General features: G+C 63.1%; 50 protein-coding genes. 18 read left to right on the plus strand and 32 right to left on the minus strand.

What is annotated here, in order from left to right:
• Positions 1 to 381: 381 nt before the first annotated feature.
• Both mutS and BM193_RS03800 read left to right on the plus strand, forming a co-directional pair.
• The gene (gene mutS / locus BM193_RS03795) at positions 382 to 3,084 is read left to right on the plus strand and encodes a DNA mismatch repair protein MutS (protein ID WP_092795506.1); all 2,703 of its coding nucleotides are present in this window, start codon (positions 382 to 384) and stop codon (positions 3,082 to 3,084) included.
• Positions 3,081 to 4,112 (plus strand): hypothetical protein, encoded by a 1,032-nt coding sequence (locus BM193_RS03800; protein WP_092795508.1) that lies wholly within the window; start codon positions 3,081 to 3,083, stop codon positions 4,110 to 4,112. Before mutS ends, BM193_RS03800 begins: the two co-directional genes overlap by 4 nt.
• A gap of 184 nt (positions 4,113 to 4,296) precedes the next feature.
• On the opposite strand, the gene BM193_RS03805 is transcribed toward BM193_RS03800, so the two are convergent.
• Positions 4,297 to 4,842, minus strand: coding sequence for an FKBP-type peptidyl-prolyl cis-trans isomerase (locus BM193_RS03805; RefSeq protein ID WP_034783360.1), 546 nt, complete (start codon positions 4,840 to 4,842; stop codon positions 4,297 to 4,299).
• 93 nt (positions 4,843 to 4,935) lie between these two features.
• On the opposite strand from BM193_RS03805, the gene BM193_RS03810 reads away from it, so the two are divergent.
• Entirely contained in the window at positions 4,936 to 6,057 is a 1,122-nt protein-coding gene (locus BM193_RS03810; RefSeq protein WP_092795510.1) for a cupin domain-containing protein, read from the plus strand.
• Positions 6,058 to 6,411: 354 nt separating this feature from the next.
• The gene (locus BM193_RS03815) at positions 6,412 to 6,666 is read left to right on the plus strand and encodes a hypothetical protein (RefSeq protein ID WP_071650198.1); all 255 of its coding nucleotides are present in this window, start codon (positions 6,412 to 6,414) and stop codon (positions 6,664 to 6,666) included.
• Positions 6,667 to 6,841: 175 nt separating this feature from the next.
• Here the strand turns inward: BM193_RS03815 and bamC are convergent, their stop codons facing one another.
• The 8 genes from bamC to BM193_RS03855 form a co-directional block, all read right to left on the minus strand.
• Positions 6,842 to 8,035: an outer membrane protein assembly factor BamC gene (gene bamC, locus BM193_RS03820; RefSeq protein ID WP_092795512.1), complete on the minus strand. Its 1,194-nt coding sequence runs from the start codon at positions 8,033 to 8,035 to the stop codon at positions 6,842 to 6,844.
• A gap of 80 nt (positions 8,036 to 8,115) precedes the next feature.
• A complete protein-coding gene (dapA, locus tag BM193_RS03825) occupies positions 8,116 to 8,994 on the minus strand; it encodes a 4-hydroxy-tetrahydrodipicolinate synthase (protein WP_092795514.1) in 879 nt (292 codons plus the stop codon).
• 84 nt (positions 8,995 to 9,078) lie between these two features.
• The gene (locus tag BM193_RS03830; RefSeq protein ID WP_092795516.1) at positions 9,079 to 9,651 is read right to left on the minus strand and encodes a class I SAM-dependent methyltransferase; all 573 of its coding nucleotides are present in this window, start codon (positions 9,649 to 9,651) and stop codon (positions 9,079 to 9,081) included.
• Between the two features lie 42 nt (positions 9,652 to 9,693).
• A complete protein-coding gene (locus tag BM193_RS03835; RefSeq protein ID WP_092795517.1) occupies positions 9,694 to 10,371 on the minus strand; it encodes a site-2 protease family protein in 678 nt (225 codons plus the stop codon).
• Positions 10,372 to 10,467: 96 nt separating this feature from the next.
• A complete protein-coding gene (locus tag BM193_RS03840; RefSeq protein ID WP_046685844.1) occupies positions 10,468 to 11,091 on the minus strand; it encodes an L-threonylcarbamoyladenylate synthase in 624 nt (207 codons plus the stop codon).
• A gap of 35 nt (positions 11,092 to 11,126) precedes the next feature.
• Positions 11,127 to 12,011 (minus strand): protease HtpX, encoded by an 885-nt coding sequence (gene htpX, locus BM193_RS03845; RefSeq protein ID WP_070303511.1) that lies wholly within the window; start codon positions 12,009 to 12,011, stop codon positions 11,127 to 11,129.
• Positions 12,012 to 12,230: 219 nt separating this feature from the next.
• Positions 12,231 to 13,064: a 3',5'-nucleoside bisphosphate phosphatase gene (locus tag BM193_RS03850; RefSeq protein ID WP_092795519.1), complete on the minus strand. Its 834-nt coding sequence runs from the start codon at positions 13,062 to 13,064 to the stop codon at positions 12,231 to 12,233.
• A 90-nt stretch (positions 13,065 to 13,154) separates the two neighbouring features.
• Positions 13,155 to 14,030, minus strand: a complete 876-nt coding sequence (locus BM193_RS03855; RefSeq protein ID WP_092797024.1) for an alpha/beta fold hydrolase — start codon at positions 14,028 to 14,030, stop codon at positions 13,155 to 13,157.
• Positions 14,031 to 14,248: 218 nt separating this feature from the next.
• Between BM193_RS03855 and BM193_RS03860 the strand changes: the two genes are divergently transcribed.
• From BM193_RS03860 to BM193_RS03880, 5 genes are all read left to right on the plus strand, one after another.
• Entirely contained in the window at positions 14,249 to 14,773 is a 525-nt protein-coding gene (locus tag BM193_RS03860; protein WP_092795521.1) for a gamma carbonic anhydrase family protein, read from the plus strand.
• Between the two features lie 4 nt (positions 14,774 to 14,777).
• Positions 14,778 to 15,758 (plus strand): Hsp33 family molecular chaperone HslO, encoded by a 981-nt coding sequence (gene hslO / locus BM193_RS03865; protein ID WP_092795523.1) that lies wholly within the window; start codon positions 14,778 to 14,780, stop codon positions 15,756 to 15,758.
• A 151-nt stretch (positions 15,759 to 15,909) separates the two neighbouring features.
• Positions 15,910 to 18,321, plus strand: coding sequence for a TonB-dependent receptor (locus BM193_RS03870; protein WP_254785825.1), 2,412 nt, complete (start codon positions 15,910 to 15,912; stop codon positions 18,319 to 18,321).
• Positions 18,321 to 19,463, plus strand: coding sequence for a glycerophosphodiester phosphodiesterase (locus BM193_RS03875; RefSeq protein ID WP_092795525.1), 1,143 nt, complete (start codon positions 18,321 to 18,323; stop codon positions 19,461 to 19,463). Before BM193_RS03870 ends, BM193_RS03875 begins: the two co-directional genes overlap by 1 nt.
• Before the next feature lie 152 nt (positions 19,464 to 19,615).
• On the plus strand, positions 19,616 to 19,894 hold the full coding sequence (locus tag BM193_RS03880) for a hypothetical protein (protein WP_092795527.1): 279 nt from the start codon (positions 19,616 to 19,618) through the stop codon (positions 19,892 to 19,894).
• Positions 19,895 to 20,289: 395 nt separating this feature from the next.
• Here BM193_RS03880 and ftsB read toward each other — a convergent pair whose 3' ends face one another.
• The 3 genes from ftsB to BM193_RS03895 all read right to left on the minus strand — a co-directional run bounded on the left by ftsB (position 20,290) and on the right by BM193_RS03895 (position 23,753).
• Positions 20,290 to 20,613 carry a cell division protein FtsB gene (gene ftsB / locus BM193_RS03885; protein WP_035821182.1) on the minus strand — a complete coding sequence of 108 codons (324 nt, stop codon included), beginning with the start codon at positions 20,611 to 20,613 and terminating at the stop codon, positions 20,290 to 20,292.
• Positions 20,614 to 20,675: 62 nt separating this feature from the next.
• Entirely contained in the window at positions 20,676 to 21,959 is a 1,284-nt protein-coding gene (gene eno / locus BM193_RS03890; protein WP_070221437.1) for a phosphopyruvate hydratase, read from the minus strand.
• 141 nt (positions 21,960 to 22,100) lie between these two features.
• Positions 22,101 to 23,753 carry a CTP synthase gene (locus BM193_RS03895; RefSeq protein ID WP_092795529.1) on the minus strand — a complete coding sequence of 551 codons (1,653 nt, stop codon included), beginning with the start codon at positions 23,751 to 23,753 and terminating at the stop codon, positions 22,101 to 22,103.
• A 247-nt stretch (positions 23,754 to 24,000) separates the two neighbouring features.
• Between BM193_RS03895 and BM193_RS03900 the strand changes: the two genes are divergently transcribed.
• Complete coding sequence (locus tag BM193_RS03900) at positions 24,001 to 24,408, plus strand: PRC-barrel domain-containing protein (RefSeq protein ID WP_070221439.1); 408 nt, start codon at positions 24,001 to 24,003, stop codon at positions 24,406 to 24,408.
• Between the two features lie 68 nt (positions 24,409 to 24,476).
• Here BM193_RS03900 and BM193_RS03905 read toward each other — a convergent pair whose 3' ends face one another.
• From BM193_RS03905 to BM193_RS03925, 5 genes are all read right to left on the minus strand, one after another.
• On the minus strand, positions 24,477 to 26,735 hold the full coding sequence (locus BM193_RS03905) for a TonB-dependent receptor domain-containing protein (RefSeq protein ID WP_092795531.1): 2,259 nt from the start codon (positions 26,733 to 26,735) through the stop codon (positions 24,477 to 24,479).
• A 52-nt stretch (positions 26,736 to 26,787) separates the two neighbouring features.
• Complete coding sequence (locus BM193_RS03910) at positions 26,788 to 27,597, minus strand: energy transducer TonB family protein (RefSeq protein ID WP_139176008.1); 810 nt, start codon at positions 27,595 to 27,597, stop codon at positions 26,788 to 26,790.
• The gene (gene exbD, locus BM193_RS03915; RefSeq protein ID WP_092795535.1) at positions 27,594 to 28,019 is read right to left on the minus strand and encodes a TonB system transport protein ExbD; all 426 of its coding nucleotides are present in this window, start codon (positions 28,017 to 28,019) and stop codon (positions 27,594 to 27,596) included. Before exbD ends, BM193_RS03910 begins: the two co-directional genes overlap by 4 nt.
• Positions 28,020 to 28,022: 3 nt before the next feature.
• A complete protein-coding gene (gene exbB, locus BM193_RS03920) occupies positions 28,023 to 28,775 on the minus strand; it encodes a tonB-system energizer ExbB (RefSeq protein ID WP_092795537.1) in 753 nt (250 codons plus the stop codon).
• A gap of 143 nt (positions 28,776 to 28,918) precedes the next feature.
• Complete coding sequence (locus BM193_RS03925; RefSeq protein WP_092797028.1) at positions 28,919 to 29,839, minus strand: ChaN family lipoprotein; 921 nt, start codon at positions 29,837 to 29,839, stop codon at positions 28,919 to 28,921.
• Between the two features lie 288 nt (positions 29,840 to 30,127).
• Here BM193_RS03925 and BM193_RS03930 point away from each other — a divergent pair, with 288 nt between their 5' ends.
• Positions 30,128 to 31,444 carry an FAD-binding oxidoreductase gene (locus tag BM193_RS03930; RefSeq protein WP_092797030.1) on the plus strand — a complete coding sequence of 439 codons (1,317 nt, stop codon included), beginning with the start codon at positions 30,128 to 30,130 and terminating at the stop codon, positions 31,442 to 31,444.
• Here BM193_RS03930 and BM193_RS03935 read toward each other — a convergent pair whose 3' ends face one another.
• Both BM193_RS03935 and BM193_RS03940 read right to left on the minus strand, forming a co-directional pair.
• Positions 31,445 to 31,915, minus strand: coding sequence for a GNAT family N-acetyltransferase (locus tag BM193_RS03935; protein WP_254785827.1), 471 nt, complete (start codon positions 31,913 to 31,915; stop codon positions 31,445 to 31,447).
• 70 nt (positions 31,916 to 31,985) lie between these two features.
• Positions 31,986 to 32,858: a hypothetical protein gene (locus BM193_RS03940; RefSeq protein ID WP_139176010.1), complete on the minus strand. Its 873-nt coding sequence runs from the start codon at positions 32,856 to 32,858 to the stop codon at positions 31,986 to 31,988.
• Positions 32,859 to 32,909: 51 nt separating this feature from the next.
• Here BM193_RS03940 and BM193_RS28185 point away from each other — a divergent pair, with 51 nt between their 5' ends.
• The gene (locus tag BM193_RS28185) at positions 32,910 to 33,194 is read left to right on the plus strand and encodes a hypothetical protein (RefSeq protein ID WP_139176012.1); all 285 of its coding nucleotides are present in this window, start codon (positions 32,910 to 32,912) and stop codon (positions 33,192 to 33,194) included.
• A gap of 70 nt (positions 33,195 to 33,264) precedes the next feature.
• Here the strand turns inward: BM193_RS28185 and BM193_RS03945 are convergent, their stop codons facing one another.
• Positions 33,265 to 36,411 carry an error-prone DNA polymerase gene (locus tag BM193_RS03945; RefSeq protein ID WP_092795541.1) on the minus strand — a complete coding sequence of 1,049 codons (3,147 nt, stop codon included), beginning with the start codon at positions 36,409 to 36,411 and terminating at the stop codon, positions 33,265 to 33,267.
• 97 nt (positions 36,412 to 36,508) lie between these two features.
• On the opposite strand from BM193_RS03945, the gene BM193_RS03950 reads away from it, so the two are divergent.
• Both BM193_RS03950 and BM193_RS03955 read left to right on the plus strand, forming a co-directional pair.
• On the plus strand, positions 36,509 to 37,294 hold the full coding sequence (locus BM193_RS03950; RefSeq protein WP_175533139.1) for a PhzF family phenazine biosynthesis protein: 786 nt from the start codon (positions 36,509 to 36,511) through the stop codon (positions 37,292 to 37,294).
• A gap of 165 nt (positions 37,295 to 37,459) precedes the next feature.
• On the plus strand, positions 37,460 to 39,862 hold the full coding sequence (locus tag BM193_RS03955) for a TonB-dependent receptor plug domain-containing protein (RefSeq protein WP_092795544.1): 2,403 nt from the start codon (positions 37,460 to 37,462) through the stop codon (positions 39,860 to 39,862).
• A 116-nt stretch (positions 39,863 to 39,978) separates the two neighbouring features.
• Here BM193_RS03955 and BM193_RS03960 read toward each other — a convergent pair whose 3' ends face one another.
• From BM193_RS03960 to BM193_RS03990, 7 genes are all read right to left on the minus strand, one after another.
• Positions 39,979 to 40,479, minus strand: coding sequence for a HEAT repeat domain-containing protein (locus BM193_RS03960; protein WP_217638405.1), 501 nt, complete (start codon positions 40,477 to 40,479; stop codon positions 39,979 to 39,981).
• A gap of 61 nt (positions 40,480 to 40,540) precedes the next feature.
• Positions 40,541 to 40,924 (minus strand): DUF5071 domain-containing protein, encoded by a 384-nt coding sequence (locus BM193_RS03965; RefSeq protein WP_092795546.1) that lies wholly within the window; start codon positions 40,922 to 40,924, stop codon positions 40,541 to 40,543.
• A 182-nt stretch (positions 40,925 to 41,106) separates the two neighbouring features.
• Entirely contained in the window at positions 41,107 to 42,255 is a 1,149-nt protein-coding gene (gene coaD, locus BM193_RS03970; protein ID WP_092797036.1) for a pantetheine-phosphate adenylyltransferase, read from the minus strand.
• 95 nt (positions 42,256 to 42,350) lie between these two features.
• Positions 42,351 to 43,682, minus strand: a complete 1,332-nt coding sequence (locus BM193_RS03975) for an ATP-binding protein (protein ID WP_092795548.1) — start codon at positions 43,680 to 43,682, stop codon at positions 42,351 to 42,353.
• Between the two features lie 2 nt (positions 43,683 to 43,684).
• On the minus strand, positions 43,685 to 44,344 hold the full coding sequence (locus BM193_RS03980; protein ID WP_092795550.1) for a response regulator: 660 nt from the start codon (positions 44,342 to 44,344) through the stop codon (positions 43,685 to 43,687).
• Positions 44,345 to 44,416: 72 nt separating this feature from the next.
• Positions 44,417 to 45,928: a Do family serine endopeptidase gene (locus BM193_RS03985; protein ID WP_092797038.1), complete on the minus strand. Its 1,512-nt coding sequence runs from the start codon at positions 45,926 to 45,928 to the stop codon at positions 44,417 to 44,419.
• 300 nt (positions 45,929 to 46,228) lie between these two features.
• Entirely contained in the window at positions 46,229 to 46,690 is a 462-nt protein-coding gene (locus BM193_RS03990; RefSeq protein WP_092795551.1) for an Hsp20 family protein, read from the minus strand.
• Between the two features lie 194 nt (positions 46,691 to 46,884).
• Between BM193_RS03990 and BM193_RS03995 the strand changes: the two genes are divergently transcribed.
• The 3 genes from BM193_RS03995 to BM193_RS04005 all read left to right on the plus strand — a co-directional run bounded on the left by BM193_RS03995 (position 46,885) and on the right by BM193_RS04005 (position 50,054).
• Complete coding sequence (locus BM193_RS03995) at positions 46,885 to 48,762, plus strand: M61 family metallopeptidase (RefSeq protein ID WP_092795553.1); 1,878 nt, start codon at positions 46,885 to 46,887, stop codon at positions 48,760 to 48,762.
• Between the two features lie 70 nt (positions 48,763 to 48,832).
• A complete protein-coding gene (locus BM193_RS04000) occupies positions 48,833 to 49,183 on the plus strand; it encodes a hypothetical protein (protein ID WP_086136420.1) in 351 nt (116 codons plus the stop codon).
• 82 nt (positions 49,184 to 49,265) lie between these two features.
• A complete protein-coding gene (locus BM193_RS04005) occupies positions 49,266 to 50,054 on the plus strand; it encodes a hypothetical protein (RefSeq protein ID WP_092795555.1) in 789 nt (262 codons plus the stop codon).
• Positions 50,055 to 50,057: 3 nt separating this feature from the next.
• On the opposite strand, the gene BM193_RS04010 is transcribed toward BM193_RS04005, so the two are convergent.
• The 4 genes from BM193_RS04010 to imuA form a co-directional block, all read right to left on the minus strand.
• Positions 50,058 to 50,831, minus strand: a complete 774-nt coding sequence (locus BM193_RS04010) for an alpha/beta hydrolase family protein (RefSeq protein ID WP_092795557.1) — start codon at positions 50,829 to 50,831, stop codon at positions 50,058 to 50,060.
• A 73-nt stretch (positions 50,832 to 50,904) separates the two neighbouring features.
• A complete protein-coding gene (locus BM193_RS04015) occupies positions 50,905 to 51,609 on the minus strand; it encodes a glutathione S-transferase N-terminal domain-containing protein (protein WP_092795558.1) in 705 nt (234 codons plus the stop codon).
• A 102-nt stretch (positions 51,610 to 51,711) separates the two neighbouring features.
• Positions 51,712 to 53,199 (minus strand): Y-family DNA polymerase, encoded by a 1,488-nt coding sequence (locus BM193_RS04020; RefSeq protein WP_092795560.1) that lies wholly within the window; start codon positions 53,197 to 53,199, stop codon positions 51,712 to 51,714.
• Complete coding sequence (gene imuA / locus BM193_RS04025) at positions 53,129 to 53,839, minus strand: translesion DNA synthesis-associated protein ImuA (RefSeq protein WP_092795562.1); 711 nt, start codon at positions 53,837 to 53,839, stop codon at positions 53,129 to 53,131. The genes BM193_RS04020 and imuA overlap by 71 nt, the downstream gene beginning before the upstream one ends.
• A gap of 217 nt (positions 53,840 to 54,056) precedes the next feature.
• On the opposite strand from imuA, the gene BM193_RS04030 reads away from it, so the two are divergent.
• Complete coding sequence (locus BM193_RS04030; protein WP_092795564.1) at positions 54,057 to 55,322, plus strand: putative Na+/H+ antiporter; 1,266 nt, start codon at positions 54,057 to 54,059, stop codon at positions 55,320 to 55,322.
• A 48-nt stretch (positions 55,323 to 55,370) separates the two neighbouring features.
• Here the strand turns inward: BM193_RS04030 and BM193_RS04035 are convergent, their stop codons facing one another.
• Positions 55,371 to 57,407, minus strand: coding sequence for a GNAT family N-acetyltransferase (locus BM193_RS04035; RefSeq protein ID WP_092795566.1), 2,037 nt, complete (start codon positions 57,405 to 57,407; stop codon positions 55,371 to 55,373).
• Positions 57,408 to 57,495 lie beyond the last annotated feature (88 nt).

A 57,495-nucleotide genomic window follows, 5' to 3' on the forward strand; every position in this document is an offset into this window, starting at 1 on the left:
CGGTTGGCGGATCGTCGACTTACGGGTAATATGACCGTTAAGTAAGAGTATGGCAATCGCTTGGGACCAACCACATTCGTCCCCGAGCCTTAATTGACAGTTGTGCCGTAGGATGACCGCCCTGCGGAACACTGAGCTGGCGGAACGTTTAATTGAAGCTAACTCCGCGTTGCCTGCCACTAGCACACATCCAAGCCGCGCCACCTCCACCGGCGCGGCTTTTTCACATCCGCACGCAATACGCCGCCCCGCCCGCCGAAAGCGGTAAAATGACGGCCTTAACCCGAGCTGCGCCCACTGGCGCGGCCTGGCACGCACACAGCACCACCCACAGCCCGGCAGGCATGCGTTTCCTGCCGCCGGACCAACGACAAAGAACACATGACCACCGTCCCAAAAGAAATCAACGCCGCCGCGGCAAAGAAGAATTCCGCTGAAAAGCTCACACCCATGATGCAACAATATATGGGCATCAAGGAAAACCACCCGACGATGTTGGTGTTCTACCGCATGGGCGATTTCTATGAGCTGTTTTTCGAGGATGCGGAAAAAGCGTCGCGCCTGCTGGGCATTACCCTGACGGCGCGCGGCGTGGCCAGTGGCAACCCCATTAAAATGTGCGGCGTGCCGTTCCATTCGCTCGACGGCTACCTGGCCAAGCTGGTCAAGCTGGGCGAGTCGGTCGCCATCTGCGAGCAGATCGGCGACCCTGCCACCAGCAAGGGTCCCGTCGAGCGCAAGGTCATGCGCGTGGTCACGCCCGGCACCCTGACGGATGCGGACTTGCTGCCCGAAAAGGCCGAGCGCCCGCTGCTGGCCATGTGCAGCATCACGCAGCGCAAGACGGTCACCACAGGCCTGGCCTGGCTGTCGCTGGCCAGCGGCGCCTTGAAACTGATGGAGTTTTCCGGCGACAGCGCCACCGTGGCGACGCGCCTGCAGCAGGAACTCGAGCGCATCGTGCCGGCGGAAATCCTCAGCGGCGACAATGGCAGCCTGTTCGACGACTACGCGGGCACGCACATCAACCGCGTGCCGGACTGGCATTTCGACGTGGTCGGTGGCCACAAGGCCCTGCTGGACCAATTGGGCGTGGCGACCCTGACGGGTTTTGGCGCCGATGGCCTCGGCGCCGCGTTCGGCGCGGCCGGCGCCCTGCTGCGCTATGCGCAATCGACGCAGGGCCGCGGCTTGCAGCACGTGCGCTCGCTGACAACGGAAACGGAAAGCGAATTCATCGGCCTGGATGCGGCCACGCGGCGCAACCTGGAGCTGACGGAAACCATCCGCGGCCAGGAATCGCCGACGCTATTTTCCCTGCTGGACCATTGCCGCACCGCCATGGGTTCGCGCATGCTGCGCCACTGGCTGCACCATGCGCGGCGCGACCAGAACGTGGCCCGCGCGCGCCATGAAGCCATCGCCGCGCTGGCGCAAAGCGAGGCGGCCGGTCCGCTCGCCGCCACCCTGGCGCAAGTGCCCGACATCGAACGCATCACCACGCGCATCGCGCTGCTGTCGGCCCGTCCGCGCGACCTGGCCGCCCTGCGCGACGGTTTATTGCAACTGCCGGCCCTGCGCGGCGATGTCGTGCGCTGCTACAGGGGTGAACAATGCGGCCAGGGCGGCGAAAGCGGCTTGCTGGCCGCCATCCACACGGCGCTGGCCACGCCGACGGCCTGCCTGGACTTGCTGGTGCGCGCCGTGGCGCAGGAACCGGCCGCCATGGTGCGCGACGGCGGCGTGTTTGCCACCGGCTTTGACGCGGAACTGGACGAACTGCGGGCCCTGTCGGAAAACGCGGGCCAGTTCCTGCTCGACCTGGAAACGCGCGAACGGGCGCGCACGGGCATCGCCAACCTGCGCGTCGAATACAACAAGGTGCATGGCTTCTATATTGAAGTCACGCACGGCCAGACGGACAAGGTGCCGGACGACTACCGCCGCCGCCAGACTCTGAAAAACGCCGAACGCTACATCACGCCGGAACTCAAAGTGTTCGAAGACAAGGCCCTGTCGGCGCAAGACAAGGCCCTGGTGCGCGAAAAGCTGCTGTACGACCTGCTGCTGGCCGAGCTGGCGCCGCACATCGGCACCTTGCAGACCATCTCGCAGGGCCTGGCCCAGCTCGATACCCTGAATGCGCTGACGGAACACGCGCAGCAGCACAACTGGACCGCGCCGCAACTGGTCGACGAGCCGTGCATCAACATCGTCGAAGGCCGCCACCCGGTGGTGGAAAAACAGATCGAGCGCTTCATCGCCAACGATTGCCGCCTCGTCAACGAACGTCGCCTGCTGCTGATTACCGGCCCGAACATGGGCGGTAAATCGACCTTCATGCGCCAGGTGGCATTGATTACCCTGCTGGCTTACGTGGGCAGCTACGTGCCGGCCGCGTCCGCCACCATCGGCCCCATCGACCGCATCTTCACGCGCATCGGCGCCACCGACGACCTGGCGGGCGGACGCTCGACCTTCATGGTGGAAATGACGGAGTCGGCGGCGATTCTGAACGGCGCCACCGAGCACTCGTTGGTGCTGATGGATGAAGTGGGCCGCGGCACGTCCACCTTCGACGGCCTGGCCCTGGCCTGGGCCATCGCGCGCCATCTGATCGACAGCAGCCGCAGTTTCACCCTGTTCGCCACGCACTATTTTGAGCTGACGCAATTGCCGGACAGCCACCCGAGCGCGGCCAACGTGCATTTGTCCGCCGTCGAGCACAAGGACAGCATCGTCTTCCTGCACGCCGTGCAGGCCGGTCCCGCCTCGCAAAGCTACGGCTTGCAGGTGGCGCAGCTGGCCGGCGTGCCGCAGCCCGTGATCAAGGCGGCACGCAAGCACCTGGCGCGCCTGGAAGCGCAGGCGCTCGACGCCACGCCGCAGCGCGACCTGTTTGCCGCGCCGTCCAGCGATCCGTATGCGCAGGAGGACGAAGAGGAAGCGGCGGCGCCGCTGGCCGCGCTGAACGCGGCGCAGCAAGCCTTGCTCGACGCGATCGCCGACCTCGACCCCGATGCGCTGACACCACGCGATGCGCTGGAACAGCTGTATCAGCTGAAACGGCTGGCTGCCGCATGATGACACGGCGCAGTACCCTGCGCCTGCTGGTGGCCGGCCTGCTGGCCGCCAGCCTGCAGTGCCAGACCGCGCTGGCCGTGCCGAACGACCAGGCCGGCTTCGAATTTGCCGTGCTGGGCCACTCCTTCAAGGCGGGCCCCGATGATGCGCCATTGAAAAAATCGATCGCCGAGACCAGCGCTTTCAATGCTGCCTTTGTCGTGGCGACGGGGATCAAGGCCGCCAGCGAATCGTGCAGCGACAAGCTGTATAGCCAGCGCAAGGATTTGCTGGACGCCAGCGGCCCGCCGCTGATCGTCTCGCTGTCGGCCAGCGACTGGGCGTACTGCCGCAATTCGCGCGGCAGGGTCAACGCCATCGAGCGCCTGAACCGCTTGCGCGACGTGTATTTCGCCGATGACCAGAGCCTGGGCCAGCGCAAGCTGACCTTGTCGCGATTGTCATCGACGGCAAAATTCCGCAGCTATGCGGAAAACTCCCACTGGGAATACGGCGGCGTGCTGTTTGCCACCGTCAACCTGCCCGCCAACAATAACCATTTCTTGCCGGAAGCGGGCCGCAACAGCGAGTTCGAAGACCGCCTGGTGGCCAACCGTTCCTGGCTGCAGCGCCTGTTCGCCATGGCGCAGCGCAAGAAGCTCGACGGCATCGTGCTGTTTTCCGATGGCGACGTGGGCGTGCTGGATGAAGAAGACCATTCGCTGCTGCCCAACTTCAGTTCCAGTTCGAAACAGGATGGCTTTGCCGGGCCGCGCAAGCAGATCCGTACCCTGGCGAAGAAATTCACTGGCAAGGTCTTGCTGGTCGATACAGGAAGAACGGGAGAGGAAGGCAAGGGCAAGAAAGCCGCCGCCGGGAGCGAGGGACCGAAAATCCGCTGGAAAGGCAACCTGGGCCACGTCAGCATCGACAGCGACTGGGCTGCCATCGCCGTACGGCCAGGCAAGACCCCCTTGTTTGAGGTACGTCAACGGGCCGTCAGGCCATCGGCGCAGGCGCGCGCCAAAACGTCCACCGTGCGCCGCTAGCGCATAAGCAAACAGGCCGGCAATAGCCGGCCTGTTTTGATCTGACAGACGTCACGACGCCTGGCAAAACCGTCGCGAGCGGCAGTGATGTGTGGCCGAGCAGCGCAACCGCACCCGGTACAGGCGCCGAGCCGGTGAGCGTCGCCGGCCGCGCCCCGCAGCGCGCAGCAGGTTTGGTCAGGTATTAATGAATCGGGTGGGTACGGAAGTGGTCGCCCTCTTCGCCTTCATCATCTTCATCGCCATGGTCATGGCCATGCGCGCCATGCACGTGGCCATGGGCGATTTCTTCGTCGGTGGCTGCGCGCACGTCAGCGACGGTCAGCGAGAAGCGCAGCGCGATGCCGGCCAGTGGATGGTTGCCGTCCAGTACGACTTTGTCGTCGGCGATATCGGTGACGGTGAAGATCATCGCTTCCTCGTCCGGCGAATCGCTTTCCGGCATGCCTTCGAACTGCATGCCCACTTCCAGCGGCTCGGGCAGGCGGTTGCGCGGCTCGACCTTGACCAGGGCGGGATCGTATTCACCGAAAGCATCATCCGGTTCGATCTGGATCGTGTTGGAATAGCCAACTTCCTTGCCGTCGAGCTCTTCTTCGATCTTTGGCAGGGTGTTTTCATAATCACCGTGCAGGTAAACCATCGGCTGGCGGCCATCTTCGATCAGATTGTCTTGCGCGTCTGACAGTTTGTAGTTGACAGTCACGACCGTATTCTTGGCAATCTTCATTATGCTTCCTTTCATTGTATAAGCTGGCAAATTATACCTTCACGCCGCCAACGGCAGGCGCATTCCTGCATTTCCGGTTGTTATAATGGGCGCATGAAAACATTAACTCTCCTCGGCGATATCACGCCAGCGCAATTCCTGCGCGACTATTGGCACAAAAAACCCCTGCTGATCCGCCAGGCCGTGCCCGGTTTCAAGGCCCTGTTCGATTTCAAGGCCCTGGCCGAGCTGGCCAAGCTGGACCACGTTGAATCGCGCCTCGTCAGCCATGCCGATGGCCACTGGAACATGCAGCAAGGTCCATTGACCAGCCTGCCCTCCCCGAAACAGAAGGAATGGACCCTGCTGGTGCAGGGCGCCAACCTGCACAGCGCCAAGGCCGATGAACTGCTGCGCCAGTTCCGCTTCCTGCCGGACGCCCGCCTGGACGACCTGATGGTCAGCTTCGCCACCGACGGCGGCGGCGTGGGCCCGCATTTCGATTCCTATGACGTGTTCCTGCTGCAAGGCCAGGGCAAGCGCCACTGGCGCATCGGCGCGCAGAAGGACCTGAGCCTGATCGACGGCTTGCCGCTGAAAATCCTCAGCAACTTCACGCCGGACGAAGAATTCACGCTGGAACCGGGCGACATGCTGTACCTGCCGCCCCACTATGCGCACGACGGCGTGGCCATCGGCGACTGCCAGACGTATTCGATCGGTTTCCGTTCGCCATCGTTCCAGGAGCTGGGCGAAGCCTTTTTGCAATTCATGGCCGATTCGATCGACTTGCCGGGCATTTACAGCGATCCTGACTTGAAAGCCTCCGCCAAGCCAGCCGAGATTCCCCGTGAAATGCTCAGCACCATCACGGAAGAGCTGAACAAGGTGCGCTTCACGGAAGAAGACGTCACCATTTTCCTGGGCGAACATCTGTCGGAACCAAAACACAATGTGTTCTTTACGCCACTGTCGAAGCCCTTGACGGTGGGCCGTTTCACGGACGCCGCACAGAAGAAGGGTGTTGTGTTGTCGCGCAAGACGCTGATGCTGTATCGTGGCAAGAATGTCTTCATCAATGGCGAGTCGTTTGCCATTGGCAGGGCCGACAAAGCGGCCCTGGAAACCCTGGCCAACGAACGCGCGCTCGACGGCGCCGCCGTGGCCAAGGCGTCCGATGACGTGATGGATGCGTTATATACGTGGTATCAGGATGGCTGGATCGAACTGGCCTGAGTGAGCGTCGCCTGGGCGTAGTGGTATTACGGCAGCAGACATAAGGGCTTCTGCGCTGGCGCAATAAAACATATTATATTTATATCGTTTTGTCGCGCTTTCGCAAAACACTTACACTTGCTTGCAATTTGCCTCGGCAATTATTGCGATATCACAAAATAGTTGCGTTTTTGCCTCTTGCTCCTATTGCGACGCACCAAAAATCGCTATAATATTCGGTTAGGAAGTTTCCGTTGTCTGGCAGGCACCACCTGGTACGAAAAGCCTTCGAAGACGACCTAACGAGCGATAATTACCGGTAATTATTCATCGCAACAATGTTGATTTATTTTTTGAAATAATTAAGGAAAACAAATGAAAAAATCCCTGCTGATCGCCTCCCTGATGGTTGTTGCTCTGGCTGCTTGCAGCAAAAAAGAAGAAGCTCCTGCACCAGCACCAGTAGTTGAAACCCCAGCACCAGCACCAGCAGTTGAAGCTGCTCCAGCTGCTGCTGCTGACGCTGCTGCTTCGGCCGCTACCGACGCTGCTGCTGCTGCTTCGAGCGCTGCTTCGGCCGCTTCGGACGCTGCTGCTGCCGCTTCGGCTGCTGCATCGGCTGCTAAGTAATTTAGCACCCCGCAGGAAAGAAAGCCGGCCTTCGGGCCGGCTTTTTTGCGTCCAGCGCCAGATCCGCAGGATAAGCCGGTGGATGCCGCAGGAATAAAAAAAGGCTGAGCCGGTTTCCCGGGCCAGCCTTTTTTATGATGGGTGACAGCTTTTGATAGCCGCCACTCAGCAAACCTTATTTCAACTGATCGTTCAGCAGACCCAGGATCTTCTCGGCTACTGGCGAGACATCGGGCTGGCCCTCGTTGCTGAGGATGCTGACCAGGCTGCTCGATCCATTGCCGGCCTTGACGAGGACGCGGTAGCGCTGGGCTTCCTTGTCCTTGTCGGAGGACGAGCCCCAGCTGAACAGTTTCGAGAAGAAACCGTCTTTTTTGGTGACATCGGGATCGACGTAACGCACGAAATACGTGCCTTGCGTGCGGTCGCGGTCTTCCACCGTGAAGCCGACACGGTCCAGCGCCAGGCCGACACGGCGCCAGGCGCGGTCAAACCCTTCATCGACTTCGATGGCGCGCGCCGGCGTGGCGGCATCGCCCACCAGCTTGGCGTGCTGCGGCTGCACGATGGCGCTATCGACGGCGGTTTTCGCTTGCGCGTCGTCGCTGGCCGCGCCCAGGCGCGTCATCAGCTTGGCCAGGAATTGCGCTTCCAGGCCAGGATCGTTGGGACGCGCCGTCCAGGTGGTGGTTTCCTTGTCGCGTCCCGTGACAACCTCTTCCACGCCGCGGTGGCTGATGTAGATCTCGGTCGAGCCATCGGCCAGGCGTTCCACGCGGGTACGGAACTTGTCTTTCTCGCCCGTCGAGTACATCGAATCGAAGGCCTTGCCGATGGTGTTGCGAATAAAGTCTTGCGGCAGCTTGGCGCGGTTCTCGTTCCACTCGGTTTCCATGATGCCGGCCGTTGGCTGGTCGATGGCAATGGTGAAACCGGAATCTTCCCAGAACTGTTTCAGCTGCGGCCACAGCACCTCAGGCGACTGCTTGACCACCAGCCAGCGCTGGTTGCCCGCGCGCTCGACCTTGACGCCGCCCGCCGAGACCGGCACCACGCCCACCACGCCATCGGCACCGACGACAACGGGCGTGCCCGCCGTGGCGTTGCGCTGGGCGTTGTAGCCGGACGCCGTGGCCACGCCGTTTTTCGCATCCGGCAGCGAGTAGCGGTTGTCCTGTTGCAATTGCGTCAGGTCAGGCGGCACGTCCAGGGTGCTGGCTTTCTTGACCGACTTGTAGTCGACCTTGTCGCCACCGACCACCGAACTGATCATGCCGCAGCCCGCGAGGCTGGCTGCGACGGCGCCGATGACGATGCCGCGGACGGCGATGGTGGCAGGCGCCGATTGGGTTTTCTTGCAATTAGTCATGTCGTAACTGGATAAGAAGCTAGTAGCAGCTGAAATCAGGGAAGGTCCGGACTGGGTGAGTCCGGGCTTAAAGTCCGGCCTTAAGACAGGATGCCGGCGTCGCGCAAGGCGTCACGCACGGTGCCATGGCAATTTTCAGCCAGCGGCACCAGGGGCAAGCGTATGCCGGCAGGCATCAGGCCCATTTCGGCCAGCGCCCATTTGACGGGCACTGGATTCGGCTCGACAAACAATTTCTGGTGCAGCGGGAAGACTTTATTGTTGATGGCAATGGCCGTGGCACGCTCGCCCGCCATGGCCGCCACGCACAGTTCATGCATGGCGCGCGGCGCGACGTTGGCGGTCACGGAGATATTGCCGTGGCCACCACAGAACATCAGCGCCATGGCGGTCGGATCATCGCCCGAGTAGACGGCGAAGTCCGCCGGCACCAGGCGCAGCAAATCGACGCCGCGGCCGATATTGCCCGTCGCATCTTTCACGCCGACGATATTCGGAATGGCCGACAGGCGCACGATGGTCTCGTTGCTCATGTCGGCAACCGTGCGGCCCGGCACGTTGTACAGGATCACGGGAATGTCGACAGCCTCGGCGATGGCCTTGAAGTGCTGGTACATGCCTTCCTGGGTAGGACGGTTGTAGTACGGCACCACTTGCAAGACAGCATCCGCGCCCGCTTCCTTCGCGTAACGGGTCAGCTTGATCGCTTCGGCCGTGGAATTGCCACCGGCGCCGGCGATGATAGGAATGCGTCCCTTGGCGTGCTCGACGGTCAACTGGATCAGTTCGCAGTGTTCTTCCACGCTCACAGTTGCCGATTCGCCCGTGGTGCCCACGATGACGATGCCGTCCGTACCCTCGGCGATATGCCAGTCGATCAGCTTGCGCAGACCTGGAAAGTCCAGACTGCCGTCCGCGTGCATCGGGGTGACGATTGCTACAATGCTGCCCTTGATCATAGTAAGTTTATAGCGCCGATAAATAAAACAACGATTGTAGCGGATAGCCCGCGCCTGTGGTGCATTCTGACTTAGAAAGCCCGTTCAAAACGTCGGCAGCAGGGCTGCCAACCGTGGAAAATCTGGCCGGACGGCGCAAATTCGTTGCACCAGAGCAGCTTTTGGCTGTTCCACGCGCCCATCTTCATACGCCACCACGCGCAAGCCGTGCTCCAGCGCCCAGGCCAGCATCTCGCCTTCCTTCAGCAGGAATTTCGGATTCGACGGCTTGCCGAACTGCTCATTGCCTTCGGCAAAGGTTTCGTACAGCAGCACGCCATCGGGCGCCAGGCTGGCGATCATCGCTTCCAGCAAAGGCCGGTGCAAATAATTCGTCACGACGATGCCGGCAAAACGGCCGGGGGCGAACGGCCAGACGGCGCCCGGCGCTTCCAGGTCCACCAGCGAGGTGGTGATGCCCGCTCCGGCCGCCTTTTCCAGCATTTCCGGATCGTGGTCGAGCGCGATCACGGGATGCCCCAGGCTCACCAGGTGGCGCGCATGGCGGCCGCTGCCGCAGGCCAGGTCCAGCACTTCGCCGCCGGGGATCAGGGGCGCCCAACGGCGCAGCCAGCCGGAAATCGTTTCAGTGTCTACTACTTGTTCAGTTACTTGCATCGGTACTTCCATCAATTATTTGCGTAAATCCAGTGACGGGCATCAAGTCAGCAGCGCGGTCAGCGGCGTGACCAGGGTGACAAAAATGCCAATGACAAATTCGATCGCCGCCAGCAAGGCGCGGTTCAGGATGCCCGTGTACATCAGCAGCACCAGGGCGCCAAACACGTACAGGCTGTAGCGCTCGATGCTGGCATACGGACGCGCCAGCTGTATCGGCAGCAAGCCTGTCATGATGCGCCCGCCATCGAGCGGCGGCACGGGAATCAGGTTGAAGACGAACATGGCGGCGTTGACGCTGACGCCGGCGCCGGCCATCTTGCGGAAAAACGTGCCCATTTCCGTCGGCGGCATGACGCTGAGCACGACGAAGGCGATCATCCAGCCGAAGCCCATGACGAAATTGGCGCCAGGCCCCGCAAATGCCACCCAGGCCATCTGCTTCTTCGGATTGCGCAGGCGGCTGAAATCGACGGGCACCGGCTTGGCATAACCGAACGGTACCTGGATGGTGAAATACAGCATCAAGGGCAGCAATATCGTGCCGAAAGGATCGATATGCCGCATGGGATTGAGGCTCAGCCGGCCCTCGTTCGAGGCGGTGGGATCGCCGAAATAACGGGCGGCATAGCCATGCGCCGCCTCATGCAGGGAAATGGCAAACAGCACCGGCACCAGGTACACCGCAACGGTCTGGACTATCGTATTGAAATCGCTCATGACCGCGATTCTACCAGAGCGCCCACTCGCCCTTTCTTATGTTGCCATTAAAGATAGGTAAATGCGGACAAGCAAAGCCGGCGCCCCGCCGGGCTTTTACAACCCCAGCACGGCCGGGTCGCCGCGGCCCACGCGCACCACTTCCGGTTCCGGTCCCGTCAGGTCGATCACCGTGCTGGGGCCGTGCGCGCAGACGCCGCCATCGATGATCAGGTCGACCAGTTTTTCCAGGCGCTCGCGGATGGTGTCGGCGTCCGTCAGGCTCTCTTCGTCGCCGGGCAGGGTCAAGGTGGCGCCCAGCAGCGGCTGGCCCAGCTCCTCCAGCAGGCATTGCACGATGCGGTGCTGCGGCACGCGCAGGCCGATGGTCTTGCGCGATGGGTGGCTGAGGCGGCGCGGCACTTCCTTGGTCGCTTCCAGGATGAAGGTGTAGGCGCCCGGCGTGGCCGCCTTGAGCAGGCGGAACTGGCGGTTGTCGACGCGCGCATACACGCCCAGCTCGCTCAAGTCGCGGCACAGCAGGGTCAAATGATGCTTTTCATCTACGCCACGGATGCGGCGCAGGCGCTCGACGGCGCCCTTGTCGTCGAGCTGGCACACCAGCGCGTAGCAGGAATCGGTGGGCAAGGCCACGACGCCGCCGGACTGGATGATCTGCGCCGCCTGCTTGATCAGGCGCAATTGCGGATTGTCGGGGTGAATCTGGAAAAATTGACTCATGGTTTACGGGTTCTTCATGTTGACACAAGTTATCATTATTGCACGCCGCGCAGGGCCGCGATGCGCTGCTCGATCGGCGGATGGGTGGCGAACAGCGCGCCCCAGCCCCCGTTGCCGCCGCTGATGCCCAGCGCCTGCATCGATTGCGGCAATTCACCCGGCGGCACGCCGCCCAGGCGGGCCAGCGCATGCATCATCGGCGTGGGGCTGCCCAGCAGCTTGGCCGACCCCGCGTCGGCACGAAATTCGCGCTGGCGCGAGAACCAGGCCACGATGATGGAAGCGAGCAAGCCGAAGATCACTTCGCACACCATGACGGTGACAAAATAACCGATGCCGCGCCCGCCGCCTTCGCGGTTGTTATTTTTCAGCAATACATTGTCGACAAAGAAACCCACCACGCGGGCCATGAAGACGACAAAGGTGTTCACCACGCCCTGGATCAGGGTGAGTGTCACCATGTCGCCATTGGCCACGTGGGCGATTTCATGGCCCAGCACGGCCTCGACCTCATCGCGGTTCATGCTTTGCAGCAGCCCCGTGGAGACGGCCACCAGCGCCGAATTCTTGAACGCGCCCGTGGCGAACGCATTCGCGTCGCCTTCGTAGACGGCCACTTCCGGCATGCCGATGCCGGCCCGCTCGGACAGCGCGCGCACGGTATTGACCAGCCACAATTCCGTGGAGGACGTCGGGTTGTCGATGACGCGCGCCCCCGTGCTCCACTTGGCCATCGGCTTGCTGATCAACAGGGAAAAGATGGAACCCGTGAAGCCCACCACCAGCGAAAACACCAGCAGGCTGCCCAGGTTCAGGGTGCTGCCGCGCGCCGGATTGCCCACGCCCAGCAGACTGAGCACAAGCGACAGCACCAGCATCACGGCCAGGTTGGTTGCAATAAAAAGGACGATACGTTTCATGGGCGATGGCTCCAGATGACTATATATAACAAGAATAACAAAAAGATATGTACGCTAATGCACGTTTCAAGCAGCGCTGGCGACACGGCGGCGCATCGGCAGCCAGGAAAATCGTCGCGAGCGGCAGTGATTTGTGGCCGAGAAGCGCAACCGTACTGGAGTACGGTGAGCATCGCCGGCCGCAAAGCGCGCCGCGCAGCAGATTTGCCTGGCTGTCAGCTAAAACCAGTCGTGCCAGATGGGCGTGACGTTAGCGGGCAGCGGCGGCAGCATGGCAAAGTCCACGCGCGACTCGCCCGGCGCATGGAAATCCGTGCCGCGCGAAGCGAGGAAGCCGTAGGCGTTGGCCAGTTGCGCATATTCCGGATACTGGTCCGGACTGTGGCTGCCCGTCACGACTTCGATGGCCACGCCGCCCAATTGCTTGAATTCATCGAACAGCACGCCCTGCGCCATGTCGCTGAAGCGGTAGCGGCCCGGGTGGGCGATGACGGCCACGCCGCCCGCGCCGCGTATCCAGCCCACCGCTTCGGCCAGGGTGGCCCAGCGGTGCTCGACGTAGCCCGGTTTGCCTTCCGACAAATATTTCTTGAACACGTCGGGGATATTCGCGCATTTTCCCGTCTCCACGATGTAGCGGGCAAAGTGCGTGCGCGACATCAAATCCGGATTGCCGACGAATTTCAAGGCCCCTTCATAGGCGTCGGGGATGCCGGCCAGGTCCAGCTGGCGGGCGATTTCGCGGCCGCGCGCATCGCGCCCCGAGCGCGTCCGGTGCAAGCCCTGCACCAGGCCCGGGTCGTTTTCATCGACTTGCAAGCCGACGATGTGCACGGTTTCGCCGGCCCAGGTGATGGAAATTTCCACGCCGGCCACGAAGCGCATGCCCAGGTCCAGCGCGGCGACGCGCGCGGCGGCGACGCCGGACACTTCATCGTGGTCCGTCAGCGCCCACACGTCGACGCCCGCCTTGCGGGCGTGCGCAGCCACGGCGGCCGGTGACAGCACGCCGTCGGAGATATTCGAATGACAATGCAGGTCGACTTTAAGCATGTGAAAACAATACCCTGCACGGGCTCAGCATGGAAGAAGTTTTCATTGTACGCTGCTTGTCAAATCGCGCTGCAGCGTTCCAGACACACATCAGGCCAAAAAGGCTTCCACCAGGCGCGCCAATGCCGCAGGTTGATCATGATGCAGCATGTGGCCCGCATCCGCCATCATCTCGCAGCGCACATCCTTGATACAGGCCAAACGCCGGTCGATCTCGATGCGCGCCTCTTCCTTTGGCCCCATCCACTGCCACATATTGGTGTCATCGGCCTCCACCCACAGCACGGGCGCCGTGATGCGGCGCCAGCACGCCATCACTTCCTCCACCTGGTACAGGATGGGATTGACGCGCTTGTGCCGCGGGTCGCCCATGATGTCCCATTCGCCCGCCTCGTTCTGCGCCGACCAGTGTTCGGCGAGAAAAGCCGCGCGGTCGTCGGGCAGGCGCGGATTGGTTTTTTGCAGGCGCTCGGCCACGGCCTGTTGGCTCGGATAGCTGCGCATCTGCGGCGGCGCGCGCAACTCGTCCAGCCACTTGGCATAGCGGCCCGGCGCCTGCTCCGGCTGCGTTGCCATCATGCCGAAGCCTTCCAGGTTGATGAATCTGGCGATGCGCTCCGGGCGCACGCCCGCATACAGGCCCGCCACGTTGGCGCCCATGCTGTGGCCCAGCAGGTTGACGGGTGCGTCGGGCGAGTAATGCAGCAGCATGGCATCGAGGTCGGCCAGGTAGTCGGGGAACCAGTAGGTATCGGACTGCGTGTAGTCGCTCAGGCCAAAGCCGCGCCAGTCGGGCGCGATGACGTGCCAGTCGCCCGCCAGCTCGTCGACGACGAACTGGAACGAGGCGGCCACGTCCATCCAGCCGTGTACCATGAACAGGATGGGTGCGCCGACACGGCCCCAGTGGCGCACATGCGTGCGCGCGCCGCGGATAGTGATGAATTCGGAACGGGAAAGTTTCATGTTTTTCATCGGATACCTGCCTTGAAAGTGGCGCGGATGGCGCCACATGCTGTGTCTGTAGATATTGCACGTATAAAAGTACGACCGTTCGATAATTATACCGGATTGGCCGTCCAGGTTAAGACTTGCCTTGCAACAGCGTAAAATAGCGCCGGTAACAAAGTAAAACTTCCGCGTCCGGCCATGCCCGGCGCCTCCACCACCGCCACAGGCTAACGATGACACTCTACCAATTGGGCGACTATGCGCCGCAGATTGACGCTTCCGCTTTTGTCGCCGACACGGCCAACGTGATCGGCAAGGTGACGCTGGAAGCGAATACCTCCGTATGGTTCGGCGCCACGATTCGCGGCGACAACGAACGCATCACCGTGGGCGCCAACAGCAATGTGCAGGAAGGCGCCGTGCTGCACACGGACCCCGGCTACCCGCTCGACATCGGCCGGAACGTGACCATCGGCCACCAGGCGATGTTGCACGGCTGCACGATCGGCGATGGCGCCCTGATCGGCATCCAGGCCGTGATCCTGAATGGCGCGAAGATCGGCAAAAACTGCCTCGTCGGCGCGGGCGCCCTGGTCACGGAAGGCAAGGAATTTCCCGACAATATGCTGATCCTCGGCTCACCGGCGAAAGCCGTGCGGGCCCTGACGGCAGACGATATCACCAGGCTACAAGGCAACGCCGTCAATTATGTACAACGCGGCCAGCTATTTAATACGCAACTCAAGAAGATTGGATAAGAGAATGACGACTGAAACCACGGGCGCCGTCAGCGCAGCCGCCACCGGCCAGGATACCCTGCAAAAATTTATTTTCGATAACGCCGCCGTGCGCGGCCAGTTCATCGACGTCTCGACCACCTGGCAGGAAGTGGTGTCGCGCCACGCCTACCCGACGGCCGTGAAAAAAGTGCTGGGCGAAATGGTGGCCGCCGCCGCCCTGTTGTCGGCCAACCTGAAATTCAACGGCTCCATCATCATGCAGATCCACGGTGACGGTCCCGTGCGCCTGATGGTCGTCGAGTGCGATTCCGACCTGCGCCTGCGCGCCACGGCCAAGCTGGACCCGGACGCCACCATCGCCGACGTCGCCACCGTGCCGCAATTGCTGAACGCCACGGGCAAGGGCCGCTTCATCATCACCCTCGACCCGGCCGACAAGGTGCCGGGCCAGCAACCGTACCAGGGCATCGTGCCGCTGGACGGCGACGACATGGCCACCGTGATCGAAAACTACATGTTGCGCTCGGAACAGCTCGACACGCGCCTGTGGCTGGCCACGGACGATACCGTCTCGCGCGGCCTGCTGCTGCAAAAGCTGCCCCACCATGGCGGCAAGGCCGAAGCGACGCCCGTCTCGGAAGAAGATGCGCTGGACACGTGGAACCGCGCCGTGATGCTGGCGTCGACCCTGAAAGAGGCAGAAATCCTGTCGACCGATATCGACACCCTGATGCAGCGCTTGTTCTGGGAAGAAACCATCCGCGTCTTCGACCCGCTGCACCCGAGCTTCCATTGCACCTGCACGCGCGAAAAAGTCGGCAATATGCTCAAGATGCTGGGCGAGGAAGAAGTCAACAGCACCCTGGAAGAAGTGGGACAAGTGGGCGTGAACTGCGATTTCTGCGGCCAGCACTATGAATTCGACAAGGTCGATTGCGCGCAGCTGTTCATCACGGATGCGCCGGCCGAAGTGCTGATTCCGCCAGCCGCCAGCATCAACTGATCATTACACTTTCGCCATGAATCGTCCGCGCCGCCCCTGAGGCGGCGCAATTGTTTCCACTGTCATCGTTCCGTCACCAATTCGTCATCAGCCCGTCACGCGCCGCCGTTACGCTGCGCAGCTTGTCTTACTTCCCACTATCCACAGGCTGATGATGACCACCCACTTGACGCTGGCCCTGCGCCGCCATTCCTTCCACGTGTTGCTGGGCGCCTGCGCCGCAGGCCTGTCCTTGCCGGCGCTGGCGCAAACGGCCGTGGCCGCTGCCGTGGCCTCGGCCGCCACCGAGATGGCCGCGCCCGCCACTGCCGCCGATGACGGCGCCCCCATGGCCACCGTGGAGATTTCCTCGCGCAAGACGCGCTCCTCGGTTGCCCTGAGCAAGAATGAGATCCAGAAGATCCTGCCCGGCACGAATCCCCTGAAAGCCCTTCAAACCCTGCCCGGCGTCAGCTTCCAGACGGCCGATCCATGGGGCAACAACGAGCAGAACCTGTCGCTGTTCGTGCATGGCTTTTCCGGCCAGCAACTCGGCTACACCATGGATGGCGTGCCGCTGGGCGACCAGCAGTACGGCAACTACAACGGCCTGTCGCCGCAGCGCGCCGTGATCAGCGAAAACGTGCGCAGCGTCGTGCTGTCGTCGGGCGCGGGCGACCTGGCCACGGCCTCGACCAGCAACCTGGGCGGCACCATCGAAACCTACTGCAGCGACCCGCTGGCCACGCAGGGCGCCAGCGTGCAACAGACGGTGGGCAGCCACCGCACCTCGCGCACGTTTGCCCGCTACGACACGGGCGCCTTCGGCGATGGCAGCAGCGCCTATGTGTCCATCCTGCATCACGAAGCGCGCGCCTGGGACTTCGACGCGCGCCAGGGCGGCGACCAGGTCAACGCCAAATACGTCAACCGCAGCGACGCGGGCAAGCTGACCCTGTTCTTCAATTACTCGGACAAGATCGAGCCGAACGAGGACAGCACCGTGCACGTGGCGGGCGAAACGAGCGCACCGTACACGCGCCCCTTCCTGTATCCGGACTTCAAGGCGGCCCTGAACTACCTGTCGCCCACGGGCGCGACGCCTGCGGCCGACGGCAACAATTACCGCAATTACTACAGCGATGCGCAGCGCACCGATTACCTGGCCTACGCCAAGTTCGACGCCAACCTGGCCGAAGGCACGACCTGGTCCAACCAGGTGTATTACCACAAGGATGACGGCGCTGGCGTGGTGGCCGGCCCCATCGGCGTGGCCGGCCTGCCGGGCCTGTTCAGCGTGTACTACCCGAACCAGAACCTGAAACAGGTGTTCGGCAATTCGGGCTACGCCGTGCGCACCACGGAATACGACATCAAGCGCGGCGGCTTCATTTCCACCCTGCGCAAGGAAATCGGCGAGCACCAGATCGAGATGGGACTGTGGCTGGAACAGAACCGCTCGTCCGCCTACCGCCGCTGGTATGCGCTCGACGTCAACAACCCCACCTCGCCGTATGACCGCCCCAGCAATCCTTTGATCACGCAGTACGGCAGCGAGATCGACAACAAGGTGGTGCAGCTGCACCTGCAGGATGAATGGCGCATCCGTCCCGATATCGCCCTGCAGGCCGGCTTCAAGTCCAGCCTGCAGTTCGCCGATGGCCAGTTCCCCGTGCAGCCAGCCAAGGGCGCCATTGCCGGCGGTTCGACAGCCTTGCCGGTCGGCACCATCAACACCAAAAAATGGTTCCTGCCGCAAGTGGGCGCGCGCTGGGATGTCACGCCGCAAGACCAGCTGTACTTCAATATCCAGAAAAACATGCGCCAGTTCGTCACCTACGGCGGTGGCGGCGCCTCGCCATGGAGCTTGTCGAGCCAGGCCGCTTTTGACTTGTTCAAGCGCGATGCCAAGCCGGAAACGGCGCTCACCTATGAAGTGGGCGTGCGCGGCAGCCATCCCGTGAACCTGGGCGCCATCACGTCCATCGATGGCCAGGTCAACGTCTATCACGTCGATTTCAGCAACCGCTTGCTGCAGATCAGCCCCACGCCCGTGATTTCGTCCATCATCGGCGGCAACCCCGTGCTGGCCAACGTGGGCAGCGTGCGCACGGACGGCATCGATATCGCCGGCACCGTGCACTTCGGCAACAATTTCTCGTTCTACAATGCCCTGTCGTACAACCGTTCGCAGTACGCGGACAATTACAACAATGGCGCCGCGCTGGTGCTGACCGCCGGCAAGAACGTGCCCGGCTCGCCGGAATGGCTGAACAAGTTCGTGGCCTCGGCCACCTTTGGCGATATCGAAGTGCAGCTGATCGGAGACTATGTGGGCAAGCGCTACGCGACGTACACCAACGATTTGTCCGTGCCCAGCTATTTCCTGATGGGCCTGGGCGTGTCGGGCAAGCTGCCGGCCATGGCCAGCTGGCTGAAGAACCCGCGCTGGAGACTCAACGTCAGCAACCTGGCCAACCGCGAAGGCGCGCTGAACGTGGTGGTGGGCGCCGCCGACAAGACGTATAACACCTTCCCCATCGCCCCGCGCCAGGGCTTTTTGACCTTGACGGCGGAGTTCTGATGCGCGCGCCGCATCTCGCCCCTGTGCTGCCGCGACGGCATTTTTCGCGCCGCAGCTTCGTCCAGGCGGCCGTCGGGGGCCTGGCCCTGGCGGCGGCGCCCGGCTTTGCCGCGGGCCTGCTGGCCACGCCCCCGAGCCGTCCGCTGGTGTTCGCCCACCGGGGCGCCAGCGCCCTGCGTCCCGAGCATACCCTGGCGTCGTACGCCAAGGCGATACTGGACGGCGCCGACTACGTGGAACCGGACCTGGTCGCCACGCGCGACGGCATCCTCGTGGCGCGCCATGAGAGCAACCTGGTCGACACCACCGACGTGGCCCGTCGTCCCGAGTTCGCCAGCCGGCGCGGCAAGAAGATGGTCGACGGCGAATGGCACGAAGGCTGGTTCGTCGACGATTTCACCCTGGCGGAACTGAAGACCCTGCGCGCCATCGAACGGCTGCCGAAAGTTCGCACCGGCAACACCTTGTACGATGGACAATTCCAGATCCCGACCTGGGAAGAAATCATCGATTTTGTTGCAGCGCAATCGGCCGCCAGCGGCCGCGTCATCGGCCTGGTGCCGGAACTGAAAAGCTCCACGTATTTCCGCGATGCGGGCCTGGCGCTGGAAGACCGTTTCCTGTCAACCATGCTGGCGCACGAATACACGCGCCGCGCACCGATCGAGATCCAGTCCTTCGAAGTGGCGAATTTGAAATACCTGCGCGAGAAGCTGGGACGGCGCGCCAACGTGCGCCTGATGCAGCTGGTGGTGGGCGGCGACGTGCGCCCGATGGACGTGGTCAAGGCGGGCGGAAAGCTGACGTTTGGACAAATGACCACACCGGCCGGCCTGCGTGACATCGCCGCCTACGCGGACGTGGTGGCGCCGCCCACGCGTGGCGTCATCGCGCTGGGCGCCGACCAGCGCCTGGCCAAGCCCTCATCCATCGTCGACGATGCGCACCAGGCGGGCTTGCTGTTGCACACGTGGACCTTCCGCCCGGAAAACCGTTTCCTGGCGGCCGACTTCCGCGATGGCAATGGCGAAAATGCGCGCAACGAAGCGGGATCCGTGGCGGAAATGCGACGTTACATCGAGACGGGACTGGACGGCTTTTTCAGCGACGATCCGGGCCTGGGACGCATCGCCGCAGGATAAACATTTCGTAACAAATTCTTTTTCAGTGCGTGGCCGGCGGCTACGCCCTTATTATTCGTTTCTTGAATTTCTGAAATTGGAATTTGGAATTAGACATATATCGCCAACTCCATTATTGTGCAATGCAACAACAGACCATTCATGGAGGGCATATGTCCACTTTTACCAACACTTACAGCAATAACAACGATAACTATTTCAGCAACCTGGGCCGCGCCACGCGCGCCTTCCTGGGCGCCCTGCTCGCTTCCAAGCCGTACAGCCAACTGGCACAGAAGGAAGTCATCGCCAGCGGCGTTACCGATGAAGAACAGCGCTATGTGCGCCCAAGCAAGCGCGATTTCGCCCTGCTGAACTCGGAAGCGAACCGCTACGAGAAACTGATGCCGAACCTGGCCGCCGAACTGCGCTTCCTGGCCTCGCGCGGTTAAAAAAACGCCCAGGGCGGCGTTGCCTGCGCCTCGCCGTACTCGCGTACTGTCTTCGGCTTGGCGCCTGGCCCTGGACGTTTTTTAGGTTAACTGAATAGCTGGCCCTGGACGTCCTTACGTCCGCCTCTCAAAACACTACTTAAATTAAATACAAGGAAATTTTATGATGTTACTCGAATCCGGCCTGGTGGTCGTCGCCGTCGCCGTTACCGCCATCCGCTTTTACCTGATCACGACGGGCAAGGGCGAACGCTAAGCAGTCACGCAGTACAACGCAACAGTCATACGGCAGCAGAAGGAACAGACTTGGCCAGCAGCGCAGCGGTGCGGCGCGCGGCCGGGGATGACAGGTCAGCCTGGCAATCGGTCCAGGCTGGCAAGGGGAAATGGTTTGTTTAGTGTGGCGCAGCAGCGTCCACCGGCGTTTCCAGCAGTGGCGGGGTCTGGCCCTTGCGCACGATCTGCACGAAAATCTCATTCTGCTTGACCATGCCCAGCTCATAGCGGGCACGCTCCTCGACGGCGCCCGTACCATCTTTCAGGTCGCGCACTTCCGATTCAAGCTTGGCGTTTCGCGCCTTCAATTCCATATTCTTCTTATTGGCCACCGCCACCTGGGCTTCCATGTCGGCAACACGCAGCCAGCCGCCTTTGCCCAGCCAGAGGGGAAATTGGATCAACAGCAGCAGAGCTGCCAGGGCGAGCGTAATCAGGCGCATGGGGCATTCAGTTAAAAAACCGGCCGGAACATCTCCGGCCGGCCAGTGGGTTTTACAGCAGCTTACTTCAGATTATAGAACGCATCGCGTCCTGGATAGCTGGCGATGTCGCCCAGGTCTTCCTCGATACGCAGCAGCTGGTTGTACTTGGCCATGCGGTCCGAACGCGACATCGAGCCGGTCTTGATCTGCAGGGCATTCGTGGCAACGGCGATATCGGCGATGGTCGAGTCTTCCGTTTCGCCCGAGCGGTGCGAAATGACGGCCGTGTAGCCGGCGCGCTTGGCCATTTCGATGGCCGCGAAGGTTTCCGTCAGGGTGCCGATCTGGTTGATCTTGATCAGGATCGAGTTGGCGATGCCTTTCGAGATGCCTTCTTTCAGGATCTTGGTGTTGGTGACATACAGGTCGTCGCCGACCAGTTGCACTTTCTTGCCCAGCTCCTGGGTGAGGATCGCCCAGCCGTCCCAGTCGCCTTCGTGCATCGCGTCTTCGATCGAGATGATCGGGTACTTGTCGCACCAGGTCGCCAGCAGGTTGGTGAACTCGGTGGCCGTCAGGCTCAGGCCTTCGCCTTCCATTTCGTACTTGCCGTTCTTGTAGAACTCGGACGCGGCGCAATCGAGGCCGATGGCGATCTGCGTGCCTGGCTCGTAGCCCGCTTCTTCGATGGCCTGGATGATCAGCTTGATGGCTTCTTCATGGTTGGCCAGCGATGGCGCGAAACCGCCCTCGTCGCCCACGTTGGTGTTCAAGCCCTTCTTGTGCAGGATCTTTTTCAGCGTGTGGAACACTTCCGCGCCGTAGCGGACGGCTTCCTTGAACGACGGGGCGCCCACGGGAATGATCATGAATTCCTGGATGTCCAGGTTATTGTCGGCGTGCGCGCCGCCGTTGATGACGTTCATCATCGGCACTGGCATCTGCATGGCGCCCGAACCGCCGAAATAACGGTACAGCGGCAAGCCCGCTTCTTCGGCGGCAGCCTTGGCGACGGCCATGGAGACGGCCAGGATGGCGTTGGCGCCCAGGCGCGATTTGTTTTCCGTGCCGTCCAGGTCGATCAGGGTACGGTCCAGGAAAGCCTGTTCATTGGCGTCCAGGCCCATGATGGCTTCGGAGATTTCGGTGTTGATGTTTTCGCATGCCTGCAGCACGCCCTTGCCGAAGTAGCGCTTGGCATCGCCATCGCGCAATTCCACGGCTTCGCGCGAACCGGTCGAGGCACCCGACGGCACGGCGGCGCGGCCCATCACGCCCGATTCCAGCAACACGTCGCATTCGACGGTCGGGTTGCCGCGCGAGTCCAGGATCTCGCGACCGATAATATCAACAATAGCACTCATGTCATTCTCCAAAGTTAAGCGTAACAGGGGCTGCACACTGCGTTCTGATGCGCAATTGCACAAAGGGGGCAAAGAAACTCCCGGCGGGAACCATCTGGCCGGGAGCTGTCTTACGGGTAATACTGTCGCGATCGACCGGCGTTATTCAGCGACGGCGTTGGCTTGCTTGTGCGCCAGCGCTGCCTTGATGAACGAGGTAAACAACGGGTGGCCGGTGCGTGGCGTCGACTTGAACTCGGGATGGTATTGCACGCCCATATACCATGGGTGGGCATTTTCACCCGTGCGCGGCAATTCCATGATTTCGCACAAATCTTCGCTCGGCGTGCGGGCCGACACGATCAGGCCAGCCGCTTCGACACGGGCCAGATAGTGATTATTGGCTTCGTAGCGATGGCGGTGACGCTCGGTCACCACGCTGCCGTAGATCTCGGCGGCGAGGGTGCCCGGATTGACGGCGCAGGTCTGCGCGCCCAGGCGCATGGTACCGCCCAGGTCCGAGTTTTCATCGCGCAACTCGACTTTACCATCGTGGTTTTGCCACTCATTGATCAGTGCAACGACAGGTTGATCCGTATCAAGGTCGAACTCGGTCGAATTCGCGTTCGGCATGCCTGCCTTGTTGCGCGCGTATTCGATCAGGGCCACCTGCATGCCCAGGCAGATGCCCAGGTAAGGGATCTTGTTTTCACGGGCGAACTGGGCCGCCTTGATCTTGCCTTCCACGCCGCGCTTGCCGAAGCCGCCCGGTACCAGGATGGCATCGTACTTGGCCAGGCCGTCGCAGCCCGTCGTTTCGATTTCTTCCGAATCGATGTACTCGATGTTGACGCGGCTTTCCGTGTGGATGCCGGCGTGGCGCAGCGCTTCGATCAGCGACTTGTACGACTCGGTCAGCTCGACATACTTGCCGACCATGCCGACGGTCACTTCCGCCTTCGGATGCTCCATCGTGTAGATCAGCTTGCTCCAGATCGACAGGTCGGCCGGGGCGGGATCGAGGTCCAGCGCGTCGCAGATGATCTTGTCGAGGCCCTGGTCGTGCAGCATTTGCGGCACTTTGTAGATGGTGTCGACGTCCCACACGGAAATGACGGCGTCTTCCTCGATGTTCGAGAACAGCGAGATTTTCGCGCGCTCGTCTTCCGGAATGGCGCGGTCGGCGCGGCACAGCAAGGCGTTCGGCAAGATGCCGATTTCGCGCAGCTTTTGCACCGAGTGCTGGGTCGGCTTGGTCTTCAGTTCACCGGCCGAGGCGATGTACGGCACCAGGGTCAGGTGGACGAAGGCCGTGTTCTTGCGGCCGGCGCGCAGGCTCAGCTGGCGTGCCGCTTCCAGGAAGGGCAACGATTCGATATCGCCGACGGTACCGCCGATTTCGCACAGGGCCACGTCGTAGCCTTCGGCGCCACGGCGGATGTAATCCTGGATTTCATTGGTGATATGCGGAATCACCTGCACGGTCTTGCCCAGATATTCGCCCCGGCGTTCCTTGCGGATCACCGATTCATAGATCTGGCCAGTGGTGAAGTTATTCACCTTTTTCATGCGGGTGGAAATGAAGCGCTCGTAGTGACCGAGGTCGAGGTCGGTTTCGGCCCCGTCGTCGGTGACGAATACTTCACCGTGTTGCATAGGGCTCATCGTGCCAGGATCGACGTTGATATACGGGTCGAGCTTGAGCATGGTGACTTTAAGGCCGCGCGATTCGAGGATCGCGGCGAGAGAGGCGGCGGCAATCCCTTTTCCAAGGGAAGACACAACGCCACCAGTGACGAAGACAAATTTGGTCATTGCAGATGGTGCCGAACGGCACGTGCGGGAAATTGAAATTATACACTAAAGCCCGCCAGCGTCGCCCCCCGCGCGCGGAAATTTGCGCCTAATGCCGACTATCCCTCCGTCTCCTGCGGTCTACGCACAACAAAATTACCTGTTAGCAAGAATTGAAATATTTCCAATTCCATACTTTGTGTGGGCGAGCGAACAGACCCTGCCGCGCCTGGGCCGCAGACTGGGATTTTTCAACAGGAGGTCTATCATGAGCTACGAAGAACGCGACGCCTACGGCATGTATGTCAACCGCGGCCACAAAGGCCCCGGCCCTGAACTGATGGGTGCAGACACCCTGATCGGCGACCATGTGCACAACGCCAAGGACGAACATCTGGGCGAAATCAAGGAAATCATGATCGACATGCGCAGCGGCAAAATCGCCTACGCCGTCATGTCGCACGGCGGTGTCTTTACCATCGGCGAAAAACTGTTTGCCGTGCCATGGGAAGCGCTGCTGCTCGACACCGTCAACAAGCGCTTCACCCTGAACGTCGACAAGGAACGCATCGAAAACGCACCCGGCTTCGACACGGATAACTGGCCGAACATGGCTGACCAGACGTGGGCCAATTCCATCCACAGCTACTACGGCACCACGCCGCGCGAGTATTAATTAACCCCACGCGAAGGGCCGGGGTCGTACCCTGAGGGTACGACCCCAGTATTTGCACCTGGGTTTGGTTAAAAACGGTACTCCAGCCCCGCCACATACGTCCGGCCGCGCGCCGTACTCATCGGCGTATTGTCGTTCGACTGCGACGGCATCGAATTCAGGCGGTTCAGCGCTTCCGAGTAATTCTTGTCCATGGCGTTCTGCACCGACAGGCGCAGGAACAGGTTTTTCGTCACTTGCCAGCTGGCGTACAGGTCGATCACGGCCGGAATCTTCGGATTGTCCACCTTCGTCACTTCACCCGTTGCTTCATCGGCCTCGTTGTCCGGCGACAGGCGGCGGTTTGATCCCGTGTGCTTGATGATGGCGCCCAACTCCATTTTATTGTCCAACAAGCGCGTGCCCACGTCGAGGTGGTAATAGGTGCTGGGCAGCTCGCTGATGTCAGACGCGCCGAACCACGCGCTGGCGATCGAGGTGGGCTGGCTGGTCTTTTCACGCGTGTACGACAGGCGCGCATAGGCTGGCCCCAGCTGGTATTGCGCTTCCAGTTCCCAGCCGCGCGTGCGCACGGGCGTGGCCGAGTTGATGTAGATATACATGTTGGTCACGTAGTCATCGACCGTTTCCCAGTCCGTGGCGATCACTTCCGCCATATTGCACTTGCGCCCGTTGTCACAGACGAGGAAGGATTGGCTGGTGATGTAACCGTCGATCTTGCTCTTGAAATACAGGGCCTTGAAGTTCAGCGCATCGTTGGCGCTCAGCAAGCCGTGCAGGCTGGAATTAAAGCCCAGCTGGTAGGTGGTCGCTTTCTCGCCCTTCAGGAACGGATTCATCGACGCCCCGCCATCGTTCGAGAAAAACACTTCCTGCGGATTCGGCCCGCGCATGGTGCGCTCGGCGCTGGCGAACGGCTGGAACCACGGCGTCACCTGTGCCGACAGCAATAATGACGGATTGATCCCGCGCTCCTTCAACGCGATATGCGCCGCCCCTTGCGGGAAACATTTCACGCGCTCGTCGCAGGCCGGCTTGTAGCCCGTCAACTCGAAACGCGTGTAATTGAGGCCCGCGTTGACCTGGTAGATGCCGCGGTTGTATTGCAGGCCAGCATACAGGCTGTCGATCTTTTGCCGGCCTTCAGGACCAAAGGTGTTGTTTTCAATCGATTGCTGGTTGGCGTCCGGGTTATCGGGATCGTCGACGAGGCTTTCCACGTGCTTGCGGTATTGATTGCGCATCCGCTTGCCGCCAAGCGTCACCAGCGCATCGCCGCCCGCCAGCTTGAAGCTGCTCGTATTGTTGATGTCGATCGCATCGGCGCGGTTGGCCGTGTTGGTATTGATGAAGTTGGTCAGCGCTTCCGGCATGTATTTCTGCTTGCCACGGCTGCTGCTGGCCGTCACATTGAGGTCGATCAATTCGGAGAACGGCGTGTAGTGGTATTTCACGTAGTAATCGTCGCTGCGGATATCGCGGCGCGTAAAGGTGTTGCGGTAATCGCGCGCCGCCAATTCCAGCGCGTGGAAGTCGCTCAATGTGAGGTCCAGCTTGAGCAATTGCGACTTCGGTTTCTGCTTATAGTAACGGTTGTAGCCGAAGCCGAATTCCTCGCTGTCCGTGCCACTGCCGTTCTTGTAGTTGTTGCCGATCACGCTAGCGCTCGTGGCCGCCATGAACCCCACGCTGCCGCCGTCGAAGGCGGGGTTTTTCATGCCCACGGCCAGCATGGCGCTGCGCCCCACGCCATTGTTGCCTGCGGACATTTTCGTGCGCGCGCCCGCCGTTTCACCGGCAAAGACGACATCATCGACGCCGATGGTGCGGAAATTGGCGCTGCCACCCAGCGCATTGATGCCATCGCCGCCCACCGCATTGCCGCGCGACACGTCCACGCCGATGATGAAGTTCGGATCGATCAGGGCGCCGAACTGGCTGCTGGACACGCCGCCATGCGACACTTCCGATGGCGCGCTGCCATAGTAATTCTGCGTCACGCCATCGATCATGGTGTTGACCCGGCCAAAGCCGGACAGGCCACGGATATTGACGCTGACGGCTCCCTGTGCCGGATCGATCTGCGTAAACGTGCCCGGCATGCCGCGCAGGATCTGATCGACGGGCTGCAATCGCGTGTCCGCGCCGCGCGAGCTGAAGGCTCCCGGCTTTTCCAGCGCCTGCTGTTCCACCGATACGCTTTCGCCGGACACATTCAGTGGCGAAAGTTCCACCTTGCCAGTTTCCTGTGCCTGTTGCGCCCCAGCCTGCTGCGCCAGCAACGCCATGCAGACGCCCACGGCTCGTGCCATTGTCTTGATATGCATACACCCTCGATTTGTTATGGAAAGAATTTTTAATAAACAACAATCAGCATCCTCATGCCTTGTCCTGTCCTGCTTCCAGCTTGAACGAGACGGGCAAGGTGACGGTCACCGTGCCCTGGTGCAGGACGTGGTCGGGTGGCGCCGGCAACGGTTGCGCGCGCTGCAGCACTTGCAGCGCTTCGCGGTCGAGCAGCACCGTGCCTGACGAAGTGACCAGTTCGCTGGCCAGCAAGTTGCCGTCGCGGTCGACCTGGAAGCGCACCCAGGCGGCACCGGCCCGCCGGCGCTGGCGCGCGTCGCCCGGATAGCGCTTGAAGTGCGCCAGATGGCTGAGCACGCGGCTTTGCCAGCTGGCAGGGGCCGCGCTGGCCGACGGCAGATCGCTATTGAATGGCGCCGCCTGCGGACCGCGCATGGCGGCGGGCGCCGGCGTGGCGCTGCTGCTGGCCTGTGCGGGCACGGCAGCTTCCTTGGCAGCCTCCCTGCCCGGCTCCACCGAGGGGCTGGTGGCGGCCTTTTCCTCTTTTTCCGCGGCGGCGATATCGGGCGCGGCGGCGATATCGGGCGCGGCGGCGCGCGCCAGCACGGGCAGCGCCTCTTGCCTGATTGCGCTCTTTGGCGGCCGGGCCGCGCTGGACGCGGCCGACTGGCGCGCCCCGACCGCTGCCGCCTGTCGTGTCTCCGGCGACATCGCCTGCGCGGCAAACACCAGCATCACGCTGGCGGGCGGCTGCGCGGGCGCAATGGCGGCGGGTTGCCAGGCCGCCCACAACAGCAGCGCCAGCGCGGTGGCCGCCACCAGCGAGGTGGCGATGCCCCAGCTCAATACCGGACGCCGTTCCAGCGTGCACGCCCCCTTCACCCGCCCTCCCGGGCCACCAGGCCCACTTTCAAATAACCGGCCTGGCGCAGGGCATCCATCACGCCCAGCACGTCTTCATACGCGGCCTGCTTGTCGGCCTGGAAAAACAGGGTGCGCTGGCGGTCGCCGCTCGTCTGCGCGTCGAGCAGGCGGCCCAGCTGCCCACGCGCCACGGGAGACTCTCCCAGGTACAGGCTGTGGTCGGCTTTCAGGGAGACGAACAGGGGCTTCTCGGGACGCGGCTCGGGCTTGGCCGTGGCGGCCGGCAAGTCGATTTTCAGGTCGACGGTGGCCAGCGGCGAGACCACCATGAAGATGATCAACAGCACCAGCATCACGTCGATGAAGGGCGTGACATTGATCTCGCTCAATTCCGGCATGTCGGCCGTGTCATCGTCCTGCGATGGAAAAAGGCTGGCCATGGCTCAGGCCTGCTTGCGCGTGTCGAGGTCGCGGCTGAGCATCAGCAGCACCTGCGCCGAGGCGGCGCGCAGCTGCGCCTTGACCTGGTTGATGCCACGGTTCAAGACGTTATAGATGACGACGGCGGGAATCGCCGCCACCAGCCCCAGCGCTGTCGCCAGCAAGGCTTCCGCGATACCGGGCGCCACGGTCGCCAGGTTCGTGCTCTGGCTGGCGGCAATGCCGATGAAACTGTTCATGATGCCCCACACGGTGCCGAACAGGCCGACGAACGGTGCCACGGCGCCGATGCTGGCCAGCAAGCCGATGCCTTGCGTCATGCCGCGGACCTGCTGCGCGATCAACTGTTCCTGGCGGAAACCAGCCCGCTCCTTCAGGGCCGCCGCCGGCGCGCCGGGAGGCGACAGATGCACTTCCTGCTGCACATCATCGAGCAACCGTCGCGCCAGCACAGACGCCCCGCTCTTTACTGCCGCGTCGGGCAGGGAGGTGGCCGTCTTCAGCACGGCGACGGCCTGCGCCGCCTCGCGCCGCGCTTGCAACAGGCTGGCGCCCTTCACCAGCAAGACCACCCAGGTGGCCAGCGCGGCGATCAATAAACCGGCGAGGACGCTTTTGACGACCTGGTCGGCGGCGAAAAACATGCCCAGCGGCGACATGTCATGCGGCAATGCGGACGCTTGCGCGCTGGCATGCAAGAGGGAAAACAAGGCGCCGCCAGCGGAGGCTTTGACATACAACAAGGGGGTAGGCATGGGAGCTTCTACAGTCAACAGGCATGGCTGCGCCAACGGCGCGCACGCGCATGCAAAAAAAAATCGGACGAACTACCTGGCTGCCGTGGAGAAGCTTGCTGGGGGAGAATGCCGGGCAGAACGCCCGGCGGAGTTGCAACGGTTTACTTGGCGCTGGCGATGGCCGACGCCGCCACCGGCGTGTACCAGACGAAATCGGCCTGCTGCGCCAGCACCGTGGCGCCCTGCTGCGCCAATACCAGCACCAGCGGTGCGGGACCGCCCGTCAAGTCCTGCACGTGCAGCGGCACGCCCAGGTCCTTGTGCGCATGGTAGGCGCCGGCGATCAGCAGGGCCGGCGCGGGCGCGGCCATCAGGCGCTCGGCCATGCGGCGGTCGCGCTGCTGCTGCACCGACAGCATGGCGTCCAGGCGCGGCGCGTCGATCTGGTTATCGTGCATGACGCGGATGATGTCCTTCAATTTTTCATGCACCTTGCCATCGTTGGCCAGGTTGGAATGTTTGCCCTGCACGGCAGGCTTGTCGATGAACAGTTGCTTGATCTCGCTGCGGTCCAGGTTGGCCGACCAGACCGGGTATGGCGCGCGCATCACGGTCATCACCAGGTCGCCATATTGCGCCCACTTCCAGCTGGGCTGCCACGCCAGCAGCTCGGCCACGTGCTCGGGGCGCACCACGGGGTCCGTCTGCAACCACGGCTTGACCTTGTCGACCTTGGCTTGCTGGTCCGGGTTCAGCATTTCCAGCAGCACGCTGCCTTGCGGACGCTGGCCCTGCAATTGCTGCAGCAGCCATTGCTCGATCTGGTGATGGCTGAGCTGATCATGCTGCTCGCCCACGATGACACGCGGGGCGGCGGCCAGCTGGGCCAGCAATTGTTCGGCCGTCACGCGCTGGCCGCTGCGCAGGTCGACGATCTCGCCCAGCTGGCGCACATCCTGCGCAGCGGCAGGCGCGGCCGTCGTGGCGGCAGGCGTGCCGGTGGCTGGCGCGACGCTGCTGCAAGCGCTCAGCGCCAGCACGCAGGCGGGCAGGACAGTGGTGAGGGACAGGGGGAATTTCATGGGCATGGCCTTTCGGGTCAAAGCACGGATTGTTGCAAAATAACTCAGCCGGGCATTTTAATGGAAATGATTCTCATTTACAACCAAGACACGTCACGGTGGAAAGATTTTTTTTACAACTGGCAAAAAATCAACCTTGGCGCCACCGGTGAATTCGCCGGGCGCGGAGTAGAATAAAAAAAACGGAGGACTCGCGTGAATCAAACTGACCAGTTGGCGGTACTGAAAAAACCGCTGCCCGCATCCCTTGCTGCCGTACTTTCCCTGATCTTTGCCGACCGCTTTTCCATGACGCAAGCCATGCGCGCCCACCATGGCCGCGACGAGTCGAGCTACCCTCCCATGCTGCCCGATGCCGTCATCTTCGCCCATTCCACCGAGGAAGTGGCGGCCGCCGTCAAGCTGTGCAGCGCGCACGACGTGCCCGTCATCGCCTATGGCAGCGGCACTTCGCTCGAAGGCCACGTGCTGGCCCTGCATGGCGGCGTGACGATTGATCTGTCGCAAATGCATCAAATGATAGCCGTGCATGCTGAAGACTTGACGGCCACCGTGCAGGCGGGCGTGACGCGCAAGCAGCTGAACGAGGAAATCCGCGACACGGGCCTGTTCTTCCCCATCGACCCCGGTGCCAATGCGTCGCTGGGCGGCATGGCGGCCACGCGCGCCTCGGGCACGAATGCCGTGCGCTACGGCACCATGCGCGAAAACGTGCTGGCCCTGACGGTAGTGACGGCCGACGGACGCATCATCAAGACGGGGACCAGGGCGAAAAAATCCTCGGCCGGCTACGACCTGACGCGGCTGTTCGTCGGCAGCGAAGGAACCCTGGGCATCATCACGGAGGTGACGGTGAAGTTGTACCCGCTGCCGGAAGCGATCTCGGCGGCCGTGTGTTCGTTTCCCGGCACGGGCGAGGCTGTCAATGCCGTGATCCAGACCATCCAGATGGGTATTCCTGTGGCGCGGGTCGAATTTCTCGATGAGAACGGCGTGAAAGCCATCAACGCCTATGACAAGATGGCCTTGCCAGAAAAGCCGCTGCTGCTGTTTGAATTCCACGGCACGCCGGCCAGCGTGGCTGAGCAGGCGCAGCTGGTGCAAGCCATCACGGCGGAGCACGGCGCCAGCGATTTCGCATGGGCCAGCCGTCCCGAAGAGCGCTCGCGCCTATGGGCCGCGCGCCACAACGCGTATTTCGCCCTGCTGCAGATGCGGCCCGGCAGCCGCGCCATTTCCACCGATTGCTGCGTGCCGATTTCGCGCCTGGCCGAATGCATCCTCGCCACCAAGGCCGATTGCGAGGCGCAGGGCCTGGTCTATGCCATCATCGGCCACGTCGGCGACGGCAATTTCCACGTGCAGATGCTGGTCGACCCCGACGATCCGGCCGACATCGCCCGCGCGGAAAAGGTCAACAGCGACATGGTCACGCGCGCCATCGGCATGGACGGCACCTGCACGGGAGAACATGGCGTGGGCATGCACAAGATGGCCTTCCTGGTGGAAGAGCATGGCGAGGGCGCCATCGACACCATGCGCGCCGTCAAACATGCGCTCGATCCGAAGAACATCATGAATCCGGGGAAGATCGTGCGCTGGTAATCAGGCCGTCAATTCCATGCGCATCGGCACGAAGGCGATGCCGCCCGTCTCCACTTTCGGCCCCGTGGCGACAAAGCCCAGGCTTTGGTACAGGGGCAAGGCGTAGGCCGAGGAGTTGACGGTAAAGGCCGTCACGCCGCCCCTGGCCAGCGCCGCATCGCGCGCTGCCTGCCACAGACGGCGCGCCATGCCGCGCCGGTGCAGGGCGCGCGGCACGAACATGTGGAACAGATGCGTGTTGTCGCGCATGGCCACCACGCCGGCCAGTTCGCCGTCGATATGCGCCAGCTGGTAGGCATAATTGGGCAGCGACAGATAGCCTTCGATGGCCGGCTGGCGGCAGTTCTCGATGAACTTTTCTGCCCCCGCGCCGTCCGGGTGCAAGGTTAAAAAAGGCATCAGGTCGTCGATCAGGGCGACGATGGCGGGCGCGTCGGCGACCAGGGCGGGACGCAGTGTGATGGTGGGCAAGGGTTGATTCATCCAGTAATTTTGCCATATTCCGCCACTGCCCGGCGATTCAGCGCTTCAATTCAGCAGATCAATTTACCCAAAACAATTTACGCAGCATGGCCATGCCTGTGGGCGCATGGTCCATGCCTCTCTGCACTGGTCCTGACAGGTAGCGCAGCAAGGGTGACACGGGGTGGCCTGCCGTGATGGGCTGACAGCCGGCCAGCCTGACCGGTCCGGTTTTCGGCACCAGCACTTCGTTGCGCTGACGGTGAAACAGGCTGGCAACATTCAAGCCTTGCTTGTCCGCGCACATGCTGCTGAAGAGCGATTCGAACAGGCTGGCATTGGCAGGTGCGGCCAATAACTGTTTGCCTTCCAGCACCGGCAGAATATGCCCGAGCAGCGTTTCCCAGGCACGGAAGTCCCGTTCGCTCAAGGTTTCGGGGAAAACACTGCTGCGTTGGCCCGGATGGGCAATCCACTCTTCCTCGTCATCCGTTTCCGCCAGTACCAGTTGGCGCAGCTTCTCGCTGCTGTTAACACCCGCCAGCAGCAAGCCATGGGCGCGCCGCAGCGCGGCTGGATCGCGCACACGCAAGGCTGGCGTGCCGGGCCCGTTGTCGAATGCGGCACTCAGCTCGGCGGAGGCCTCCAGAAAATAATGATAGCCGAGCAGCCACTGCACATCGCTCTGGTCGACACGAAAGCGCGCTTCCAGCTGGTAATGCCGCTGGTAATATTGCTGCGTTCGGCTGTCCGCCACGCTGTCTTCCTCGTCTGGCGTGCCGATCACCGGCCGCTTGGGAATGGCAAACATATATTGCTCTTCCGGCGTCAGCGTACCGTCGCCATTCAAGTCGCTGCCCCAGGTGGCGGGCACCAGCAGCAAGCCATCGTCCTTGCTACGCAACACAATTTTCTCCAGCACGCGCCGCGTCGTCCGCAATTCATCGCGCAAGGCGGCAAAGGCGACGCGCAAGCCTTCCTGATCCAACTGCTGCAGCGATAATTGTCCTTGCTGCTGCGGCGGATAATGGTCGGCCAGGCGCAGCAATCGTTTAGCGGTGGCAATGTCGCGGCAGAGTACCCAGGCTTGCTGTGCCTGTGGCGTCGCGACCGGCTGCGCTTGCAAGTTGCCGGCGCAGCTGTGCGCCATGCCTGCCGCGCTGGTGAAATCGGGCGCGGCGGCAAGCGCCATATTGCAAGAAAGGCAGATCAGGACAAGGTGGCAGTAGCGGAAAACGGCGTGCATGCACGGCTCCTGGAAGTGGATGGATGGGTGACTTCAGCTTAATCACCCGCTTGCAGTGAGCCTTAACAAAATGCAAGCTTGTATCTATTCAATATCCACGAGCATCAAGGTTTCAGCAGAAATCGCGGCTGCTGGTGCGCAAGCGTCCCAGCAAATGCGACATGTCGACCAGGCGCCTGGCCACCAGGTTGCGCACGATGCCTTCCTGCTGCCACACGCCGTACACGCCCAGCAGCGGCGCGCTCAGCACCTCGCGCCGCTGGCTTTCCACGAGGTCGGGCCAGACGATGACATTCACCGTGCCCGTCTCGTCTTCCAGGGTCATGAAGACGACGCCCTTGGCCGTGCCCGGACGCTGACGCACGGTGACGATGCCGCAGGCGCGCGCCACTTGCCCGTTGGTATAGCAGTTCAGCGTGGCAGCGGACAGGAAGCGCTGTGCCAGCAACTGCTTGCGCAGCAGCGCCAGCGGATGGCGGCCCAGGGTCAGCCCTTGGGCGCGGTAATCGCTGACGATGCTCTCGCCTTCCGTGGGCGCGGCCAGCACGGGCGCGTCTTCCTCCGGCGGACTGGCGCGCAGCAGGTCCTTGTCCGGCACGGCGCCGGCCGCCTGCCACAGCGCTGCGCGCCGGTTGCCAGCCAGCGCCTGCAAGGCATTGCCGGCCGCCAACACCTGCAAGTCATGCCGGTCCAGGCCGCCACGCCGCGCCAGGTCGGCCACGTCCAGAAAGGCGGCGATGGCGCGCGCATCCTCGATGCGCCGGGCCGCCTCGGCGCGCATGCCATACAGGCTGTTCAAGCCCAGGCGCACGGCCGGCGCCTCCGCCTGCTGCGTTGACGCTTCCAGCGCCGCCTCCCAGCCGCTGACAGCCACGTCGACAGGCAACACCCGCACGCCATGCCGGCGACCATCCTGCACCAGCTGCGAGGGACTGTAAAAACCCATGGGCTGGCTGTTGAGCAAGGCGCACAGGAAAGCAGCCGGCTCATGGCATTTCAGCCAGGAACTGGCATAGGTCAGCAGGGCGAAACTGGCCGCGTGCGATTCGGGAAAGCCGTATTCGCCAAAACCTTCGATCTGACTGAAGATGGCCTCCGCGAACTCCCGGTCATAGCCATTTTTGACCATCGTTTCGACGATGCGTTCCTTGTAATTGTTCATGCCGCCCTTGCGTTTCCAGGCCGCCATGGCACGCCGCAACTGGTCCGCTTCGCCGGGCGTGAAATCGGCGGCGATGATGGCCACCTGCATCACTTGCTCCTGGAAAATCGGGATGCCCAGGGTGCGCCCCAAGGCCTTTTCCAGGCCGTTCGGATACACGACAGGCTCTTTCTTCTGGCGCCGCTGCAGATATGGATGCACCATGCCGCCCTGGATGGGGCCGGGCCGCACCAGCGCCACCTCGATGACCAGGTCATAGAACACACGCGGACGCAGCCGGGGCAGCATGCTCATCTGCGCGCGCGACTCGATCTGGAACACGCCGATGGTGTCGGCCTCGCACATCATGTCGTAGGTGGCGCTATCCTCCGCGGGAATATCCTGCAGGCGGAATTCCTCGCCGCGCCGTGCCCCGACCAGCTCCAGGGCGCGGCGCAGGGCCGACAGCATGCCCAGCGCCAGCACGTCGACCTTCATCAGGCCCAGTTCTTCCAGGTCATCCTTGTCCCACTCGATGACGCTGCGCTCGGCCATGCTGGCGTTTTCGATCGGCACCAGGCGCGACAGCTTGCCTTGCGCGATGACGAAGCCGCCCGGATGCTGCGACAGATGGCGGGGAAAGCCCAGCAACTGCTGCGCCAGGCTGGCCCACTGCTGCGACAATGCCGCTTCCGGGTCCAGTCCGCATTCGGCCAGGCGGTTCAGCAAATCGTGCTTGCCGTCGAACCAGCGGTGCGCCTTGGACACTTTTTCCACGATGGCCAGATCGATCCCCAGCGCCCTCCCGCTGTCGCGCAAGGCGCTTTTCGGCCGGTAGCTGATCACCACGGCCGCCAGCGCGGCCCGTTCGCGCCCATATTTGCCGTAGATATATTGAATGACCTCTTCGCGCCGCTGGTGCTCGAAATCCACGTCGATATCGGGCGGCTCGTTGCGCTCGCGCGACATGAAGCGCCCGACCAGCGAGTTGCCGCGCGCCGGGTCCACTTCCGTAATGCCCAGGCAATAGCAGACGGCCGAATTGGCGGCCGAGCCCCTGCCCTGGCACAGGATGTTGTGCGAACGCGCAAAGCGCACGATGTCATAGACGGTGAGGAAATACGCCTCGTAGGACAGCTCGGCGATCAGTTCCAGCTCCTGCTCGATCTGCTCCTGCACGTTGGCGGGAATCCCCAACGGAAAACGGATGCGCGCGCCCGCATAGGTTTCCTCGCGCAAATAAGTCGCCGTCGTGTGGCCATGCGGCACCAGCTCATCGGGATAGTCATAGCGCAGGCTATCGAGCGAGAACTGGCACATACCCGCGATGCGCATGGTTTCCGCCAACGCCTGCGGCGGATACACATTGGCCAGGCGCAGCCGCGCGCGCAGATGCTGCTCCGCATTTTGCGCCAGCGCATAGCCGCATTCGCCCACGGCCTTGCCCACGCGGATCGCGCACAGGGTATCGAGCAAGGGCTTGCGCGAACGCACGTGCATGCACACTTGGCCGACGGCCACCACGGACAAGCCCTGCGCCTGCGCCGCCGCCTGCACGGCGCCGCGGTGCGCATCGTCCTGCGCCCGCTGCAACAGATTCAAGCCTACCCAGCTGCGCTCGCGGCCAAAGGTGGCCGCCATCCACGCGCCCTGCGCGTGCAGCGTCCCGGGCTGGGCCGGATAGCTGGGCAGCAAGATCATCAGACAGCCAGGCAAGCCCCGCAAATGGGCAAAGCCCGGCGACGGCGCGGCGAAATCATCGGGCGTCAGCAGATAGCGTCCCTTGGCCGCCCGCGTGCGCGCCATGGTGATCAGCTCCGACAAGTTGCCGTACCCCTCGAAATCCTGCACCAGCGCCAGCAGGGACAGGCCCGGGCTGCCATCGGCCTGAGTCAAATGAAAATGCGCGCCGATAATCAGCGGAAAACCGGCCCGCTTGGCCGCCGCGTGGGCGCGCACCACGCCCGCCAGCGAGCACTCGTCCGTGATGGCCAGCGCCCGGTAGCCCAGCTGGACGGCGCGCGCCACCAGTTCCTGCGCATGCGAGGCGCCCTGCAAAAAGCTGAAGTTGGTCAGACAGTACAACTCAGCATACTCGGGTAAAACGGCGCCCCACATGATCTACCTCAATACTGTATATAAATACAGTATATTATACTCATCTGGAATCGGGCTTATCGTTTATGCTCAGGTTTTACCTTGCACATCCACCGCCATGATCGTCCATCTCCTGAAATGTTTCGGCGCCGAACCCGGCGGCGGCAATGCCGCGCTGGTGGTGGAAAACGACCACGCCAGCGAAACCGCGCGCCAGCGTTTTGCGCGCGAGCGCAATGTGAGCGCCTGCGTCTTCATCGACCGCCAGGCCGATGGAGCTATCGTGCTCGACTATTTTTATCCGCACACGCGCAGCCCGCTCTGCCTGCATGCCACCCTGGCGGCCACGCATGTGCTGCTGACAACACCTGGCGCGCCGGCCCGCTTGACGGTGAAGACGGCCATGCGCGGGCAAGCCTTGCAACTGCTGCGCAGCAAGGAAGGACTCTTCATCAGCCTGGCGCCGCAGCCGGCGCCCGCCGTCACGGTGGAAAAGTACATCCCATCGGAACTGATGGGCCAGCACATGCGGCTGCTGTCGCCGCCCGCGATCGCCTCCGTCGGCAGCCCGAAGCTGCTGCTGGAAGTGGCCGACCGCACCACCCTGCGCGCGCTGCGGCCGAACCTGGAACTGATCGCCGACTGGAGCGCCCTGCACCAGGTCAGCGGCTGCTTTGCGTATTGCCCCACGGGCGAGAGCACCTTCGAAGGGCGCAACTTCAACCACCTCGACCCGGCACTGGAAGACAGCGCCACGGGCGTGGCGGCGGGCGCGCTGGCATGGCACTTGCAACAGTCGCTGCGCCTGCATCAGGGCCACGTCATGCAGCAGCCCTGCCTGATCGAGGTGCAATACAGTCCGGCGGAAATCCGGGTGGGCGGCATGGTGCAAGCGGGCACCTGAACGGGGCATCATGCACCAGCGCAAGGCAAGACTACAAGCGGGGAAATGAGTGGCAACCAGGAAACAACAGTTACGACAGATTTGTAATAACAAAACAAAGTATCGCTGGTGAATGATGAAATGATGGCACTAGAATCAAGTCACAATACCACTTGGAGATACTGCGTGCCGACCCTCACCACCTTGCGTAAAGCCATCCTCGTCAGCCTGTACGGCAGCGCCGCCCTGGCCGCCTTCAGCCCCGCCGCCATGGCGCAGAGCAACGATCCGGCAGCCTCGGATGGCCCCGTGCAAACGGTCAGCGTGGTCGGCTCGCGCCGGGTCGCCAGTTCCGCCACGGATACCATGGTGCCGGTCGATATCATCCCCATCTCCAAGGTAGCCGAGCAAGGCGGCCAGTTCGACCTGGCGCAAACCCTGCAATACATCTCCCCCTCGTTCAATTCCACGCGCCAGACGGGCGCCGACGGTGCCGACCTGATCGACTCGGCCGCCCTGCGCGGTCTCGGCTCCGACCAGACGCTGGTGCTGGTGAATGGCAAGCGGCGCCACACGACGGCCCTGGTGAACCTGTTCGGTGCGCGCAACCGCGGCAACACGGGCACGGACATGAATGCCATTCCCTTGCTGGCGATCAAGAACGTGCAAGTGCTGCGCGACGGCGCCGCCGCCCAGTACGGCTCGGACGCGATTGCCGGCGTGATCGACATCGAACTGAAGAAAAGCCTGGGCTGCGAAGCGGTGGCCGGCTACAGCCAGTATTCCGCCGGCGACGGCAAGAATTACATGACCTCCGCCTATTGCGGCATCGCCCTGGGCGACAAGGGCACCCTGGCCATCACGGGCGAATACCTGGACCGGGGCCGCTCGAACCGGGCCGACGCGGACAGCATGCGCATCATCGGCGACACCCAGTCAAAAAATAAAACCCTGTACCTGAATGGCGACTACGCCACCAGCGGCACGGGCAAGCTGTACTTCACGGCCGGCGCGCAGACGCGCGACGCCTCCAGCGCCGCATTCGGCCGCGGCGGCATCGGCAGCGACGACATTCCATCGCGCAATTCCGCCGCCATGTACCCCGATGGTTTCGTGCCCTTCATCAATGGCAAGATCGACGACCAGTACGCCACCATCGGCCACCGCAGCCAGATCGGCGAATGGCATGCGGACTTTTCGCAAACCTATGGCTACAACAAGATGCGCTATGACATCAGCCATACCCTGAACGCCTCGATCGCCAACCTCGACTTGATGAACGGCGGCAAGGGCGTCAGCGCCAGCAACTTTGACGCGGGCGGCTTCTCGTTCCAGCAACTGACCAGCAACGCCGATTTCAGCCGCTACTACGACACGGTGATGAGCGGCATGAACGTGGCCTTCGGCGCCGAATACCGCAGCGAGGAATACAAGATCATGGCCGGCGAGCCGAACTCCTACATCGATGCCGATGGCGTGGGCGTGGGCGGCAATGCGGGCAGCCAGGGCTTTCCCGGCTTCCAGCCCGGCGACGCCACCAAGGCCAAGCGCCACAGCATCGCCGCGTATGGCGACGTGGAACTGGACTGGACGGAACGCCTGAAAACCCAGGCGGCCCTGCGCTATGAAAAATTCAGCGATTTCGGCTCCACCGTGACGGGCAAGCTGGCCGCCAGCTATAAAGTGGCGCCGGACGTGCTGCTGCGCGGCTCGGCCAGCACGGGCTTCCGCGCGCCATCGCTGCAGCAAGTGTATTTCTCGTCCACCTTCACCGACTTCATCGGCGGCGTGCCCACCGACGTGGTGCTGGCGCCGAACGGCGGCACCGTCGCCAACGCGGCCGGCATCCCGAAACTGAAGGAAGAAAAGTCCACCAGTTTTACCTTCGGCACCACCTGGACGCCGACGCAGGCCATCTCCGTCACGGCCGATTTGTACAACATCAAGATCAAGGATCGCATCGTGCTGTCGGGCCGCTTCAATGCCGACAATTATCCGGACCTGGCGGCGCGCCTGGCCCTGCTGGGCGTGGGCGAAGCGCAATTTTTCGTCAACTCCATCGACACGCGCACGCGGGGCCTGGACCTGACGGCCTCGCACAAGGGCGAGCTGGCGGGCAACCGCCTGAACACCTTCCTGGCCTTGAACCTGAGCAAAACGGAAGTGACGAAGGTCAAGACGCCGGATTCGCTGAAAGGCTATGAAGACGTGCTGCTGTCCGAGCGCGAACGCCTGTTCATCGAACAGGGCGGCCCACGCGCGAAAGCCACCCTGGGCTTCGACTACATCACGGGCAAGCTGGAGTCGGACCTGCGCATCATTTATTTTGGCCCGCAAACGCTGGGCACCTTCAGCGGCACGGCCGAAGGCGTGCCCAACGCCCGCTATGCGGCCAAGACCTCGGCCGACCTGAGCTTCACCTACAGCATCAACAAAAATACCAAGCTGACCTTTGGCGGCAACAACATCTTCAACGTCAAGCCGACCACGCAAAACGCCGACGAGACGGACAACGGTTTCAAGTACGACAGCGTGCAGTTCGGCCTGAATGGCGCCTCGTACTTTGGCCGGCTGTGGGTGAAGTTCTGATCGGGCCAGCGGCATAAAAACAGCGGCTGCGCCAGGGCGGGCAGCCGCGATTGTTTTAAGCGGCCATGCACGGCCCGCCCTGGAATTGTTTGCCGCCGACGTAGCACACGGAGACCTCAGCCACCGAGCTTGCCGAGACGGTAGCGCATCTCGCTGGCGATACCCGCATTGCCAGAATCAGCGTATTCCTTGATGAGCTCGATGGCCTCCGGCGTGCCGATGCTGGCCAGCGCATGGCTGAACCATTTCGCAATCACGTTATCGTCAGAGCACGTGTATTCGAGGAAATCAAAACCGCCTTCCAGCACGGCTCGAATGCAGGGCACGCTTGACGGGCTGCCCAGCTCTTGAATCGCCCGCGTGACTTCCTGGTGCAACTCATGCCCTGGCATGAGCAACAGCGCGTTGAGAACGTCAGCCCTGGTCTGCGGATGGACGATGGTCCCGGCCATCGCGAGCAAGGTGTGCCAGGCTTCCCAATCGGCCTCGTCAATCGCGGCCGCCATGCCGTCAAGAATATAGCGCTTGATGGTGGCAGGCGTCACGCCTGCCAGCTGGTAAAGCCTGGGCACGTCATGCAGCTTGTCGTCCAGCAGTTGGCGCAGTGCGCTATCCATGCCAAAAAATCCTTTCATTGATCCAATTCGGCCCGCGCCCGGCCATGGCGGATGACCGCCGTCAGCCCGCCAAAATTTCCTGCGCTTGCGCCGTCACGCCTTCCAGCCGTTCACCGGCTGTCGGATGGCCGGCCAGGCGCGCAAGTTCCGTCCCCAGGGCGGATGCCAGTTCCGGCGACTGGCGCACGATGCCGTCAAGAATAAAATATTTCCACACCTCGTCATTGCTGGCGAAGATAGGTCCGATGAAGGGGGCAAGCCGCGCCCCCTGCGCCACCAGAAAGGGACGAAGAACGGCGGCAACGGGCCAGTTGCTGTCTTGCATCCATTCCAGCATCTGCGGGGCGACACATTCCACCCGTTCCCAGCCCAGCGCGACCAGGGCCTGGGCGGCGTCCGTATCGTGTTTGTCACGCGGCAGCAGTGGCGGCAAGGCACTCTTCATTGATTTCCTGATGTGTACGCTCGTGGCTGGCAAGCGCCAAGCACGCGCAAGCAGCGCAATTTGATGTCAGCCCAAAAGCAGGATCCGGCGTCAGGCCCGGCGGGTCTGCCCCCGGCGCTTTTCCGCCGGGCTGAACCCGTCTGCCAGCATGCCTCCACCACGGCGTTTGCCTTTGTTTCGGCTCAGGCCGCCGCCAGCGCCGCAATCTCGCGCTGCATGTTCTCGATCGCCCGCTCGTTGTACTGGTTGGCAAAATACGCATCGCCAAACAGCTGCCCCGCCTGCGCCTTGGCGCACAGGTGCTGCAGGGCCAGGCCGCGCTGTTCGTTGAAGCGCACGGGATCGACATGCGCGTATTCGCGGCCGATCGCTTGCGTGTAGGCTTGATACACTTCATCGTCCTGGCCCAGGATGGCCAGGTCGGCGCTGAGCATGGCGTCCTTCAGCGCGTGGCTGATGCCCGGCCCCTGGAAATGGTCGGTGGCGCGTATCAGTTGCGCCACCTCCAGGTTGTCGCCGGCGTCCAGACCGCTGCCCAGCCACAGCTGGGCGCTCGCCTCCTCGCTCGAATACAGCGCATCCTCGTCGTGGCTGTAGACGGCGTCGTGGAACCAGAACGCTTTCTTGACCAGCGCGCTGTCGCGCTTGGGCGCATAGGTATTGTCGGCCCACACGCGGATCTCGGACAGGCCGTGCACCAGGTGGTCGAGGTTGTGATAGTGGCGGTCCGCACCGCCGTAGGCCTGCGGTCCCGTCAGGTGCGCGAACCAGTGGTCAAACAGGGCGATGTCGGCCTCGGACGCCGTGGCGTAGTGCCACAGCGCTTCCCACTCCTTGCGCAGGCAGTCGAGTATCCACGCCTGGTAGGCGGGGCCGGGCACGAATTTCTTCATGGTCCAGTTCCAGCCCACCGGGCCTTCCAGCGCCTTGACGAAGCTGGAACTGACGGAGCCGAGGTCGCGCGGCGGCATCACGAAGATGGTCTTGGCCCCCTGCAGCACGTCCACATTCGTCTGCTGGATCAGGTTTTCATAGTCGAAATCGGCCGTCGTGCGGATGCCGCGTATCAGGTAGTCGCAGCCATGCTTTTTCGCCGCGCGCGCCGTGTAGTCGCCCTTGACGATGACCACCTGCACATTCTCCCAGCCACACTCGCGCGCGCTCTGTTCGATGATGCGCTTGCGGTCCTCGGCGGGGAATTGCGGCTTCTTGGCGGGGTTTTGCGAGAGGAAGACGATCACCTCGTCGGCGAGCGAACGCGCTTCCCCGATCACCCACATGTGGCCGTTGGTGATGGGGTCGAGGGTTCCTGAAAAGCCGATCTTCTGCATGCTGCGCTCCATTTGCTTGAATGCTTATTGCGCAGACAATATAGGCCAGCGGCGCGCACGTCAATGCAGCATGCCAAAGATCATGATCAAAACGCTCATTTCACGGCTTGCGGGAATTCCACGCGCACGCACAGGCCGCCCAGGCGCTCGGATTTGTCCAGCACCAGGCGCGCGCCATGGCGTTCGGCGATGGCCTTGATGATGGCCAGGCCCAGGCCGCTGCCGTTGGCGTCCGTGCCAGGCACGCGGTAGAAGCGGCTGAAGACGCGTTCGCGTTCCTCGGGCGGGATGCCGGGGCCGCTGTCTTCCACCGACAAGGTCACGCCGACGGGGCTGGCGCGCAGGTCGATGTCCACCGTGCCGCCCTGCGGCGTGTACTTGATGGCGTTGTCGACCAGGTTGCGCAGCATAATATTGAGCGCATCGGCCTGGCCGGCCACCCTGGCCGGATCCATGTGATGCAGGCCCAGGTCGATCTTGCGCGCCTGCGCGATGCCGGCCATGTCGCCCAGCGCCCGCTTGACGACGTCGTTCAAATCCACCGCCTGCAGCTGGTCGCCGCTGGCGGCGCTCGCTTCCTGGCGCGCCAGCACCAGCAATTGCTCGACCAGGCGCGTGGCCCGCTCGATGCCGGCGCTGACACGCGAAATGGCCAGGCTGCGCTTTTCTTCCGATTCGGCCCGTTCCAGGCTCAGCACCTGCAGCTTCAGGGCCGCCAGCGGCGTGCGCAACTCATGCGCGGCGTCGGCAACAAAGTGCTGCTGCGCATCGAACGCCGTTTTGACGCGCCCGAACAGCAGATTCAGTTCATGCACGAGCGGGCGCACTTCGTCGGGCAAGCCCGCTTCCGAGACGGGCGACAGGTCGTCCGCCTGGCGCGCCGCCACCTGCTTGCGCACGCGCGAGACGGGCGCCAGCGAACCGCTGACGACCCACCAGACCACCAGCATCAGGATCGGCGCCATCAGGGCGATGGGGCCCACCGTGCGCAGCGCCAGGCTGCCGGCCATGCGCTTGCGCACGGCCATGTCCTGGGCGATCTGCACGGTCTGGGAACTGGTTTGCACGGAGAAGATGCGGTAGGTGGTGCCATTGGCCTTCACGTTGGAAAAGCCCAGCACGGCGCGCTGCGGCAGCTCCGCGCGCGTGATCGAGCGGAAGACCTGCACGCCGTCCGGCGTCCATACCTGCACCACCATGTCGTTGTTGACGGGGTCGGCGGGCAAGGCTTGCGCATGGTTGGCCAGCGGCGCGCCCGAGCGCAGCGACAGGGCCATCTGCTGCATGTGGTAATCGAAGATCTGGTCGGCGTCATACAGCGCGCTGCGGTAGGCGATCGAGGCTTGCGCCAGGGCCGCCATGATGATGGCCGCCAGCAGAAACCACAGCAGGCGGCCGCGCAGCGAATGCGTCACCGTGACCTTCATCCTCATGCCTTGGGCACCATGTAGCCCAGGCCGCGCACGTTCTGGATCAGGTCGCTGCCCAGCTTCTTGCGCAAGCCGTGGATATACACTTCCACAGCATTGCTGTTGACTTCATCCTTCCAGCTGTACAGCTTTTCTTCCAGCTGCGCGCGCGACAGCACGATGCCGGGACGCGCGATCAGCGCTTCCAGCACGGCCCATTCGCGCGCCGACAGGTTGACCGGGTGGCCGTCGGCGATCACTTCGCGCGTCAGCGGATTGATGGACACGCCCTGGTGTTCGAAGACGGGTTCCGGCCGTCCCGAGGCGCGCCGCAGCAGGGCGCGGATGCGCGCCAGCAGTTCGTCGAGGTCATATGGCTTCAATACGTAATCGTCGGCGCCCGCATCGAGGCCGGCGATGCGCTGCTCGATGGCGTCGCGCGCCGTGGCCACCAGCACGGGGGTGTCGAGCTTGCGCAGGCGCATCGAGCGCAGCACGTCGAGGCCATCCTTGCGCGGCAAGCCCAGGTCCAGCAGCACCAGGTCATAGGTCTGCGTCTGCAGGGCCGTATCGGCCATGTCGCCATCCTTGACCCAGTCCACCGCATAGTGCTCGGCGCGCAGCAAGTCGAGCACCACCTCGCCGATCATCGTATCGTCTTCTACCAGCAATAGCCGCATGGCTGCTCCTTTTTATTTATTTGCCCCATAGCGGAAGGCTGGGGTCAGACCCGGCGGGTCTGACCCCGGCATTTACCCCAGCCGCACCGGAATGAAAATCTTGTCCGGTCCCCGCTGGATCAGCAAGGCCACCGACTTGGCGGATTTCTCGACCACGTCGCGCACCTGCTCGACGGTGTTGACGGGACGGCCATTGACCGACAATAGCACGTCGCCCGGCTGCACCCCGGCATTCGCGGCGGCGCCGCCGGCGTCTTCCACCAGCAGGCCGGCGCTGATGCCCGCCTCGCGTTTTTCATCCGATTGTAACGGACGCAGGGCCAGGCCCAGTTTTACCTTGCCGGCGGCGCTGTCGCTCTTCGCCACTTCGGCCACCTTGTCGGCCGCATTGCCCAGCGTGGCCGTCAGGGTCACGATCTTGCCGTCACGCCAGACATCCATGCTGATCTTATCGCCTGGCAAGGAGGTGCCCACCAGCGCCGGCAAGTCGGCCGAGCCGATGATGCGCTGGCCATTCACCTTGCGCACCACGTCGCCCGATTTCAGGCCCGCCTTGTCGGCCGGGCTGCCCCGCTCCACGTTGGCCACCAGCGCGCCTTCCGGCGTGGCCAGCTTGAACGAGTCGGCGAAGCCCTGGTTGACTTCCTGCACCGTCACGCCCAGCTTGGCGTGGCTGGCCTTGCCCGTGGCGACGATCTGGTCCTTGATGCGGCCGGCCAGGTCGATCGGGATGGCGAACGACAGGCCCTGGAAACCGCCCGTCTGGCTGTAGATCTGCGAATTGATGCCGACCACTTCGCCGCGCGTGTTGAACAGCGGGCCGCCCGAATTGCCGGGGTTGACCGCCACGTCGGTCTGGATGAACGGCACGTTGCTGTCGTCCGGCAAGGAGCGGCCCTTGGCGCTGACCACGCCCGCCGTCACCGTGCTGTCGAAACCGTAAGGCGAACCGATGGCCAGCACCCACTCGCCCACTTTCAGGTCGCTCGAATGGCCGAGCGGCACGACGGGCAGGTTGTTGGCGTCGATCTTCAGCACGGCGATATCCGTCTTCGGATCGGTGCCCAGCACCTTGGCGCGGAATTCGCGGCGGTCGTTCAGCTTGACGGTCACTTCGCGCGCATCGCGCACCACGTGGGCGTTGGTCATGATGATGCCGTCGGGGCTGACGATGAAGCCGGAACCGAGGCCGTGCGTGGGCACGTCGCGCCCGCCGCGCTGGCCGCCCTGCGGACCCTGGAAGCGGCGGAAGAACTCGAAGAAGGGATCGTTGCCGAAGTCGTCGTTGCCGGCCTGGGCCGATGGGTCGTAGGCCACCTTGGTGCTGCCCGTGACGCTGATGTTCACCACGGCCGGGCTGTTGCGCGCGGCGATCTGGCTGAAGTCGGGCAAGGCCACCAGCGGCGCGCTGGCTGCGGGCGCGACGGTCGCGGCCACGGGGGCGGCGGTGGCTGCGGCGGCATTCGCGCCGGCATTGTTTTGATGTACCACCATGGCGCCACCGGCGCCCAGCACACCGATCGCGGCCAGCGCGGCTACGGTGCGTTTGATTTTCAACGATGCGGTATTCGTTTGCTGTTCCATGAATTGCTCCTCATTCAATGAGATTTTGATGTATGCAATATTGGGCCACGAGTCTTAGGCGGTGCTTAACATTTTTCCATTTGGAAACAGGCATTTGCGCCTTTAAGCATGGCTTAATCTTGCGCACACCGCGTCTCCGGCGTCGCCCGGAAAATGGCGCAAGGTGGCGTGCTATCGCAGGTGCAGACGCAATACTGGCCGGATAAACCGGCCAGTATTTTACTGCATGGGGAGGGCGGGAACCCTCCCGCGGACGCCAGCGCGTGGCGCCGGGTCAGGATCAGTCCAGCTCAGATCACCTTACGCTGCCTGGCGCTGTTCCAGCGCGCCGGCATTGGCAGGGCTGCCGCCTTCGATCTCGATCTTGCGCGGTTTCAGCGCTTCAGGCACTTCCCGCACCAGGTCGATGGTCAGCATGCCGTTTTCAAACGTCGCGCCCGTGACCTTCACATGGTTGGCCAGCTGGAAGCGCTGTTCGAAATCGCGGGCGGCGATGCCGCGGTGCAGGAAGGTGCGTTCGACGCCATCTTTCTGCTTGCGGCCCGTGATGTGCAGCGAGTCGCGTTCGGTGATGATATCGATCTCTTCGCGCGAGAAGCCGGCCAATGCCATCACGATGCGGTATTTATCATCCGACACCAGTTCGATGTTGTAAGGTGGATAGCTTGGCTGTGCATCGGCGCGCTGTTCATTGAGCAGTTGTGCCAGACGGTCGAAGCCAATGGCGGAACGATACAGAGGAGCAAGGTCAAAATTACGCATGATTAAATATCCTTTCAGTTAAGCGATAAGTATCGCGGACCTCACCATGAGCATCCGCTTGCTACCAATCTAAGGACGATGCCCCCGCCTTCAAGGCCTTGAAATCGGCGCAAAACGCCCCAGACGGCGCTAAATTTGTAAGAAATTTTTACAGAATGCTAGACTCGGCCTTTGCCCTCCCCCGCCACCGTCCCATGCCCCGTGTCCTTCTGTCCCTCTCCTTGTCACTGCTCGTTTCCACTGCGGCCCAGGCCGCCTCGCCCGGCGCGGCTCCCATCGTGCTGCACGTCGATGCCAGCAACGTGGCGCAGCAACTGTTCAGCATCCGCGAAAGCATCCCCGCCGCGCCCGGCAAATTGACCCTGCTGTATCCGCAATGGGTGCCCGGCAACCACGGCCCCAGCGGCCCGCTGAACCAGCTGGCCGGCCTGCGCCTGTCCGCCAACGGCCAGCCGCTGGAATGGCAGCGCGATCCCGTCAACATGTTCGCCTTCCACGTGCAGGTGCCGGCCGGCGCCAGCAGCGTGCAAGCGCAGTACCAGTTCCTCTCGCCCGTCGACACCAGCCAGGGCCGCATCACCATGACGAGCGCCATGCTGGGCGTGCAATGGCATGCGATGACCCTGTATCCGGCCGGGCGCGCCGCGCGCGACATCATGGTGCAGCCATCGTTGACCCTGCCGGCCGGCTGGGAATTTGCCAGCGCCCTGGAAGTGCGGGCGCGCGCGGCCACGCCGGCCAGCCAGCAAGTCGATTTCGAAGCGCTGGACCTCGACACCCTGGTCGACTCGCCCGTCTTCGCAGGGCGCCATTTCGAGCGCATCGACCTCGACCCGGGCGCCAGGATCCCCGTGCACCTGAACGTGATGGCCGACAGCCCCGACAGCCTGGAAGCGACGCCGCAGCAGATCGAACAGCACCGCGCGATGCTGCAGCAAGCCTACAAATTGTTCGGCGCGCGCCACTACCGCCACTATGATTTCCTGCTGGCCTTGAGCGACGAGTTCGGCGGCATCGGGCGCGAACACATGCAGTCGAGCGAAAACGGCGTCAAGCCCGGCTATTTCAGCGAATGGGACAAGAACGAGGCGGGCCGCGTGCTGCTGCCGCACGAGCTGACGCATTCGTGGAACGGCAAGTTCCGCCGCCCCGCCGGCCAGGACACGCCGGATTTCAATACGCCGCTGCAAAACAGCTTGCTGTGGGTGTATGAAGGCCAGACGCAATACTGGGGCAATGTGCTGGCGGCCCGTTCCGGCCTGGTGGCCCCGGCCCACATGCGCGACCTGTTCGCCGCCACGGCGGCCCATTACGACGTGATGCCGGGACGCAGCTGGCGCGCCATGCAGGACACGACCAACGACCCCATCATCAACGGCCGGCGCCCCATCGGCTGGAGCAGCTGGCAGCGCGACGAAGACTACTACATGGAAGGCGCGCTGGTCTGGCTCGACGTCGACACCACCATCCGCGCACTGTCCGGCGAGCGCCGTTCGCTCGACGACTTCGCGCGCGCCTTCTTCGGCGTGCAGGATGGCAGCACCACGCCCCTGCCCTACACCTTCGAAGAGGTGGTGGCGGCCCTGAACGCCGTGCAGCCGCATGACTGGAGCACCTTCCTGCGCACGCGCCTGGACGGCCACGGCCCCGGCGCGCCCCTCGACGGCCTGGCCCGCGCCGGCTGGAAACTGGTCTACCGCGACACGCCCACGCCCTTCCTGAAAGCCAATGAGGAGCGCGGCAAGGGCACGGACCTGACGTACTCGCTGGGCGTGAGCATCGACAAGGATGGCAAGCTGGGCAAGATTCTGTGGGATGGCCCCGCCTTCAAGGCTGGCTTGTCCGGCAACACCACCTTGCTGGCCGTGAATGGCACGGCGTATACACCCAAGCTGCTGAAGGCGGCGATCCAGGCCGCCAGGAGCAGCCCGCAGCCGATCAACTTGCTGGTCAAAAAAGGCAAGCAGTTCCAGACGGTGGCGCTCGACTACCACGGCGGCCTGAAGTATCCGCAGCTGGAACGCATCGCCGGCACGCGCGACCGCCTGTCGGCCATCCTGCAGGCGCGCTGAGGCGGCGATTGCCCCGTGATTTTGCGCCGCGCACCCCATGCGGGGCCGGCTTTTGGTGTATGCTGGCAACATGAACAATGACACCGACATCCAGCTCAGCGGCCCCTTCAAGGCCACCGACGGCTCCGGCCGCGCCCACGACATCAAGGCCATCCGCATCTTCGACGAAGGCTACGGCATCATCGACGTCTACGTCGATTTCGCCGCCCCGCTCGAAGCGGGCGCCTACAAGGACAAGACCCTGGTCGGCCACATCCTGGCCCGCCTGCGCAGCCTTGGCTACGTGGGTCCCGACTTCGGCCATGGCGACCTGGGCCTGCAAGACAAGAAACTGATCGTCCTGGAAGCGCCGGAAGAGTTTTCCGCCTTTGCGGCAAGCAAGGGCTGGAAGGACTTGTCAGCAGAGTTTGACGAAGACTGATTTCTTAACATATCAACAACCCCTGCGCCGCGCCAGCTTCTGCTGCTGCGGCGTTTTTCATCGTCCCCTTGCTCCTTTGCCCATGTTCCTGCTCTTTCTGCGCACCTGCGCCCTGCCCTTCCTGGTTTGCATGCTGGCCGGATGCCAGCAATCCGACATGATCAAGGACTTTGAACAGGTAGTCCCGCTGCAAGACCAGCAGCTGGCGCGGCATTACAGCGATCTGCTGCGTGAAAAACAGCTGGACTATGTGCGCATGGCAACCGAACCGGGCAATAACGGCGATCAGATCCGCCAGGCGCTGCCCGCCTTGAGCGCCACCTTCCCGGCAGGCGAGCCCCAATCCGTCAAAGTGGTGGGCTACCAGCGCATTGAACAGCGCGATATGCCGCAATTGCTGCGTATCAGCTTCGAATATGCCTATCCTGAAAAATGGATCGTCAGCACCATCGTGCTGAGAAAATATGGCACTGACGCCACCATCATCGGCTTGAACGTGGTGCCGCAAACCACATCGTTGGAACAGCAGGCAACCTTCACGCTGGGCGGCAAGTCGCTGCTCCACTACGTGGTGCTCGGCGCTGCCATCCTCTCCCCCTTGCTGATCCTGTTTGCTTTGGGGTTATGCCTGCGCAGCAAGCTGAGCGTCAGGAAATGGCCCTGGTTGCTGTTCATCAGCATCGGCTTCGGCCAGCTGTCGTTCAACTGGGCGACGGGTCAGTACCTGTTCCTGCCCATCGCCATCCAGCTGTTTGGCGTGGGCGCCGCCACCAATGCCTACCAGCCCTGGACATTCGTCGTTTCCCTGCCGCTGGGCGCCATCATATTTCTGTTTGTCAGGAAAAGACTGACCGCGCCTGTGGACAGCTGAGGCTTATGGCGCAGGCGCCGCCTGCAGGTAGCGCGCGCTCCAGGCGGCAATCACATTGGCGACGTAGGCCGCGTCATCGCGCCCCGTCAATAAATGGTCGGCGTCGTCGAGCGAGACGAAGCTTTTCGGGTGCTTCGCCGCCGTAAAAATATCCATGGCGTTCGACAGGCTCACCGTCGTGTCGTTTGGCGCGTGCATCACCAGCAGGGCGCGACGCAGGCCGGCGATATGACTCTTCAGGCTGTGGCTGCCCGCATCGTCGACGAATTGCTGGCGGATGCGGAAAGGCCGCCCTTCCAGCTGCACCAGCGCTTCGCCTTCGGCGGCGATTTGCTCCAGGTGCTCGCTGAACATGCGCGTCACGTAGGCGGGCGTGCTGGGGGCGGCCAGGGTGGCCACGGCGGTCGCTTCCGGCACGTGCGCCGCGGCGGCCAGCACGGCGGCGCCGCCCAGGCTATGGCCGATCAGCAACTGCGGCGCAGAATGTCTGGCGCGCAGGAAGTCGGCGGCGGCGACCAGGTCGGCCACGTTGGAGGTGAAATTGGTGGCGGCGAACTCGCCTTCGCTGGCGCCCAGGCCCGTGAAATCGAAGCGCAGCACGGCGATGCCGTGCTGCGTCAAGCCTTGCGCGATGCGCCGCGCGGCCAGCACGTCCTTGCCGCAGGTAAAACAGTGGGCGAACAGCGCATGGGCGCGGATGGCGCCGTCGGGCGCATCGAGGCGCGCCGCCAGCACATGGCCGTGTGCGCCGGGAAAATCTTGCCGGGTCGATTTCATACAGTGTCAAGTCTCAAGCTGCCGCGCTGGGCGGCCGGAGGCGTATTCTAGCGCCGCCCGGCCACCTTTGGCCTTAGCCACGCGCGGGTATGTCGACGCCTTTCACGACAGCCGGGCGGGCCAGGAAGGCGTCCAGCACGCGCTGCACGTTGGGGAAATGATGAAAACCCACCAGATCGCCGGCGCCATAGAAGCCCACCAGGCAGCGCACCCAGGGGAAGATGGCGATGTCGGCAATCGTGTACTGTTCGCCCATGATCCAGTCACGGTCCTGCAGGCGCTGCTCCAGCACGCCCAGCAAGCGCTTCGATTCGCCCAGGTAGCGCTCCAGCGGACGCTTGTCCTCGTAATCCTTGCCGGCGAATTTGTGGAAGAAGCCCACCTGGCCAAACATGGGGCCGATGCCGCCCATCTGGAACATCACCCACTGGATGGTTTCGTAGCGCAGGGCCGCATCCTGAGGAATACATTTTCCCGTCTTCTCTGCCAGGTACAGCAGGATGGCCCCCGACTCGAACAGTGCCAGCGGCTTGCCACCGGGACCGTTCGGATCGAGGATGGCGGGGATCTTGTTGTTCGGATTGAGGGACAGGAATTCGGGCGACAGCTGGTCGTTGCGCTCGAAGCTGACCAGGTGCGGCTCGTACGCCAGGCCGGTTTCTTCCAGCAGGATGGAGACCTTGATGCCGTTCGGCGTGGGCAGCGAATACAGCTGCAGGCGCTCAGGATGCTGGGCAGGCCATTTATGGGTGATGGGGAAGTCGGAAAGCTGTGACATGGAAATCCTTTATTCAAATCAAAGACGCAGTGCCGGGAAGCCAGTATAGCCAAGCCTTCCCGCTTCTGCTGGGCGGTGCCGGAATTGGCGCTCCGCCCCCGCTCAGCCAAACAGGCCATGCAAAAACCAGCGCGGCGCCGCGTCTTCGCCGCTGCCGGCGATGCGTTCGCGGTAAACCCAGTAATGGGCATGGTCGAGGCCTTCGGCAATGAAATAATCGCGCGCCTGCGACTGGCCCCACCAGCCCGCCTCGATGCGTTCGGCGACAGACACCATCTTCAGGGGCGAACCATAGAAGGGCCGGTGCTCGCGCATCAAGAGGGCTACCGGCTGCGCCAGCAGCCAGCCGGGACGGGGCATGCCGGACAGGCCGGGCGGCAAGTCCGGCTGCGCGTTTTTCCCGGCGGGTTTGGCCGGCAGCGGCAGCCACTGGTTGGCTGCCTCGGGGCGGTAATCGGCGCGCGGCACGGCCTGCAGGACATTCTCGCTGCCCAGGCGCGCCACCAGCAATTCCATCAGGCGCTGGCGCTCCTGCGGCGTGCCGCCCGGCTCGGGAAACAGGGTGTCGCTGGGCGGCGCCATGGGCTGCACCTGCAGCGCTTCCAGGGTCAGGCCGATCACGGGCGCCTCCAGCACCAGCTGCGCCAGGCGCTCCTTGAGCAGGCGCACCAGGTGTTCGTCGCGCCACACGGCCTCGCCCAGGGCCAGCGCGATGACGGTGGGCGGACGCGCCACCCGGCCCCGCTCGTGCGCCAGCAAGAATTGAATGCGCTCGACGGCGAATTGCCGCGCGCACAGCCAGCCCGTCATTTGCTGCAGCAGGCGGCGCGCGCCGAACAGCAGCGCGTCCGCGTGCTCCACGCGGTCGAACAGTTCCAGGCTGGCGCGAAACGTGGGCGGCGCCTCGATCCAGACGAACAGTTCCGTGCTGTGGCCGTGCGCATCGTCGAGCATGTCCAGCAAGGCCGCGCCGCAACGGCGCTGCAGGCCGGGCCGGGGCAAGTGGCGCAGCTGCCCCAGGGTGCGGCAGCCGATGCCCTCGAACCAGTCCAGGTAGGGGCGCGCGGGCGGCAGCACGGCGCACGGCAGGCGGTCGAGGCGGCGCACCAGGCTCGCCATGCTGAGCGTGCGGGCCTGGCGCGCATGCGCGCGCGCCAGTAGCCAGGCGCCGCGCGCCGTGGGAGCGCACGACAGCACGCCCGTGTAGCCCAAGGCGCGCAAGCTGGCCGCGATGCGGCGGCACAGGGCGCGCACGCCGCCGAACAGGCGCAGGCTGGCGCCAACATCCACCAGCAAGGTCGCTTCCTCGCCCTGCGCCACCAGCGGCGAGTATTGCAGCAGCGCCAACGCCACCGCTTGCAGCGCCTGCGCTTCCAGCTCGGGCGAACGCTCGTGCAGGCGCGCCTGCGGCGCCAGCATCAGGGCGCCCGCACGCCGCATGCCCGGCTTGATGCCCGCCGCCCGCGCCAGCGGCGACAGGGCCATCACTTGCTCCTGCTCCAGCACCACGCCCAGGTGGTCAGCCGACCAGCGCGGGCAAAACACTTCGAGCGGAAGCCGGGGCAGGCACAGGCCGATCCAGAGTCGCATGGCGTAGCAATAAAGAAGGAGGTTGCAGGGGCAGGAACAGCGGCGCATCGCGCTGCGGTCCCCGGCGCTTGATGAAGCCGATCTCGATGCCGCCCGCGGCCGGGCGCACGGACAGGCGCAAGGGCGCCGGCGACGCATCCTGCGCGCCATGCAGGGGGCGCAGCATGCAGAACAGGGTATTGCCGCCTTGTGCCGCCAGGTGCAGGCGGCGCAGGCTGTCGGCGCGCACATGCGACTGCCAAAACAGCAAGGCGCCGCAACTGCCGCTGCGCAAGATGTTTTCCGCCGCCCACAAGGCATCCTTGCTGCCGGCACTCTTCAGCCACAGCAGCTGCGATGGCGCCAGCCCCTGCGCGGCCAGGGCCAGCGCCTGCGGCGGATGGGGCGGCTGCAACAGCACGATGGGCAAGCCCGGCAGCTGCGCCAGCGCCGGCGCCAGCAGCCGCAATTCGCCGCTGCCCGGCTGCTGTACCAGCAGATCGATCAGGCTGCCGCCGGGCCAGCCGCCGCCGGGCAGCTGCGCGGACAACGCGGCAAAACCCGTGTCCAGGCAACGCGTGACGCCCTGCCCCAGCTGCGATGCGCGCCACAGCGACGGGTGCAAGGCTTCCGGCGATGCCATCAATTGGGAATGTTGCATAAGTTGTTGTCTAACTGAAATCAAGATAAATACTGTATGCATATACAGTACTATCCGATCCCGCTTTTGGCAAGGTTTATCTGTCTGCACACATGCCCGGGGCCGCTCCGCCACGTCCGAAAAACCCCGTTTTTTGCATCGATTGCTGTACCATAAGCACTCTCCTTACCGCTCGGCAATGCACCGGGCGGCTTCCTCCGTCCATAAGGAAACTCATTTGACCACCATCCAAATCATCAGCGCGATCATCTTCGGCCTTGCGCTCATCCACACTTTCGCCGCCAAGTCGTTCGAGACCCTGGCGAGCCGCCATCCGCGCCATGCGGGCCTGCTGCACCTGCTGGGCGAAGTGGAAGTCGTGTTCGGCTTCTGGGCCTTCATATTGATCATCGTCATGGCCTTTGTCTCGGGCGGCGATGCCGCCATCGAGTACGCCGAATCGCGCCAGTACACGGAACCGCTGTTCGTCTTTGTCGTCATGGTGGTGGCCGCGTCGCGCCCCGTGCTTGACGCCGTGCAGCGCCTGCTGAAAGGCGTGGCGCGCATCATGCCCTTGCGCACGGAACTGGCCCTCGTCTGGCTGGGTCTGGCACTGGTGCCCCTGACGGGCTCGATGATCACGGAACCGGCCGCCATGACCCTGGCCGCGCTGATGCTGGCCCCGCAAATCTTCCGCCCAGGCATCCCTGAATGGCTGAAATATGGCGCCTTGGGCGTGCTGTTCGTCAACGTTTCCATCGGCGGCACCCTCACCTCGTACGCGGCGCCGCCCGTGCTGATGGTGGCCACCACCTGGAACTGGGACAGTGCCTACATGGCCAGCCATTTCGGCTGGAAGGCTGCCATCGCCGTCGTGGTCAACGCCACGGGCGTGAGCATCCTGCTGCGCAAATATCTGCACAGCAACACCTCCGACATCAAGCCGAAGGCGGGCGAAGCGGAAGCGCCGAAAGTGCCGCTGGCCGTCAGCCTGGTGCACATGATCGTGCTGGCCGGCGTCGTGATGCTGGCGCACCATCCCGTGCTGTTCTTCGGCCTGTTCCTGTTTTTCCTTGGCTTCGTGCAAGCGTATGAGCGCTATCAAAGCCCGCTGATCCTGAAGGAAGGTTTATTGGTCGGTTTCTTCCTCGGCGGCCTGGTGGTGCTGGGTGGCATGCAGCAATGGTGGCTGCAACCGATCGTCTCCAGCCTGAAACCGCTGGCCCTGTTCTTCGGCGCCCTGGGCTTGACGGCCATCACCGACAATGCGGCCCTGACTTATCTTGGTTCGCTGATCGTCGGCATGACGGAGGAAGCGAAATATATGCTGGTGGCCGGCGCCGTGGCCGGCGGCGGCCTGACCGTCATCGCCAACGCGCCGAACCCGGCCGGCGTATCCCTGCTGCGCCGCGGCTTCAAGGATGAATCGATCGGCGCCGTCGGCCTGCTGGCAGGCGCCCTGCTGCCCACGGCCGTGGCGGCCCTGGCCTTCCTGGCCCTGTAGGGCGCATCACGGGGCGGCTGCCAGCCGCCCCGGCCCTCATTGGTTTCCCTATCCATTTCCCTCATACACGAGGAAGTGCAGGCGGTCATAGAACAGGCTGTAGGCATAGTCGAAGGTGCCGACGCTGCGAAAGCCCTTGTGCAAGTACACTTGCAGCGCTTCGCTCTTTTCCCATACTGTCAGGCTGATGCGCGCACAGCCCTTGCGGCTGGCCAGGTCGCGGATTTCATGGAACATCTGCTTGAACAAGCCCTGGCCCCGGTATTTCTCGTCGATGGCCAGGCTGCTGACGAAGCAGTCGCCGGCGCGCGCATGCTCGAGCACGAACTGGTCGTACGCATCATCGAGCGCCTTCATGTCATCGCGGTAATACGAGATGGCGCCGCAGGCCTGGAATTCATCCATCGTGGCCGCCGTAAAAAACCCGATGAAGCGGTCCTCCTCGTCATGCAGGCCATGGATATGCCTTAAATACGGGTCGATATTCTGGCGCCGCTGCAATTCGACAAACTGCACATTCAATTTATTGCCGAAGGAGCAGTATTCCAGGTAGCTGGTGGCAAACAGCAGCTTGGCCATGCGGTTCTTCGCCTCCTCGCCCAGCAACGGCCCCTGTACCAGCCTGAGCGGCGCATGCGACAGCAGGCCCGCCTGGCCATCCTCGTCAGGCAAGGTCGCATCGTTGGCGGCCGGCAAGCGGCCGGCGTGGCGTCCCACCGTGGGGCGCCAGAAGGCGCCGCCGGCAATATCGCGCGAGCGGTGGGCCAGCAGGTAGCGGCAAAAGATGGTGTTCACGCGGTCCAGCTGCGGATCGTCCGACAGTACCGAGTAATAGTGAAAATGCTCGATGTCCGAACGCAACTGGGCCGCATACGCCATGCGCGGCGCTTCCTCGATGTCGAACACGTCGACGATGTTTGCCAGGTGCAAGGGATCATCGAGCCGCCAATCGATCTCGTCGAGCCGCGCGATGCAGCGGGCATAGGCGCGCGCCTCTTCCTCGCTGAGCGGGATATGCGTCTCGGTGATGATATCGACCAGTAAACGCATGCCGCGGATGCCCCCCACCACGGCCTCCTTCGCGCCGTCGTACAACACGCAATAGCGCTGGTAAAACTCGGCATGGCTGAGCATGGTGTGGCCCAGGTGCTGCTTCCACTCGGCATAGAACTGGCTGAACAGCTGCGCCTCGAATTGCGGGCAGGAATGGGGAATCCGGCCATCGATCGCCGCATAGGCAAGGTTCACATTGCGCTGGATCAAGCGCAGCGCCGCGTCGTTCTTCCTGGCGATCAGCATGCCCGTTTCATCGAGAAACAGGTTCATCCAGCTGACATGCCGGCGCCCCTCCCCGCCGTCCGCGTGGCGCTGGAAATAATCGGGCACTTCCGGCTTCATCAGGAAAATCGTCGCCGGATTATGCGGGATCGTATCGACGTCCATGTACAGGCCGCCATACTCGCACATGATGAGGATGCGGAAATAATCGGACAAGGTGGCGAAATAGCGCTGCCGGTGCAAGGTATCGAGGATGCCGAAGCGCTGCGGCGCGAAGTCCAGCGCCAGCGCGCGCAGCGAGTTGATGTGCAGGGTCGTGCCGCCGATGGCGTAGCGGCCTATCGTGTAGCGCCCGGCGCCGCCCGTCGGGCTGAAACGCGCGTCGCTGCGCAGCTGCGCCGCATCCCATACCCACAGGATCGACACGTACGGCGCGCCGCCGTAATGCAGCACCTCGTCCAGCGCCGCGCCCCATTGTTGGATCGCTTCGGCAGCGATATCGGGCAGCTGGCCCCCCATCCAGATGCGGTGCAGGTAGCGCTCGTCGTCGCCGAGCGCGCGCGTGGGGATGGCGCTCAGCGAGGAACAGCTGGCCGCATTGAAATGCGTGAAATTGGCGGCGATGAAACCGCGCAGGGCGGCGATGCCGGCCTGGTGCTCTTCGGCCCTCGGAGCGCTGCCGGGGTCCAGCGGTCCGGCATCGGCCAGGGTGAGGAAATCGAGTTTCAGCTTGTTGATGCGGAATTCGTATTCCAGATTAAAAATCGTTGCTTGATCGTGTTTCGAGGCCAGGTCATCTATTTTCATGAGCGCACCATCTTCCACAGGAGAGTGTAGGTAACATTGTTTGGGGTACATCCACATCCACATCCACAACACGCGCATCGTTGCGCCA

The organism is Janthinobacterium sp. 344, from assembly GCF_900112025.1.
Lineage (GTDB): Bacteria > Pseudomonadota > Gammaproteobacteria > Burkholderiales > Burkholderiaceae_D > Janthinobacterium.

Excerpts from the sequence above, each read along its gene's own strand:
- imuA (WP_092795562.1), bottom strand. The coding sequence starts at position 53,839 with ATGCAACATTCCCAATTGATGGCATCGCCGGAAGCCTTGCACCCGTCG.
- BM193_RS04000 (WP_086136420.1), top strand. The coding sequence starts at position 48,833 with ATGAACAATGACACCGACATCCAGCTCAGCGGCCCCTTCAAGGCCACC.
- BM193_RS03975 (WP_092795548.1), bottom strand. The coding sequence starts at position 43,682 with ATGAAGGTCACGGTGACGCATTCGCTGCGCGGCCGCCTGCTGTGGTTT.
- BM193_RS04010 (WP_092795557.1), bottom strand. The coding sequence starts at position 50,831 with ATGAAATCGACCCGGCAAGATTTTCCCGGCGCACACGGCCATGTGCTG.
- BM193_RS03895 (WP_092795529.1), bottom strand. The coding sequence starts at position 23,753 with ATGACCAAATTTGTCTTCGTCACTGGTGGCGTTGTGTCTTCCCTTGGA.
- BM193_RS04015 (WP_092795558.1), bottom strand. The coding sequence starts at position 51,609 with ATGTCACAGCTTTCCGACTTCCCCATCACCCATAAATGGCCTGCCCAG.
- BM193_RS03995 (WP_092795553.1), top strand. The coding sequence starts at position 46,885 with ATGCCCCGTGTCCTTCTGTCCCTCTCCTTGTCACTGCTCGTTTCCACT.
- BM193_RS03880 (WP_092795527.1), top strand. The coding sequence starts at position 19,616 with ATGTCCACTTTTACCAACACTTACAGCAATAACAACGATAACTATTTC.
- BM193_RS04020 (WP_092795560.1), bottom strand. The coding sequence starts at position 53,199 with ATGCGACTCTGGATCGGCCTGTGCCTGCCCCGGCTTCCGCTCGAAGTG.
- BM193_RS03855 (WP_092797024.1), bottom strand. The coding sequence starts at position 14,030 with ATGAAACTTTCCCGTTCCGAATTCATCACTATCCGCGGCGCGCGCACG.
- exbD (WP_092795535.1), bottom strand. The coding sequence starts at position 28,019 with ATGGCCAGCCTTTTTCCATCGCAGGACGATGACACGGCCGACATGCCG.
- BM193_RS03925 (WP_092797028.1), bottom strand. The coding sequence starts at position 29,839 with ATGAAATTCCCCCTGTCCCTCACCACTGTCCTGCCCGCCTGCGTGCTG.
- eno (WP_070221437.1), bottom strand. The coding sequence starts at position 21,959 with ATGAGTGCTATTGTTGATATTATCGGTCGCGAGATCCTGGACTCGCGC.
- BM193_RS03875 (WP_092795525.1), top strand. The coding sequence starts at position 18,321 with ATGCGCGCGCCGCATCTCGCCCCTGTGCTGCCGCGACGGCATTTTTCG.
- BM193_RS03810 (WP_092795510.1), top strand. The coding sequence starts at position 4,936 with ATGAAAACATTAACTCTCCTCGGCGATATCACGCCAGCGCAATTCCTG.
- BM193_RS03945 (WP_092795541.1), bottom strand. The coding sequence starts at position 36,411 with ATGTGGGGCGCCGTTTTACCCGAGTATGCTGAGTTGTACTGTCTGACC.
- BM193_RS04005 (WP_092795555.1), top strand. The coding sequence starts at position 49,266 with ATGTTCCTGCTCTTTCTGCGCACCTGCGCCCTGCCCTTCCTGGTTTGC.
- BM193_RS03930 (WP_092797030.1), top strand. The coding sequence starts at position 30,128 with ATGACGCAAGCCATGCGCGCCCACCATGGCCGCGACGAGTCGAGCTAC.
- BM193_RS03990 (WP_092795551.1), bottom strand. The coding sequence starts at position 46,690 with ATGCGTAATTTTGACCTTGCTCCTCTGTATCGTTCCGCCATTGGCTTC.
- BM193_RS03980 (WP_092795550.1), bottom strand. The coding sequence starts at position 44,344 with ATGCGGCTATTGCTGGTAGAAGACGATACGATGATCGGCGAGGTGGTG.
- BM193_RS03800 (WP_092795508.1), top strand. The coding sequence starts at position 3,081 with ATGATGACACGGCGCAGTACCCTGCGCCTGCTGGTGGCCGGCCTGCTG.
- BM193_RS03835 (WP_092795517.1), bottom strand. The coding sequence starts at position 10,371 with ATGAGCGATTTCAATACGATAGTCCAGACCGTTGCGGTGTACCTGGTG.
- BM193_RS03950 (WP_175533139.1), top strand. The coding sequence starts at position 36,509 with ATGATCGTCCATCTCCTGAAATGTTTCGGCGCCGAACCCGGCGGCGGC.
- BM193_RS04035 (WP_092795566.1), bottom strand. The coding sequence starts at position 57,407 with ATGAAAATAGATGACCTGGCCTCGAAACACGATCAAGCAACGATTTTT.
- dapA (WP_092795514.1), bottom strand. The coding sequence starts at position 8,994 with ATGATCAAGGGCAGCATTGTAGCAATCGTCACCCCGATGCACGCGGAC.
- coaD (WP_092797036.1), bottom strand. The coding sequence starts at position 42,255 with ATGCAGAAGATCGGCTTTTCAGGAACCCTCGACCCCATCACCAACGGC.
- htpX (WP_070303511.1), bottom strand. The coding sequence starts at position 12,011 with ATGAAACGTATCGTCCTTTTTATTGCAACCAACCTGGCCGTGATGCTG.
- BM193_RS03840 (WP_046685844.1), bottom strand. The coding sequence starts at position 11,091 with ATGAGTCAATTTTTCCAGATTCACCCCGACAATCCGCAATTGCGCCTG.
- mutS (WP_092795506.1), top strand. The coding sequence starts at position 382 with ATGACCACCGTCCCAAAAGAAATCAACGCCGCCGCGGCAAAGAAGAAT.
- BM193_RS03860 (WP_092795521.1), top strand. The coding sequence starts at position 14,249 with ATGACACTCTACCAATTGGGCGACTATGCGCCGCAGATTGACGCTTCC.
- BM193_RS03905 (WP_092795531.1), bottom strand. The coding sequence starts at position 26,735 with ATGCATATCAAGACAATGGCACGAGCCGTGGGCGTCTGCATGGCGTTG.
- BM193_RS03985 (WP_092797038.1), bottom strand. The coding sequence starts at position 45,928 with ATGGAACAGCAAACGAATACCGCATCGTTGAAAATCAAACGCACCGTA.
- BM193_RS03830 (WP_092795516.1), bottom strand. The coding sequence starts at position 9,651 with ATGCAAGTAACTGAACAAGTAGTAGACACTGAAACGATTTCCGGCTGG.
- BM193_RS03850 (WP_092795519.1), bottom strand. The coding sequence starts at position 13,064 with ATGCTTAAAGTCGACCTGCATTGTCATTCGAATATCTCCGACGGCGTG.
- bamC (WP_092795512.1), bottom strand. The coding sequence starts at position 8,035 with ATGACTAATTGCAAGAAAACCCAATCGGCGCCTGCCACCATCGCCGTC.
- BM193_RS03960 (WP_217638405.1), bottom strand. The coding sequence starts at position 40,479 with ATGGATAGCGCACTGCGCCAACTGCTGGACGACAAGCTGCATGACGTG.
- BM193_RS03900 (WP_070221439.1), top strand. The coding sequence starts at position 24,001 with ATGAGCTACGAAGAACGCGACGCCTACGGCATGTATGTCAACCGCGGC.
- ftsB (WP_035821182.1), bottom strand. The coding sequence starts at position 20,613 with ATGCGCCTGATTACGCTCGCCCTGGCAGCTCTGCTGCTGTTGATCCAA.
- exbB (WP_092795537.1), bottom strand. The coding sequence starts at position 28,775 with ATGCCTACCCCCTTGTTGTATGTCAAAGCCTCCGCTGGCGGCGCCTTG.
- BM193_RS03815 (WP_071650198.1), top strand. The coding sequence starts at position 6,412 with ATGAAAAAATCCCTGCTGATCGCCTCCCTGATGGTTGTTGCTCTGGCT.
- hslO (WP_092795523.1), top strand. The coding sequence starts at position 14,778 with ATGACGACTGAAACCACGGGCGCCGTCAGCGCAGCCGCCACCGGCCAG.
- BM193_RS03805 (WP_034783360.1), bottom strand. The coding sequence starts at position 4,842 with ATGAAGATTGCCAAGAATACGGTCGTGACTGTCAACTACAAACTGTCA.
- BM193_RS03965 (WP_092795546.1), bottom strand. The coding sequence starts at position 40,924 with ATGAAGAGTGCCTTGCCGCCACTGCTGCCGCGTGACAAACACGATACG.
- BM193_RS03870 (WP_254785825.1), top strand. The coding sequence starts at position 15,910 with ATGATGACCACCCACTTGACGCTGGCCCTGCGCCGCCATTCCTTCCAC.